We start from the raw sequence: 57,671 nt of genomic DNA on the forward strand, positions 1-57,671 counted from the left end.
GGTGGAGGCCGCGGTCAACTCGCTCTCCCCGTAGCGGGCTTCGACGTCGTCGGCGTCGGTCGCGTCGAGTCTGGCCGGACGGTAGTAGGGGCTGTCCCGCTTCCAGTACCACCCCATCGGGACCAGGCCGATGGCCAGCGTGCCCAGCCCCAGGCCGAGTTGGAGGGCGGTGAAGTCGAACAGGGCCTGGACGAAGACGAAGGCCATGAACACCGCGCCGAGCAGCGGCCAGGCGCCGATGAACACGGCGTTGGAGACCGACTTGAACAGCAGTTTCCGGTAGGCGACGACGACCGCGAGCCCGGCCAGCGCGTAGTAGAAGGCGATCTGCAGTCCGATGGCGTTGACCGCGGCGGTCAGGATGGTGTTGACCGAGCCGAGGGCGTTGGAGGCCACGAGCAGCAGCAGGGAGGCGGCGGAGACGGCGGCCAGTGCCACCCAGGGGGTCTGCCAGCGCGGGTGGGAGCGGCCGAAGGCGGCCGGGACGGTGCGGTCGCGGCCCATCGCGAACAGCGAGCGGGACACCTGGATCAGGGTGGTCTCCAGGGTGGCGACGGTGGACAGCACCACCGCGAGGACCAGCACCTTGCCGCCCCAGCCGGGCCAGACGGCCTCGCCCAGGTCCGCGAGCAGGGTGCTGCTGTTGGTCTGGACGTCCTCCTGGCGGATGATCAGGTTGACCGAGATGGTCACCATCTCGAAGATCGCGAAGGTGGTCGCCACACCGAGCAGGCCGCCGAGGCCCGCGTTGCGGCGGCTGTCGGCGGTCTCCTCGCTCAGGTTGGCGGTGACGTCCCAGCCCCAGAAGTAGAAGGCCGCGATCAGCGCGGCGGCCGCGAAGCCGCTCGCGCCGCCGAAGTGGCCGAACCCCCAGATCCAGGACCACGAGAACACCGCGGCGGAGCCGCCGTGGACGAGCGCGGCCACTCCGAAGACGACCAGGATCACGACCTCGACGCCCGTCATGACCCACTGCGCGTGGGCGGTGATCCGGGCGCCCATCAGCACCAGTGCGGCCATCACCAGGAACCACAGCGCCCCGACCGCGGTGGCCAGTGCGGTGTTCTCGGCGAGCTCGGGCGAGAACAGCGAGAGGGTGTACGACCCGGCGGGCAGCGAGCCGGCCACCATGAAGAGCGTGGCGGAGACCACCAGCGCCCAGCCGCTCATGAAGCCCAGTGTGGGGTGCAGCGCCCGGCCGACCCAGGAGTAGCTGGCGCCGGCGTTGACGTCGATCCGACCCAGGTAGTTGAAGGCCCAGGCGATGCCGAGCATCGGTATCGCGCACCAGAACAGGGCGGCGGGCGCGAACAGCCCGGCGGCACCGGCGAGGGTCGCGGTGGTGGCGGCGAGGGAGTAGGCCGGCGCGCTGCCGGCCACCGCCATGACGATGGTGTCGAAGGTCCCGAGGACGTTCGAGCGCAGGCCCGGCCCGCCTCCGGAGGAGTGGGAAGTGCTCATCGGTGCGCCTTTCCTGACGGGGCACGGCGGGCTCGGTGAGCCCCGGCGGCCGGGTGGGTGAGCGGGATCCGTGGCCCGGGCGCGGGACGGACCACAGGGTGCCACGCAGGTGTTCGGGGCCTCCGGCAGGGTTCGAGCGGCGGCCGGCCGGGGGTCTCCCGGCGCGCAGGCCACAGGGTCCCGGAACTCCTCGCCGCCAGGCTGGCCGTGAGTATGTCCATTGGCCAAATCACTGTCAAGACAGGCACGTTGACACTTGGTTGCTTCGTCCCGGATGCGTCTCGCCAGGCGGGACGCCCCCCCGGGTCGGGGCACACCCCCTCCCGGCCGGACCAGCGCCGAATCCTTGCACTCACAGCGCAGAAATATTCTTGCACGGTGAGTGCAAGAAGTTGACCGGCACCCGGCACGACCGGCGGCCGCCGGGGCGGTGGCACCGCACACCGCCCCGCCGGACCGTACGCCGACGAACACTACTTGTGCGGCCTGGGACTGAGGCCGGAAATCCCCTCGCGCACACCCCATCCGGAGCACAATCGGATGATCACATTCATGTCACGGTTTCCCTCTCAGGGAACTTTCATCCGCCGAGTTACCGGCCGGTAAATCGCCTTCCCCGGGCAGGAACTGATGACCGGAAGGGCAGACTTCGGGACCGTTTCCGGGCATCCGGCCCATTTGCCACGGCCCGGGCCCCGACCACATATTTCTCCGGTTGCCACAGGGGGTGGTCCACACCTGTCCCCGCGCGGCCGCAGCAGCCAACAACGAACGCCCGGGGGACACGGCCGCCACAGCCCACCCCTGTCGCGGATCGTCCACCTCACCCGGATCGCCCTCACCACAGCCCAGGCGCGATCCGGGACGCGTTCGGAGCATCGATGACCGCCATGCCAACCCTGTCCGCAGGGCCGGTTCCCCCCACCGTGGGCTCCGCCCACGTCCCGGCCCCGTCGGGCACGGCCGTCCTGGAGGCGCCGACGGTCGCCGTCGTCGGCCTCGGCTACGTGGGCCTGCCCACCGCCCTCGCCCTGGTCGCCTCGGGCTGCCGGGTGATCGGCGTCGACGTCAGCACCGAGCGCCTCGACGCGATCCGCCGTCAGGACGTCGACCTGCTCCCCTCCGACCGCGACCGGCTCGGCCGCACGCTCGGCGGCCCCGGCCTCGAACTCACCGCCGACCCCGCCGCGATCGCCTCGGCCGACACGGTCATGGTCTGCGTGCCCACCCCGGTCGACCCGCACCTCGTCCCCGACCTGCGGGCGCTCAGCGCCGCCTGCGCCACCGTGGTCGCCCACGCGGTCCCCGGCCAGCTGCTGATGCTCACCTCGACGACGTACGTCGGCACCACCCGCGACCTGCTGGTGGGCCCGCTCGGCGAGCGCGGCCTGCGGGTCGGCGAGGACGTCCACGTGGCGTTCTCGCCCGAGCGGATCGACCCGGGCAACGCCCACCACGCCCAGGACAGCACCCCGCGCGTGGTCGGCGGCGTGACCGCCCGCTGCACCGAGCTGGCCGCCGAGGTCCTCGCCCACACCGCGCCGTCCGTGCACCGGGTCGGCTCGGCCGAGGCCGCCGAGATGACCAAGCTGTTCGAGAACACCTTCCGTGCCGTCAACATCGCGCTCGCCAACGAGTTCGCCGACAACTGCCGCGGTCTGGACCTCGACCCGCTGGAGATCATCGAGGCCGCCGCCAGCAAGCCGTACGGCTTCATGCCCTTCTACCCCGGCCCCGGCGTCGGCGGGCACTGCATCCCGTGCGACCCGCACTACCTGCTGTGGCAGCTGCGCCGCCTGCGGATCTCCTCGCCGCTGGTCGACACCGCGATGACCGCGATCGCCGGCCGTCCGCGCCAGGTCGTCCGCCGGGCACTGGAGCTGCTCGCCGACCGCGGCCTGCCGCTGGCCGGCGCCCGCGTGCTGGTCTCCGGCATCGCCTACAAGCCCGGCGTCGCCGACGTCCGCGAGTCCCCGGCACTGGAGATCATCGAGGAGCTCGCCGAGCTCGGCGCCGAGGTCGCGTACGCCGACCCGCTGGTCCCCGAGGCCCGCCTGCACGGCACCGTGCGGCACAGCGTCGCCGACCCCGGCGCGCAGGAGTGGGACCTGGTGATCGTGCACACCGTCCACCCCGGCACGGACCTGGGCTGGCTGACGGACCGCCCGAGCGTGCTGGACGCCACCTACCGGCTGACCGGCCTGCCCTCCAAGGCGGTCCTGTGAGCCTGCCGCCGTCCCACGACGACCGGGACCACGTCCCGGCCCACCCCGCGGGCGTCCTGCTCGCCGACCGGCCGGCCGGCCCCGCCGCCCCGGCCGACCCGGGCACCGCCGACCGCGCCGCCCGGATCCTGCCGCCGCTGCCGCCCGGAGTCCGCGCCCGCGAGCGCCGCCCCGGCCCGCTCGGCCGCGCCATGGACCGGATGGACCCGGCCCTGCGGCACGGCGTCCGCCGGGTGCTGACCCTGCTGTGCATCCTGCCGCTGCTGCTGATCCTCGCCCGCGAGGCCCCCCGGCTGCCGCAGAGCCCGCTGGTCCTCGGCTACGGCTTCGTGGTGCTGGCCGGCACCATCGCGATGCTCTACATCGCCTACAGCAAGTACGACGACCCCTCGGTGCGCGAGCTGCGCAAGCGGCCCAGGAACCTGGCCGACTTCCCAGCGCTGCCGGCGCTCCCCCGGGTCAGCTTCCTGCTCGCCGTCAAGGACGAGGAGGAGTGCATCGAGGACTGCGTCCGTTCGATGGCCTCCTCCGAGTACCCGGACCTGCAGATCGTCGTCGTCGACGACCTCTCCGAGGACGGCACCCGCGACGTGCTGCGCCGGCTGGAGCACGAACTCGGCATCACCGTGATCTACCTGGAGAAGAACCTCGGCAAGAAGCACGCCCTGGTCCGCGCCTGCGAGATCGCCGACGGCGACGTCATCGCCTTCACCGACTCCGACTGCATCCTCGCCCCGGACGCCCTGCGCCGCTGCGTGGACGCCCTGGTGCGCCACCCCGAGCTCGGCGCGGTCAGCGGCCACTGCCGCGCGCTGAACGCCCCGGTCAGCGTCTTCACCAAGGCCCAGGACGTCTGGTACGAGGGCCAGTTCCGGGTCGCCAAGGCCGCCGAGTCCACCTTCGGCTCGGTCACCTGCGTCTCCGGCCCGCTGGCGGTCTTCCGCCGCGACGCCATCTACAACTACCTGCCGGCCTGGGCGGGCGACCGATTCCTCGGCGCACCGTTCCGCTTCGCCACCGACCGCCAGCTCACCGGCTACGTGCTCGGCCAGAAGTGGAAGGGCCGGGCGCTCAAGCGCCAGTACGCCGACTCGCCGTTCGTCACCGCGCAGGACCACCCCGAGCGGCAGTGGCGGATCGGGTACGTCGAGTCCGCCCGGGTGTGGACCAACGTGCCCGCCCGGTTCCGGCCGTTCATGAAGCAGCAGATCCGCTGGAAGAAGAGCTTCATCCGCAACCTCTGCTTCACCGGCACCTTCATGTGGCGCCGCGGCCTCGGCCCGGCCCTGCTCTACTACGGCCACGCCCTGTGGGTGGTCTCCGCCCCGCTGATGGCCTTCCGCCACCTGCTGTGGGCACCGATCCACGGTGCGGCCTTCCTCACCCTGCTCTACCTGTGCGGCGTCGTCCTCAAGGGCTCGGTCTGGGGCCTCGCCTTCAAGGTCGACAACCCCGGGGACACCCGCTGGCGCTACCGGCCGGTGATGAGCCTGCTGTCCTCGGTGGTCCTCGCCTGGCTGCTGCCCTACTCCCTGTTCACCATCCGACGCGGCGTCTGGTCGAGGAGTGCGACGTGATCCCTGCCCTGCGGACCCTGCTGCGCGTGATCGCCGCGGTGCTCACCACCGCCGCCGTCGCCGCCGTGTACGCGATCGTGCTCTCCCGAGGAAGCCTGCTGTGACCGACCTGCACACCGGCCGCCAGGCCCCCCGCCCGCGCCGGGGCGCCACGCACTGGGTGGCCCGGCTGGCGCTCGCCGCCACCGCGCTGACCGTGCTCGCCCTGCCGTTCTACGCCGGCTGGAAGTACTACGTCTTCCGCCGGGACGTCACCCCGCAGGCCGCGCTCGCCGAGCCGGCCCGCCTGCCGCACGCCGAACAGGCCGCCTGGCAGTCCGGCGCGGAGAAGCTGCCGGCCACCGCCGCGCCGGTGGTGCTGACCTACCACGACATCAGCCCCAAGAGCGACAGCCAGTACATCGTCACCCCCGAGGCCTTCGACCAGCAGCTCACCGCCCTGGAGACGGCCGGCTACCGCACCCTGACCACCGACGAGTTCGTCGACTATCTCAAGGGCGGCCCGGCCCCGCCGCGGTCGGTGTACATCACCTTCGACGACGGCACCAACGGCCTGTGGGTGTACGCCGACCGGATCCTGGCGCGCCACCACATGCACGCCGCCTCGTACCTGATCACCGGAAAGGTCGGCCGCAACCGGCCGTACTACCTGTCCTGGGAGGAGATCTCCCGGATGGCCGGCTCCGGCCGCTGGGACTTCCAGGACCACACCCACGACCTGCACTGGCGCGGCGTGGTGGACGACAAGGGCACCGAGGCGTCCGCGCTGGCCAACCGGCTCTGGCTGGCCGACCGCAAGCGGGACGAGACGGTGGAGGAGTACACCTCCCGGGTCGGTGCGGACATCACCCGCTCGATCGAGGACTTCGCCGACCACGGTCTGCCGCGGCCGCAGATGTTCGCCTACCCGTTCTCCGAGATGAGCGAGCGCGGCAACCTGCCGGTGCCCGGCCCGTCCCTGCAGTCGCTGCTGGAGAAGTCCTTCGCGGCCACCCTCACCGACGTCAGCCGCCGCCCGCTGCCGGCCGGCCGCCGGGCCGCCGCCGCCCGCCAGGTGCAGCGCCTGGAGGTCTACCAGCACACCACCGCCCGGGAACTGGTCGCGGACGTGGCCCGCTGGACGCTCGTCCCGCCCGCCGTCGACGCCGCACTCGACCACCCCGAGCAGTGGACCCGCAGCGACGGCACCAACGACACCGGCATCGGCGTGCTGACCGGCACCGGCCCGTACCCCGCCGGGGTGTCCTACGTGTCCGCGGACTACCTCCCGACGGCCTCCGCCGACTGGACCGACTACACCGCCGCCGCGACCGTCGACCGGCTCGGTGACAACACCAACGTCGGCATGACGGTCCGGACCGGCAGCCTGGAGCCGATCTCGGTGAGCGTCAGCCGCAACACCGCGGTGCTCTCCCGCGGCAGCGGCGACAAGCGCGAGCAGCTCGCCACCAAGCCGCTGGTCGCGGCCGCCTCGCACAGCCTGGAGGTCACCGTCAGCGGGAACACCACCCGGGTGACCGTCGACGGCCGCACCGAGCTGTCCGCCACCGGCACCGCCGCGGGCGGCGACGCCACCGGCGGCATCGCGCTGAGCGTCCGCAACGGCGCCGGCGGCGCCTGGCCCGCGTTCGGCAAGGTGACGGTCAAGGAGGTGCCCGCGACGACCGGTGCCGCCGGTCCGAGCCAGCTCCCGGTCGCCCAGGCCGTGCTGCTCGACCCCGGCGCCAGCTGGGCGTTCGCGCCGGGCGAGTCCTCCAACATGAAGGTCGGCAGCGACGGGCTCTCCCCGCAGGGCCTCGCGCTGTCCGACTACGCCGCCTACGAGCAGCAGCGCACCGCCGGCTGGACCCGCTACACCGTCCGCGGCACCGTGGGCCGGCTGAACACCCCGCAGGTCAGCGGGGCGCTCTGGGCACGCGTCGGCAGTCCGCAGGCGATCAGCGTGGAGGTCAGCCGGCGCGGGGTGAAGGTGCTGTCCGGCAGCGCCGACAACCGCAGGGTGGTGGCCTCCAAGGCGCTCGCGGACGCCGACCACCACGACGTCACGATCACGGTCGGTTCGGAGGCCACCTGGATCACCGTCGACAACGCGGTGCACCTGATGCTGCCCGCGAAGGGCGAGACCGGCGGCGTGGCCTACTCGGCCTACCGCGACGTCACCCGGCACGCCTGGCCGACCGTCCGCAACCTCAAGGTCACCCCCGCCGAGGTGAAATGACCGCCCCCGCCCCCACCGACCCGGTGGCCGGCCCGACCGCCGCCGTCCCCCGCCGAGCGCTGCTGCTCGGCGGGGCGGCGGCCGCGGCCGCCGCCGTCCTCGGCGCCGACTCCGCCCCCGCCCCGTTCCGGCCCTTCACCGGGCGGGCACCCGCCCGGGACGGCCTGCTCACCAACGAGTACGCCTTCCGCCACCCGGACGCCCCCGACGCCCACGGCGACCCGGACTGGGTGGTCACCAGCGGCTCCCTGTTCGCCTCCGACGGCAGCCTGTGGACCGGCGAACCCGACGGCCAGAGCCCCGACCCGGCCTCCGCCCGGCACACCGACTCGGCGGTCTTCCGGCTGGTCACCCGGCGGCGCGACTTCGCCGACTGCACCGTCCGCGCCGAGGTGCTGCTGGAGCCGCCCGTCACCACCTCCCGCACCCCTCGCCAGGACTGGGACGGCGGGCACCTGTGGCTGCGCTACCGCAGCCCGCAGGAGCTGTACGCGCTCAGCTTCCGCCGCCGCGACGGCATCGTCGTGGTGAAGCGCAAGGCCCCCGACAGCCACGGCGCCGCCGACGGCGAGGGCAGCTACGAGACCATCGCCGAGGCCCGGCACGCCATGGAGTACGGCAGCTGGCACACCGTCAGCGCGACCGTCGCCGACACCCTGACCGGCGCGGTCCGGCTCCGGCTGGCGATCGACGGACAGACCGTGCTGGACACCCGCGACCAGGGGCCCGACCGGATCGCCGCCCCCGGCGGTGTGGGCGTCCGCGGGGACAACACCGACCTGCGGATCCGCTCCCTCACGGTGGGCCCCGCACGGTTCTGACCGGCCCGCGCCGATCGGCCCGGCCCGGGCCGGTCGCGCGGCCGGTCAGCGCGCGGGCCGGTCAGCGCGCCGGCACGACGGCCACCGGGCAGTGCGCGTGGTGCAGCACCGCGTGACTGACCGAGCCGAGCTGCAGCCCGCCGTGCCCGTGCCGCCGCCCCGCGCCGAGCACCACCAGCTCCGCGCCGTCGGCCGCCGCCAGCAGGACCTTCGCCGGCCGCCCCCGCCGCGCCTCCCGGCGCACCGTCAGCCCGCCCGCGCCCGGCAGTTCGACCGTCGCCACCAGCCGCCCCGCCAGGTCCTCCGGCGTGGTGTCGGTCATCAGCACCGAGCCGCCCGACAGGAAGGAGTCGGGCCGCCAGGCGTGCACCAGCTCCAGCTCGGCCTCGCGCAGCCGGGCCTGCTCGACCGCGAAGGCGGCCGCGGCGGCCGTCGCCGCCGCGTCCTCGTCCACCGCGAGCACCACCCGGCCGGCCCCGCCCCGCCCGGCCACGGACCCGCCGCGGACCACCACCACCGGGTAGGGCGCCCGGGCGGCCACCCGCAGGCCCACCGAGCCCAGCAGCATCCCCTCGAAGCCCCCGTGACCGCGTTCCCCGAGCACCACCAGCGGCTCCAGCTCGCCCAGCCCGGTCAGGGCGGGCACCGGGTCCTGCGGCAGCACCTCCGTCACCGCCGGGACGCCGGGCTGCCGGGCGTTCGCCCGCGCCAGCGCGGAGGCCAGCAGCCGGTGCACCTCCGTGCGGACGGACAGCGGCTCGTCCTCGTCGTCGGTCTCCGCCTCGTAACGCTCCCACAGGCAGGCGTGCACCAGCCGCAGCGGCACCTTCCGACGGGCCGCGTCGTCGGCCGCCCAGTCGAGCGCCAGCAGGCTCTCCGGCGAGCCGTCCACCGCCGCCACCACGCACCTGATCGCCATGTCCGTCCTCCTCCTGTGCGCGCACCGGCCCGCCCGGCCCTGCCATCCTGCGGCCGCCCGCCCCGGATCCGGGCCGGAACACCCGGGACGCGCCAGGACCTCGCCGGGCCGGCGGTACGCACCGGGCCGCCCGGCCCGCACCGCCGCGGGGGCTTAGCCTGGCTGCGTGTCTGCAACCTCCGCCGTCGCCCCGCGAAAGCCGTCGGCGACCACCCGCCGCGAACGCTGGGAGCGCCACACCCAGACCCCGCTGATCGCGCTGTCCGTGGTCTTCGCCCTCGCGTACGCGGTGCCGATCCTGTTCCCCGCCGCCGACGGCCGGCTGCTGGGCGGCGCCGCCTGGGTCGAGTGGGGGGTGTGGGCGGCCTTCGCCGCCGACTACGGGACGCGGCTGCTGCTGGCGGACCGGCGCTGGCAGTTCGTCCGCAGCAGCCCGCTGGACCTGGCGTCGGTCGTCCTGCCGCTGGTCCAGCCGCTGCGGCTGCTGCGGCTGGTGTCGACCCTGCTGCTGGCCGGACGGCGGGTCAGGATGGCCTCCCAGGTCCGGCTGACGACGTACGTGGCCGGGGCCGTCCTCGGGCTGCTGGTGTTCGGCTCGCTGGCCGTCCTGGAGATCGAGCGCTCGTCCCCGACGGCCACCATCCGCACGCTCGACGACGCGCTCTGGTGGTCCTTCACGACCATGACCACGGTCGGCTACGGCGACCTCACGCCGACCACCGGTCTCGGCCGGCTGCTGGCCGTCGCGCTGATGCTGTCCGGCATCGCACTGCTGGGTGTGGTGACCGCCAACATCGCGGCGTGGTTCGTCGCCCGGTTCGAGGCCGAGGACCGCCTCGACCACGTCAACCACCGGGCCATCCTCGACCTCACCGCCGAGGTCCGCGACCTGCGGCAGCAGCTCGCCGCGCTCGGCCTGCCACCGGAGGCCGGGCCGCCGGCCGTCCCCGACCGGCCCGCCGACCCGACCTCCGGCTGACGCCCCGGCCGGACGTCACGTCGCGGGTCGTCACGTCGCGGGTCGTCACGACGCGGGACGGACCGCCCGGACGAGCAGTTCCGTGCCGCCCAGGTTCGAGGGCTGCCAGCGGGACTCGATCCCGGTGAATCCGGCCTCCCGCAGCTCGGGCAGCAGGCCCGCGTCGAAGTACGGCCCCGCGCTGCCGCCGTCGGGCGTCACCGCCCGTTCGAGCACGCCGAGGACGAGCCGTCCGCCCGGCCGCAGCACGCGCCGGACCTCCGCGAGGGAGGCCGCCAGGGGCTGCCACAGCTGCACGCTGTTGGTCGCGAACACCGCGTCGAAGACCGCGTCCTCCCAGGGCAGTTCGGCCGCCGTGCCCTCCTGCGGCCGGACCCGCGCGCCGTGTCGGCGGACCCGCCGCCGGGCGGCCGCGACCATCTCGGCAGACGGGTCGACGCCGTCGATCCGGACGTCCGGGGCGGCCCGGGCGAGGGTCGCCAGCCCGATACCTGGGCCGAATCCGATCTCCAGCACCCGTTCGCCGGGCGCCGGCGCCAGCTCCCGGACGACGTCCTCCACCTGGGACTTGTTGATCACTGCCATCAGCCTGCCGACCAGGCTGCCGCCCAGCCCCTCGGGCCGCGCGAACTGCCGCTTCAGATCCATGGCCGCCAGCCTCGCACGGGGCCGCTGCGGCGGGACCGACGGGGCGGCGGCGGGCGAGGAGTCGAACGGTTCCGGCCTTCCTGTCCCGTACGCCTCCTGACGGCCGGGCGGCTCCCGTACCCCGCGGGGCCCTCGCGAGGCGCCACCGCACCCGCCGAGGCCGGAACGTCCCAGCTCGGCGCGGTATGGCCGAAACCCGACGCTTCTTGCGCAAGATGATGAAAGAAATTTCAACGCGGGCCTCCGCCCTGTGCTTCGATGCGGCCGGCGGCCCGAACCGGCCCGCCCCCTCCCGTCCCTCCGCCGACCTCCCAGGGGGATCCCGTGCCCGTCCGCCACCTGCTCGCCGGCCGCCGCCGGCTGCGCCTGCTCACCGCGCCGGCCGCCCTGCTCGCGGCCCTGGCCCCGACCGCCGTCCCCACCGCTGCCGCTGCCGCTGCCGCCGGCGAGGAACGCCCCCCGGCCGTCACCGTCCCGGTCCGGGTGGCCGCCGACACCGAGCCCGGCGACACCGTGCTGATCTCCGGCAGCACCGCCGAACTCGGCGCCTGGGACCCGGCGCTGGCCGTCCCGCTCACCACCGACGCCGCCGACCGACCGGTCTGGCACGGCGACCTGCGGCTGCCGCCCGGCGGCCAGGTGCAGTACCGCTACCTCCGGCGCGCCGCGACCGGCGCGCTGACCCGGGAGGACGGACCGGACCGCTCGGCCTTCGTCTCCCCCGGCGGCGGGACGGCCCTGGACGACCGGTGGAACGCCGCCGACGGCAACCCCGTCGCCGGTGTCTTCCACGTCACCGCCACCACCCGGTGGGGGCAGACCCTCTACGTCACCGGCGGCACCGCCGAACTCGGCGCCTGGGACCCGGCCCGGGCCGTACCGCTCTCCACCAGCGCCACCGTGTACCCGGCCTGGACCGGCTTCGCCCGACTGCCTCCCGGCACCGCCGTCCAGTACAAGTACCTGCGCCGGGACGCCGACGGCGGCGTCACCTGGGAGAACGGCCCGAACCGCACCGCCACCACCCCGCCCACCGGGACCCTCACGGTCGACGACACCTGGCGCTGACGGCCGGGGCCCGCCGGACGCCGCGGCCGCCGTGGCGGTTGCGTGCCCGATGCGCGGATCCGGAGCACATCGCGCGCCGCCGGCACACCGGTCCACCCCATATGACCTGGCCAAACGTCATACATTACGCTTCGTCGCGCACCCGGGGGGCGATCGGCAGCCGATCGGCGCACCACGGTGCACCACGCCGGACGGAGAGCGGCCGGACAGGACAACGGGGGAAGGGTGAGGCAGACATGAGTGCGCCGGACATCCGAGTGCAGCCGGAGGTGCTGCAACGCTACGCGGCCGTCATCGAGCAGCAGCGCGACCAACTCGCCCGCATCCAGGCCGCCCTGGGGGCCGTCCAGATACCCGGGGGCGCCTTCGGCCACCTCCCGGACTCGGACGAGCTGCACGAGGGCTACAACGACCACGCGGTGTCGGAGCAGCAGAACCTCTCCGACCTGATGGACGTGCTGGACCACGCGGCCGAGGGCCTGGAGGTCACCGCGGACAACTACCGCGGCGCCGACGAGGACATCCGGACCATGATGGGCACGGGTGACGGCCGATGAGCACCGCCGCCGACGTCGCGGGCGCGTACAAGTGGACCCGGGACTTCCTGAAGGAGCCGCTGCTCCCGATCCCGGAGATCCACAACCCGGCCCAGGGCGCGATCGACTCGGGCATCGACGACGCCGTCCGGTGGGCGCTGGAGAAGACGCCGCTGATGGGCTGGCTGGAGAAGGTCACCGGTGACCCCAGCGCCCTGACCGCCGCCGCGCAGGTGTGGCAGGCCCAGGCGCAGGCCACCCGCGAGGTCGCGGCCGAACTGCGGCGCGGCGCCGACGGGCTCGCCACCGAGTGGCACGGCGAGGCCTCGGCGGCGTTCGGCAACCACATGGGCCAGGTCGTCGAGGCGATCGACGCCACCGCCGAGGACATGGCGCAGACCGCGCAGCTGCTCAGCCAGGCGGCCGCGGAGTGCAAGCTGGCCCAGGACCTGGTCGTGGAGATCATCCGCGAGGCGATCGAGTGGCTGGCCGTCACCATCGCGGCCGGCATCGTCGCGGACGTGCTGACGCTGGGTCTGGCGACCATCGTGGACGCGGTGGTGGTGGAGGCCGAGATGCTGGTCTTCATCGCCAAGGTGGAGAAGGTCTCGGTCAGTCTCGCCCGCAAGCTGCGGACCCTGCGCCGGCTGATCAAGCAGATGCGGGAGGCCGAGAAGGCCGGGCAGGCGATCAAGCGGGCCAACGCCGCCCGCAAGATGGTCGGCCGGATGCGCAAGGGCGGCAAGTCGGCCTTCAGCCCGAGCAGTTGGGCGAACCCGTACAAGTCGCCGGAGCGCTTCCTCACCTCGACCGCGCTGAAGGGCTTCCAGGGAGCGGTCGCGACCCCGCTGTTCCAGGGCGCCACCGGCCTGACCGGCACGCCCGGCGCGCCGGTCGGGGACGCGCTGAGCAGCGACACCTTCGTCGACTCGGTGACCCGCGAGTTCGACGGCGAGAAGCCCGCCCCGGCGTACCACGTGCCGACGACCAGGATCGAGGAGGCGTTCGGCTGATGGCGGCCCAGCGCAGTCCCAAGCTCGAACAGGCCTACCGCGAGCGGTTGGAGGAGTGGTCCCGGCTGCCGTTGGCCTGGCTGGAGCCGGGCGAGTACCTGCACGGGGTGGCCGACGTCGGTCTGGACCGGTTCGTCCGCCGGGAGCTGCCCAGGCGTCTGCGGGTCGAGAAGCCGCCGCTGCCGGCGGGGGCGAAGGCCCCGGCCGGGAGGAAGCGCGGCTGTCTGATGACCGTGCTGCTCTTCCCGTTGCTGCTGCTCGATCTCGGGCACGTCGTCGAGGACGTCGCGGAGGCCCTGACCGAGGCCACCGTCAAGGGCGTCCGCCGGATGTTCCACGGCCGGCCCTTCGTGGGCGGCTGGGACAGCCTGGCCGGGCGGTTCGTGGTCGCCGTCCGCACCGGTCCGACGGCCCACCGGCGGTACCGGCACACCCGGGCGCTGCTGGCCTTCACGGACCGGGGGGTGCTGCTGGTGGACCACGACCACGGGGAGTTGCTGGGCCGGTTCCGGCGCGCCGAGTTGGGCGGGACGGGGATCGTCCGCTCGCGTCAGCCGAAGCGGGTGGACCTGTGCTTCGCCGACGGCTCGCTGGTCGCCGTGGTGGCCGACTCCGCCGGGGCCGCGCAGGTGCTGCGCGCGCTGACGCAGCGGTAGCGCGGCGGCCGCGGGCACGCTCAGTGCGGTGTCGCCCGGAGCAGCAGGGTGGCGATGTCGTCGGCCCGCTGGCCGGACTGCTGGGCGGTGGCGACCAGGTCGGTCGCCACCGTCTCCAGGTCCGGGGCGGCCCGGTCGAGCCGGGCGGCGACGACCGCCAGGGCGCGGTCGAGGTCGGTGTCGGGGGCCTCCACCAGGCCGTCGGTGTACAGGAGCATCAGGGCGCCGACGTCGAACGGCACGTCGGTGATCGGGTAGGCGGAGCCGGTGTCGACGCCCAGCGGCAGGCCGGGCGGGATGTCCAGCACCCGGGTGGCCTCGCCGGGGGGCCGCAGCAGCGGCGGCGGGTGTCCGGCGCTGACCACGTAGGCGCGGTGCGCGGCGAGGTCCAGGTGGGCGTACAGGCAGGTCGTGAAGAGGTCCGGGTCGAGGTCGCAGAGCAGCCGGTTGGCGCGGACGAGGACCTGGTCGGGGGCGGCGCCCGCGGTGGCGTGGACGGCGGTGCGGACCTGCCCCATCAGCGCGGCCGCCGGCACGTTGTGGCCCTGGACGTCGCCGATCACGGCGGCCGCCTCGGTCGGGCCGAGCCGGATCAGGTCGTAGAAGTCCCCGCCGATGTCCATGCCGCGGGTGGCGGGCAGGTAGCGCGAGGCGATCCGCAGTCCGGCGACGGCGGGCAGGGCGTGCGGCAGCAGGGCCTGCTGGAGGCCGTGGGCGAGCCGGCTCTTGGTGTCGTAGAGGTGGGCGCGGTCCAGCGCCTGGGCGATCAGGCCGGCGAGTGACGTGAGGACGGTGCGTTCGTCGGCGGCGAAGCGGTGCGGTTCGTCGTACGCGAGCAGGCAGCAGCCGACCGGGCGGCCGGAGGTGATCAGCGGCAGGACCGCCCAGGCCTTCTTGCCGGTGACCTGCGGGACCTCGGGGTAGGCGCGGGCGAGTTCGGCGGGGGCGCCGAAGAAGCCGGGGGCGCCGGCGGTGATCGCGCGCATCATGGGGGCGATGCGTTCGTCCAGCGGGATGCTGTTGAAGCGGTCCATCTGCTCCGCGGTGTAGCCGCGGTAGCCGGTGACCTGGAGGCGGCCGTCCTCGGCGCTCATCATGGCGAGCCCCTGGGCGTCGAAGGCCGGCATGATCTGCTCGGCCACCAGGGCGATCACGTCGTCCGCGGTGACGGCCTCGGTGAGGGCGGCCGCCAGGTGCATGATCTGGTAGAGCTGGCCGGCCCGGGAGACCGGCGCCGGCCGGGGGCGGGCCGGCACGGCGGCGGCGTCGGGCCCGCTGTTGGCCGGGGTGATCCGGACGCTGATCCCGTCCTCGCCGCTGTAGAGCCGGAAGTCCAGCCAATGGTCCGGGGGGCGCAGCGCGGTGAACGCGACCGGCTGGCGGCTGATGATCGCCGCGCGGTAGCGGTCCTCGTAGACCGGGTCGTCGAGCCAGGGCAGGGCCTGCCAGGGGATCGCACCGAGCAGGTCCTCGCGCTCGGCGCCGAGCAGGTCGCAGGCGGCCTCGGTGAGGAAGGTGACCCGCCCGTTCAGGTCGAGCCCGCAGCTGCCGCCCGGGAGGCGTTCGGCGAAGGCGGTCGCGGCGCTCGCGGGCAGCTTGGCCTCGTCCAGCTGGAGCGGCAGGACGCGCGGCCGGCCGGGCGCGGTGACCGGCAGGCCGACGCCCGCCGCGCGGGCGAGCAGGTCGGCGAGGCGGTCGCTGCCTGCGGTGATGCGATCGCGTTCGACGGGCGTGAGGTGCGGCGGGTGGGCACCGGGCCACAGCAGCAGCAGCGCGCCCCAGCGGCGTTCGGCGGTGCGGATCGGGGCGGCCGCCAGCGCGAAGTGGTACGGCATGGTGACGGCGATGCGCGGGTACATCCGGGCGAAGTCCTGCTGGCTGCCGGACCAGACGAGCCGGTGCTCGCGCAGGGCGTCGCTGGTGGGTGCCGGGGCGGCGAGGGCGGTCCTGGTCCACGGGGCGATGAACTCGGCGGGCAGGCCGCGGACGGCGGCCAGGTGCAGGACGTCCTCGTGGTCGGGGAGCAGGTAGACGCCCCCCGAGGAGGCGCCGCACTCGTCCACGACGGCGGTCAGCGCCTCGTCGAGCCGCTCGTCCCACCAGGCCGCGTCACCGGCGGCCGGCACGGGTCGCTCCCGCGCGCCGCAGCGCTCCCGGCCGTCGGCGCGACGGCGCAGCCCCCGGCTCGGTCCGATCAACGCCCATAGCAGTGACGCTACGCCCGCTGCTGGGGCCGGGCACCCCGACCCGGCCCGGCGACCGGCCCGCCCCATCGGGGCCGGTCGCCCACGGAGCGTCCGTGCGACAGCCCGCACCGTGAGGCCGGGGCTCGCGAGGACGGCCGCCACCGGATCGGCCCGGCCGTACGGGAGGCGGTCGTCGACGCCGTGCGGCACGGCGGACCTCAGGTCCTGAGGCGCTGGACGGCTTCGCGTGGTCCCGCGCCGCCGCCCGCGGACTTGCCACGGGCGGCGCCTCTGCCATCGTGGTGTACATCGCGGTGTGCGTCGTGGTGTACGTCGCGGTGCCGAGGCAGCAGCTGCCGTCGGGAGGTGCGAGCGGTGTCGGGAACCGAGCGGGAGCAACGGGCCGCGGAGATACTCGACGCCCTGTTCAGCCAGGCGCCGGTCGGACTGTTCGTCTTCGACACCGACCTGCGGATCGTGCGCTACAACACGGCGAGCCGGGGCATCAAGGGCGTCGCGGTGAGCAGCGTGGTGGGGCACCGGCTGGGCGAGTTCGCGCCGGGCTTCGACACGGACGAGCTGGAGGCGCTGGCCGCGCAGGTGCTGAAGACCGGCGAGCCGGTGCGCGAACACCTGGTGAGCGGCCTGTCCCCGTCCCGTCCGGTGGAGCGGATCGTGCTGTCCGTCTCGATGTTCCGGTTGCGCGCCGCCGACCACACCGTGCTCGGCGTGGCGTCCGCGCAGGACGTCACCCTGGGGCAGGCGGCGACGCAGCGCCTCGCCGTGCTGGCCCTCGCGCACCGGTCGATCGGCACGACGCTGGACGCCCGCCGCACCGCCGTGGAGCTCGCCGACGCCGCGGTGCCGCTGTTCGCGGACGCGGTCAGCGTGGACCTGCTCGACGAGGTGCTGCGCGGCGAACCGCTGAAGCCCGGGCCGGTCCCGGCGGACGTGCCGCTGCGGCGGACCGCCTTCCGGTCGGTCGCCGGCGGCGCCGGACTCGTCGAGCCCGACGGCCTGACCACCTTCGCCTTCCCCACCCCGTTCACCCGCAGCATGACCGACGCCGCGCCGCGGCTGCTGCGCCGCGTCTCCTCCGACGAGCCGTGGCTGCCGGCCGAACCCGACCGGGCGAAGCGGCTCGCGGAGGTCGGGGTCCACTCGATGATCGTCACACCGCTGCTGGCCCACGACGCGGTCCTGGGGGTGGTCGCCCACTACCGATACGAGCGGGACGAACCGTTCGAGGAGGCGGACCTCCAGGTGGCCCGGGAGTTGGCCGGGCGGGCCTCGCTCACGATCGACAACGCGCTCAGCTACACCCGTGAGCACACCATCGCCGCGGCCCTGCAACGGCACCTGCTGCCCAAGGACCCGCCGCCGCTGACGGCCGTGGAGACCGGGCACCTGAACGTGCCCGGCACCGCCGGCGGGGGCGGCCACTGGTACGACGTGATCCCGCTCTCCGGCGCGCGGGTCGCCCTGACCGTCGGGGACGTGGCCGGGCACGGCATCGAGGCCACCGCCACCATGGGGCAGCTGCGGACGGCGCTGCGCACGCTCGCCGTCCGCGACCTGCCGCCGGACGAACTGCTCAGCTGCCTGGACGAGACCGCCCGGACCCTCAACGCCGAGCAGTGGGAGCCCGGCGGCGGGCGCGGACCGGGCCTGCGGCCGCTGGCCTCGTGCCTGTACGCCGTCTACGACCCGGCCACCCGGATCTGCAGCCTCGCCGGGGCCGACCACCCGGCCCCGGTGATCGTCGCCCCGAACGGCGAGCCGGTGCCCTTCGTCCTCCCGGAGGGCCCGCCGCTGGGCACCGGCGCCGGCGGCTACGAGACGCTGTCGGTCGAACTGCCGGCGGGCAGCCTGCTGGCCCTGCACACCGTCGGTCTCGCCTCGGCCGGCCGCGGCGCCGGCGGCACCGGCCCCGCCCAGATCCTCGAACGAGTGATGGCGCACCCCGACCACAGCCTGCGGCAGCTGTGCGACGACGCCGCCTACGCGCTGACGCCCGCCCGTACCGCCCACGACGCCGGCCTGCTGCTGGCCCGGACGGCGGAGCTGGGCGAGGACTGCGTCGCGATCTGGACCCTTCCGGACGATCCCCGGGTCGTCGGCACCGCCCGCCGGCTCGCGGAGCACCAACTCGGGGTGTGGGGCCTGGCGGAGCTGGCGTTCTCGACCGAGCTGATCGTCAGCGAGCTGGTCACCAACGCGTTCCGTTACGGCAGCGCGCCGATCCGGCTGCGCATGGTCCTGGACCGCACGCTGATCTGCGAGGTCTCCGACACCAGCAGCACCGCACCGCACCTGCGACGCTCACGGCCCACCGACGAGGGCGGCCGGGGGCTCTTCCTGGTCGGGCAGCTGGGCGAGCGGTGGGGCACCAGGTTCGAGAGCCGCGGCAAGACCATCTGGTCGGAGCAGCGGCTGCCGGACGACGCCGACGCCTCCGCCGGGGGCGCCGACCGGCACCGGCCCGCGGCCTGAGGCGTCCGGCCACCGCCGTTGCACTGCGGGTGCAGTAACCTCGGGGCGAGCGAACGCGGAGGGCTCCGAGATGAAGCAGCCGGGGCCGGACGGCCGTACCGAGCGGGGGCGGCAGAGCCGGGAGCGGATCGCCGACGCGATGCTCTCCCTGCTGGACGAGGGGTGCTCGCACTTCCCCGCCGAGCGGGTCGCCGAGCGGGCCGGGGTGTCCCGGCGGCTGGTGTTCCATCACTTCGCCGACATGGCGCAGCTGGTGGACGTCGCCGTCGCGCGCCGTCTGGACCAGCTGACGGCCCAGGTCCACCCGCTGCCGACCGCGGGTCCCCGGGCGCTGCGGGTCGCCGCGCTCGTCGAGCAGCGCGCCCGCGTACTGGAGGGGCTCACCCCCACCCGTCTCGCGATCATGCGGCTGGAGAACCCCTCCGAGCGGGTCCGGCAGGTGGTCGGGCAGCTGATGGAGTTCGCCCGGCTGCGGCTCGCCCAGATCTTCGCCGAGGAGCTCGACCGGCTGCCGGACGGCCGCCGGACCGACCTGCTCAACGCGCTGGACGCCGTCACCACCTGGAGCGCCTGGTACCACTGGCGCAGCAGCGGCCTGGACACCGGGGCTGCGCAGCACACCATGGCGGCGACGGTGCACGTCCTGCTCGCCGCCGCGGACCGCCCCGGACCGGCCGCCGCCCGCTGAGCCCCGGCACCCGCCGACGGCCGCCCGCAGGAAGACCCGGTCGTTCTTCAGTAGATTGGCAGCACCGAAGGGGACCTTCGTTTCCTGGGAGCCACGTGACCGGGCTGGATGTCGACTACGCGGCGGCCTTCCGCGCCGCGCCGAGTCCGATGCTGGTCCTCACCCCGGACCTGATCATGGTCGACGCGAACGACGCCTACCTGCAGGTCTCCGGCCGCACCCTCGCCGAGCTGGTCGGCCGGTACCTCTTCGACGTCTTCCCCGACAACCCCGCGGCCCCGGCGGCCGACGGCGTCGACAAGCTGCGCGCCTCCCTCGCCCGGGTCCTGCGGACGGGGCAGCGCGACAGCATGGCCCTGCACGAGTACGACGTCGAGCCTGCGGACCACTCCGGGGCGTTCGAGGAGCGTTACTGGAGCACCGTCAACACCCCGGTCCTGGACGTCGACGGCACGGTGAAGCTGATCCTGCACCGGGTGGAGGAGGTCACCGCGCTGGTCCGGCAGTTGAGGGGCGGCCGCGGCCGGGACGGGCGCCGGCGGTCGCTGACGCGCGAGGAGCAGATGGCCGCCGACCTGCTGGCCCGCGGCCAGGAGCTGCAGGAGGTCAACGAGCAGCTCCGGGACGCCCACGCCCGCGAGCGCGAGGTCGCGGTCACCCTTCAGCGCGCCCTGCTGCCGTCCGTCCAGGCCGTGCACCGCGACTTCGCGGCCGTCCGGTACCTGCCCGCGACGAGCTCGATGAACGTCTGCGGGGACTGGTACGACCTGCTCGACCTCGACGAGCGGCACGTCGCCGTCGCGGTCGGCGACGTGGTGGGCCACGGTATCGAAGCGGCCGGCGTCATGGGGCGGCTCAACAGCGCCCTGAACGCCGCCATCCGCGCCACCTGCCGGCCCGCCGAGGCCCTCAAGACGCTGGCGCTGTTCGCCCTCACCGTCGAGGGCGCGCTCGCCACCACCGCCGTCCAGACCGTCATCGACCGCACCGAGCGGACCGTCACCTACAGTTGCGCCGGGCACCCGCCGCCGGTGCTGGTCGAGGCCGACGGCACGTCCCGACTGCTGGACGGCGCGACCGATCCGCCCCTCGGGGCCTGGGACGACACCGCCCCCCGCTCCCAGGCCGTCACGCGCTACCGGCCCGGCGCCACGCTGATCCTCTACACCGACGGGCTCGTCGAACGGCGCGGCGAGGACATCGACGTGGGCCTCGCCCGGCTGACCGCCGGCGCGGTACGGCACCGCGCCCTCGGCCCCGAGCGGATCGCCGACGCCCTGCTCGCCGAGCTGGCCGCCGGGAGCACCGACGACACGGCCCTGGTGGTCGTCCGGCTGTGACCGCCCGGCCGGCCTGCCCCCGCAAGCCACGGCGGCGGGCGGGGCGGGCCGGTAAAATGGACCCGCCCGCCCGGTAGCCTGCGTTGGGGCCGACATGGCCGACGAAGTGCACATCTGTCTGCTCGGTGGCTTCGACGTCACGGTCGGTGGCCGGTCCGTCGCGGCCGGAGCCTGGCGGCTGCGCAAGGCCAGGAGCGTACTGAAGCTGCTGGCGCTGGCGCCCGGCCACCGCCTGCACCGGGACCGGGTCTACGACCTGCTGTGGCCGGACCTCGATCCGGCGGCCGCCGCCAACAACCTCCACCAGGCCCTGCACGCCGTCCGCCGGGCGCTGGCCACCGCCGGGGCGCCCGGTGACGTGGTGCTGATCCGCGACGACGTGCTGCTGCTCGGACCGGACGGCGGCGTCCGGACCGACCTCGACGAGCTGGCGCAGGCCGTCCGCCGGGCCGCGGACGGCGGGTCCGCCGAGCGGCGCGCGGCGCTCGTGCTCGCGGAGCGCGAACTGCTGCCCGAGGACACCTTCGAGCCGTGGACGCAGGAGACCCGCGACGCGGTCGCCGCCCGCCGCGGCGCGCTGCGGCCTGCCCTCGCCGAGGCGCTGGAGCGGGAGGGCCGCGCCGCGGAGGCCGTCGAGGTGCTGGAGGCCGCCGGCGGCGGGCTGACCGAGCCGGGCCACCGGGCACTGATGCGGGCCCTCGCCGCGACCGGGCGGCGGCCGGAGGCGCTGGCGGTCTACGAGCGGCTGCGGGACGGCCTGCGCGACGACACCGGCTCCGACCCCGACCCACAGACCCGCGAGCTCTACCGGGACCTGCTGGCGGGCTCGGTCGAGGAGGAACCCGCCGGCGCCGGCCACCGCCACAACCTGCCGGCGCAGACCACCAGCTTCATCGGCCGCCGCCGGGAGGTCGGCGAGGTCGGCGAACTGCTCGCACGCAGCCGGCTGTTGACCCTGACCGGCCCGGGCGGCTGCGGCAAGACCCGGCTGGCGCTCGCCGTGGCGGACCGCCGCGTGGAGTCCGTCCGCGACGGGGTGTGGTTCGTCGACCTCGCCGCCGTCACCGACCCGGGGTTCGTCCCGGACGCGGTCGCCGCGACCCTCGGCCTCCAGCTCTCCTCCGGCACCGGGCGCCAGGCCGCGCTGGTCGCCCAGCTCGCCGGGCGGGAGCTGCTCCTGCTGCTCGACAACTGCGAGCACCTGATCGAGTCGTGCGCGGCGCTGGTCGCCGAACTCCTGGCCCGCTGCCCGGGGGTGGTCGTGCTGGCGACCAGCCGCGAGCCGTTGCAGGCCTACGGCGAGCGCACCTGGCGGGTCCCCTCGCTCGGGCTGCCGGACCTCCACCGGCTGCCGCCGCCGGACGAGCTCGGCCGGTTCGCCTCCGTACGGCTGTTCGTGGAACGGACCGCCGAGGTCGTCCCGGACTTCCGGCTGGACCAGGACAACGCGGCGGCCGTCGCCCAGATCTGCTTCCGCCTGGACGGGATCCCGCTGGCCCTGGAACTCGCGGCCGCCCGGGTCCGGATGCTGGCGCCGCGCCAGATCGCCGAACGGCTGGACGACGCGCTCACCCTGCTCGGCCAGGGCAGCCGGCACGCGGTGACCCGCCATCAGACCCTGCTGGCCACCCTGCGGTGGAGCCACCAGCTGCTCTCCCCCGAGGAGCGGGTGCTGCTCCGCCGGCTGGCGGTGTTCACCGGGAGCTTCGCGCTGGCCGCCGTGGAACAGGTGTGCACCGACGGCACCGAACCCGCGGGCGTCCTGGACCTGTTGGGTCGACTGGTCGACAAGTCGCTGGTCCTGGTCGAACGCCACGACGAGGAGGTGCGCTACCGGCTGCTGGAGACGATCCGCCAGTACGCCCGGGAGCGGCTGCGCGAGAGCGGGGAGGCCCCCGCGACGGAGCGCCGGCACCGCGACTTCTACCTCGCGCTCGCCGAGTCGTACGACCCGGACGCGCCGGACGGGCAGCTGCGCGGCCCCCGGCCCGGGGACCCGCACCCGGCGACCGGGGAGCCCGCCACCTCGCTGCGCCTGGAGGCCGACCACGACAACCTCCGCGCCGCGCTGCGCTCGGCCCTCGACGGCGACCCCGGGGACGCGCTGCGGCTGGCCGTCGCCCTGCGCCTGTTCTGGGCCGAGCGCGGCTACCTCGCCGAGGGGTGGCGCCGGCTGGACGACGCGCTCGCCGCCGCACCCGAGCCGACCCCCCTGCGGGCCCGGGCGCTGGTCGGGCAGGGCGTCCTGGCGATCCGGCTCGGCGACGCCTCCCGGCTGCCGGCGATCGGCGCGGAGGTCGTCGCGATCCACCGGGCCCGGGGGGACCGGCCCGCCCGGGCGACCGCGCACCACCAGCAGGCGCTGCTGCTGTGGATGCACGGCAGCTGGGACGAGGCCGCGGCCGCCCTCGACCGGGCCGGCGAACTCGCCGACGGCGCACCGACCCTGCTCGCGGCCGCCGCCCACCAGCGGGGCGTCGCGGCGGTCTGCCGCGGGGACGGCCCGGCCGCCCGGGAGTCCTTCACCACCAGCCTGCGGCTGCTCGCCGAGGCCGACGGCGACGCCCGCCCGTTCTTCCCGGTGATGACCCCCGGGTACACGGTCGAGGCGGACGGCCCGGCCGGCGCCTCGGTGTTCTTCGAGGAGACCGTGCTGGTCGGACGGCTGGTGCGGGCGGCACAGGCCCGCGGCTACGCGCTGGCCAACCTCGCCAGGGCCCTCCTGCTGGACGGCGCCGCGGACGAGGCCCGCACCCGGGCCGAGGAGAGCGTCGGGCACTTCCGCACGCTCGGCGACGCCCGGGGCGAGGCGCTGGCGCTCAACACCCTCGGCAACCTGTGCCGCGCCCGCCGGGCGTACGAGGAGGCACGGACCCACCTGGAGGCGGGCCTGCTGATCAGGCGCCGGCTCGGCGACCGCCGGGAGGTCGGGATCACCCTCGGCAGCCTCGGCCTGCTGGCGACGGCGGTCGGCGACCTCGACGGCGCCCGCACGGCGATCGGCCGGGCCCGCGCCGGGTTCGAGGAGACCGACGACATCCCGGGGCTCACCAACAGCCTGCTCCACCTCGGTCTGGTCGCCCGCGCCGCCGGCGACCGGACCGGGGCCGGGGAGCGGTTCACCCGGGCCCTGGCGCTCGACGGCGTGCCCGGGTCGGTGTGCGCGGTGGGCTGGGTCGCGGTCATGCTCCGCGACCTCGCCCGCGCCGGGGGCGACCGGCCCGCCGCCGAGGCGGCCGAGGCCCGCGCGCGGGCGCTCTTCACCCGGCTGGGGGACGTCCGGGGCCTCGCCCACCTGCGGCGCACGGCGGTGCAAAGCCGACGCTAACCGGCTGCAAAGCGGCGCCTCCTAACGTTCCCGGTATCGAAGCGAGACCGGAACCGGAGCCAGGAGCGAGCGAGGCCCGGAGCAAGGAGGCCCACGATGTCCACCGACACGGCAGCAGGAGTCCTCGGGGACGCCACCATCGGCGAGCTGGAGGCCGCGCTGCGCGGCACCGTGGTGCGCCCCGACGACCCCGCGTACGACGAGGCCCGGGCGGTCTGGAACGCCGCCCACGACCGGCGGCCGGCCCTGGTGGTGCGCTGCGCCGGGACGGCCGACGTGATCCGGGCGGTCGAGTTCGCCCGTAGCCAGGACCTGCTGGTCGCGGTGCGCGGCGGCGGCCACAGCATCGCGGGCTTCTCGACCTGCGACGGCGGGATCGTCATCGACCTGTCCGGCATGAAGGGTGTGCGGGTCGACCCCGACCGCCGCCGGGTGGTCGCCCAGGCCGGGCTGACCTGGGGCGAACTCGACCACGAGACGCAGGCGTTCGGCCTCGCGGTGACCGGTGGCCTGGTCACCTCGACCGGCATCGCCGGGTTCACCCTGGGCGGCGGCTTCGGATGGCTGGTCCGCCGGGACGGTCTGGCCAGCGACAACCTGGTGGCGGCCGACCTGGTCACCGCGGACGGCCGGCTGGTGCACGCCAGTGCCGAGGAGAACGCCGAGCTGTTCTGGGCGCTGCGCGGCGGCGGCGGCAACTTCGGGGTCGTCACCTCGTTCGAGTTCGAGCTGCACCCGGTGGGGCCGCAGGTGCTCGCCGGGCTGGTCGTCTACCCGCTCGACCAGGCCCGGCAGGTGATCACCCGGTGGCGTGAGGCCTGCGCCGCGATGCCGGACGAGCTCACCACCCTGGTCAACCTGACCACCGCACCCCCGCTGCCGTTCCTGCCCGAGGACGTGCACGGCACCCGGATCGTGGTGATCGCCGCGATGTACGCGGGCCCGGCCGAGGCCGCTGAGGCCGCCGTCCGGCCGCTGCGCACCCTCGGCACCCCGATCGCCGACGTCCTCGGCCCGATGCCGTACCTGGGCATGCAGGCGCTGCTGGACCCGCTGTGGACGCGCGGCGCCCACAACTACTTCACCTCGGCCTTCGTCGAGCCGACGGACGCCGCGATCGACTCCGTCCTGGCCGCGCACCTGGCGTCGCCGACGCCCTTCAGCGAGGTGCACCTGCACCAGCTGGGCGGCGCCTTCGCCCGGGTGCCGGCCGACGCGACCGCCTTCAGCCAGCGGGACGCGAGCGTCATGTGCAACGTGATCGCGCGCTCCCCGGACGCGGCCGGCTTCGACGGGCCCACCGCGTGGGCGCGGGCGGCCCGGGAGGACATCGCGCGGCACGGCAACGGTGCGACGTACGTCAACTTCACCGGGGACGCGGCCGAGGACAAGGTGCGGGCGGCGTACCCGCAGGCCGTCTACGACCGGCTGGTGCGGGTCAAGGAGGAGTACGACCCGACCAACCTGTTCCGGCTGAACCAGAACATCCGGCCGTCGGCGGCCTGACGGCCCGCCCCGGGTCAGGAGGCGGCACTCTCCTCGGCGATCATGTCGACCAGACCGCGGCGCCCGTGCTTCTCCAGCGCGCGGCGCTGCCGGTCCGCGCCGTTGCCCTCCTGCAACAGCCGGTGCAGCAGGGAGGTCACCTCCCGCTCGTCGCCGGCCAGCGCGAGCGCCGGGGTCAGGTACTCGACGAGGTCGCTGACCACGTCGCCGACCCGCCGCAGCCGGCCGGTGAACGGGTCGTGCAGCGCCTCGGTCAGCCCGTACCGGGCGGCGTGCCAGCCCGCGCCGGCCAGGCTCTCCGGCGGCCGGGAGGGCGCCGGGTGCCCGTCCCGCTCCTCCAGCATCACGGTGGTGGCGAGCGCCCGGACCAGCCCGGCGAGCATCACGGCCTCGTCGGCGCGCAGCTGCACGTCCATGGCCCGCACCTCCAGGGTCGGGTAGCGCTCGGACAGCCGGGCCTGCCAGTAGAGCTGCCCGCGGTCCCGGATCATCCCGGCGTCCTGGAGTTCGGTGATCCGCCGGTCGTAGTCGTCCGCGTCGGCGAACCGCGGCGGCACGCCGCTGATCGGCCAGCGGTTGAAGACCACCGTGCGCCAGCTGGAGAAGCCGGTGTCGGTGCCGTACCAGAGCGGGGAGTTCGCGGCCAGCCCGACCAGCAGCGGCAGCCAGGGCCGCAGGCGGTTGAGGACGGCGACGCCGGTCTGCCGGTCGGGGATGCCCACGTGGACGTGCATGCCGTTGATCAGGTTCTCGTCGGCGAGCCGGGAGAAGTCCTGGTGGATGGAGCGGTAGCGCGGCGCGTCGGTGATCGCCGGCGGGGTGGTGTCCGCGTACGGGGCGGTGCCGCAGGCCGCCAGGTGGCAGCCGGAGGACTCGGCGGCGGCCGCGAGGGAGTGCCGCAGGCGCAGCAGGTGGCCGCCCACCTCGGAGAGGTCCCGGCAGACCGGGGTGGCGATCTCCACCTGGGACTGGAGCAGCTCCGGCTGGACCTCCGCGCTCTCCAGCGCGGGGTGCAGGTCGGCGGCGGCCCGGACCTCCTCGACGCGGGGCAACGGCAGGCCGGTCTGCGGATCGAGCAGCAGGTACTCCTCCTCGACGCCGAGGGTGAGGGGCTCGATCCCGGTGGCGGCGGGGCGGCCGCGGCCCGGCTCCTCCTCCGCGGCGGGGTGGCGGTCGTGGTTGTCGCGGGAAGAGGTGCTCATTCTCGGCACGTACCCGTCCGGGCGGTGCTCAAGCGTCGGGGCGGCTCCGGTCGCCCGGTCGGGTGCGCGGCGGCAGCTCGTGCAGCCGCACCCCCGCCAGGCGGCCCGCGGTGATCACCGCGGTCAGGAAGGTGCCGGCCGGTTGTCGGCGGCGGTCGGTGGGGGATCCCGGGTTCAGCAGGCGCAGCCCGGCGGGGGTCACGCTGTCCCAGGGGATGTGGCTGTGTCCGAACACCAGCACGTCGGTGCCGGGGAAGCGGTCGTCACAGCGGCCCTCGCGGCCCCGGGCCGGGCCGGTCTCGTGGACGACGGCCAGCCGCAGCCCGTCCAGCTCGGCCCGGGCGACCTCCGGCAGCCGGGCACGCAGCGCCGGTCCGTCGTTGTTGCCGTGCACGGCGACCAGCCGCCGGGCCCGGGCCTCCAGCAGGTCGAGGGTGGCCTCGTCGACCCAGTCGCCGGCGTGCACGACCACGTCCGCCTCGTCGACGGCCGTCAGCAGGGCGGCGGGCAGCAGGCGGGCCCGGGCCGGCACGTGGGTGTCCGAGATCAGCAGGATGCGCACGGCTCCACTGTGCCGGTCGACGCCGGGGCCCGCCGACCGGCACGCCGGCCCGCCCGCCGGCGGCCGGTGGTGGATCGCACCAAGTATGCGGACTCGAAGGGCAGTTCGCACCCTACGGCGTGGTCCGGGGCCAGAACGGCGGGCACGGCGAGTCGTTGCGGCGGCGGGAGCGCAACACCCGCTACAACCAACAGTGGTGGCTCGGCGCCGTCCACCCGGCACCGGCCTCCGCCCGCCCCGGGACGCGGCCGGTCACCGGCCCGCGCCCACCCCCGAGGGCCGGCGCGACCGACCCGCTCGCGGACCGGCGGCCCGGTCCGTGACGCTCATCAGAGGGCCCCATGTTCCGTGTCACGGCGTACCGCACGAGAGTCGCCGTCATCGCCGCTCTCACCCTGCTGTGCCTCCCCGCCTGCTCCGCCGGTCAGCCGAAGTCCTCGGACGCGGCCGCCCGGGTCAAGGGGCCGATCTCCCTCGTCTACCTGCAGAAGCAGGGCGACCAGCAGTACTTCCTCGACGAGGCGGACGGGGCCCGGGCCAGGGCCGCCGAGCTCGGCGTCCAACTGAAGGTGGTCGACGTCGGCACCGACGCCGACCGGACCGTCCGGGAGGTGCGGTCCGCCGTCGGGGCCGGGGCCCACGGGGTGATCGTCGTGGTGCCGGACCCGGTGGTGGGCCCGGAGGTCGCCAGGATCACCCGGGACGCCGGGGTCGTGCTGCTGGCCTCCGACGATCAGATCTGCACCAACCTCGCCGACCCGGCCGTCTGCGCCCACAAGCGGCTGGTGCCCCGGGTGGGCTTCAGCAGCGCGCAGACCGGCTTCGAGGTCGGCCGGCGGGCGGCCGAGGAGTACCGCAAGGCCGGGTGGAAGCCGGCCGACACCCGGGTGGTGTCGGTCTGGCGGCACGACGTGAGCGTCTGCCGGGAGCGGGTGGACGCCGCGGCCGAGGCCTTCCTCCAGGCGGGCCAGGTGACCACGCTCGACCTCGGCACCGACAACACGGTGGCCGGCGCGCAGCAGAAGGTGGCGGCGACGGTCGCGGCCGAGCGCTCCGGCGTCCGGCACTGGGTGGTCTGGGGCTGCAACGACGAGAACGTCCAGGGCGCCGTCACCGCCTTGCAGGAGGCCGGGGTCGGCCCCGACCACGTGATCGGCGTCGGCCTCGGCGCCTACCTCGCCTGCCGCAACTGGGTCTCCGGCAGGCCGACCGGCATGCGGGCCGCCCTGTTCATCAACGGCAGGGCCGTGGGGGCACTCGCCGTCCAGACCGTCTACGACCGGCTCAGGGACGGCCGGGAGATGCCCGCGGAGTCCTTCGCCCCCGCCACCATGGTCGACGCCGCCACCTGGAAGACCTCCGGCGCCGCCTGCCACTGATCGGGCGGTCGGGCGGTCGGGACCGTTCCTCCCGCTCCGCTCGGAGTACGAGGGGCCCCGCCGCCGTCAGTAGACGTCGCGGACGTAGCGCTTGTCGGCGGCCAGCTGCTTGACGTACGCGGCGGCCTCGTCCTCGCCCAGGCCGCCGTGCGCCGAGACGATCTCGCGCAGGGCCCGGTCGACGTCCCTGGCCATCCGGCCGGCGTCCCCGCAGACGTAGAAGTGGGCACCGTTCTGCAGCCAGTTCCACAGACGGGGGCCGTGCTCGCGCATCCGGTCCTGCACGTAGATCTTCGACCGCTGGTCACGGGAGAACGCCAGGTCGAGGCGGTCCAGGTGGCCGGAGGCCCGGAACGCGGCGAGCTCCTCGCGGTAGTAGAAGTCGGTGGCGGCGCGCTGCTCGCCGAAGAACAGCCAGTTGGGGGCGGTGTGGCCGCGGGCCCGCCGCTCCTCCAGGAAGCCGACGAAGGGCGCCACCCCGGTGCCGGGACCCACCATGATCATGGGTGTCGCCGGGTCGGCGGGCGGACGGAAGTGCGGCGAGCGCTGGACGAACACCGGGACCGGGCCGTCGTCGGCGGCGTCGGCCAGGTAGGTGGAGCAGACGCCCTTGCGGGCCCGGCCGAGGTCGTTGCCGTAGCGGACGACCGACACGGTGAGCCGGACCTCGCCGGGGTGGGCCAGCGGGCTGGACGATATCGAGTACAGCCGGGGCTGCAGCCGCTTGAGCACCCCGGCCCACTCCTGCGCGCTCGCCCGCACCGGGTGGGCGCCGACGATGTCGACCGCCTGGCGGCCCCAACTCCACTTGGCCAGCTCGCCCTTGTTGTCCGGGCGCAGCAGCCGCCTGAGGTCGCGGTCGCCGGTGCGCTCGGCGACGAAGCGCAGCAGGTCGGGGGTGAGCCTGGCGATCTCCAGGCGGGTGCGGAGGGCCTCGCCGAGCGGGACGGGCCCGCCGTCCGCCAGCTCGACGCCCTCGGCGGGGTCGAGGCCGGTGACGGCCAGCCACTCGGTCACCAGGGCGGAGCAGTTGACGGGCCAGACGCCGAGGGCGTCGCCGGCCTCGTAGGCGAGGTCCCCGCGGTCGCCGCCGCGGGTGTCGAAGGCGTACTGCCGGATCTCCTTGGCGGAGCCGGGCAGGCTGAGCAGGCGGTTGCCGATCAGCAGGGTGGCGAACGGGGAGGCCTTGGTGTACCCGGAACCGCGGTCGGCGGGCGCGGCGGGCCGGGCGGGCGCGGTGCGGTCGACGGCCGCGGTGCGGGGTGCCGTGGCGGGCGGTGTCGCCGCCGGGCCGTCCGGTGCGGCACCGGGCGGCTGTTCGGCGTGCTCGGCCAGGGCCGCCAGGACCTGGCCGAGCCAGTGGGCGGCGGTCTCGTCGTCATCGGGTTCGCAGTCGGCCCGGGGTGCCAGCCGGGTGGCGCCCAGTTCGCCGAGGCGCTGGTCGAGGCGGCGCCCGTGGCCGCAGAAGTCCTCGTAACTGGAGTCGCCGAGGGCCAGGACGGCGTAGCGCAACGCCCCGATCGCGGCCCGGTCCCGGTCGGAGAGCGCGGACAGCGCCGTCCAGAACCCGGCGCCGTTGTCCGGTGCGTCGCCGTCGCCGAAGGTGCTGGTGACGAAGAGGACGGGGACGCCGGGCGGCAGCGCGTCCGGGCTGCGGTCGTCCATGCTGAGCAGTGTCGGCCGCCAGCCCGCCTCGTCCAGCCGGACGGCGGCCACGCCGGCCGCCTCCTCGGCGTTCCCGGTCTGCGAGGCCCACAGCACGACCACCTCGCGCCCCTGCGGCCCGGCCTCCTGCCGCCCGGTCGCCCGCGCCGCGGGCCGTCCGTCGCCGTCCGTCGCCCCGGGGGTCCGCGGCGCCGCGGCCGGGGCGGTGCGGGAGAACATCCCGGCCAGCACGCCGTTGACCCACAGCGCGCGGTCCGGGGCGACCGGGGCCTGCGCGGGCAGGACGGGCACCAGGGCCGCCGGCGGGGGGACGCTGCCCAGACCGGCCAGGAACCCGGCCAGGAACTGCCGTTCGTGCTCGGCGAAGACCGGCCGGCCGAGGTCGGCGACGCCGAGCAGGCCGCTGAGCCGGGCGACCTCCTCCGCGCGCTGCTCCGGGACGGCCACGCCGGACATCGCCGGCGCCCGGTGGGCGGCCGGCGCGGACTGCCCGCCCGCCGCGCCGTCGAGGGCGCCGGCCTCCCCCTCGGGGGCCGCGACCACCCGCAGCGAGACGGCGCAGACCTTGAACTCGGGCTGGAAGGACAGCGGGTCGACGGCGTCGTTGGTGACGGCGTTGATGCTGAGGTACTCGCCGAACAGGTCGTTCCAGTGGAACGGGGAGAAGCAGTTCCCCGGCCGCACCCGGTCGGTGACCACCGCCGGCAGCACGGCCCGCCCGCGGCGCGAGGCGACCTCCAGGTGGTCGCCCTCGGCGACGCCCAGCGCCTGCGCGTCCTCGGGGTGGACCTCCACGAACGGACCGGGGTTCAGCCGGTTCAGCTTGGCGACCTTCCCGGTCTTGGTGAGGGTGTGCCACTGGTGCTGGAGGCGGCCGGTGTTGAGCACGAACGGGTAGTCGTCGTCCGGCAGTTCGGCGGCCGGCAGGTGCGGGCGCGGGAAGAACGCGGCGCGTCCGCTCGCGGTGGGGAACGCCAGCCGCGGGCGGGTGCCGTCGGGCCGTTCCAGCAGCCGCTGGCTGACGCCGTCGTTGAGGTAGCGGACGGGGTTGCGGTCGGGCCCGTCGGCGTCGGCGCTCGGCCACTGGACGGGAGTGTCGCGGAGCCGCCGGTAGCTGACGCCCCGGAGGTCGTAGCCGGTGGCCGGGTTCCAGGCCCGCTTGATCTCCTCGAAGACCTCCTCGGCGCTGGCGTAGCCGAAGGACTCCTCGAACCCCATCGCGCAGGCGACCCGGGCGATCAGCTGCCAGTCCGGGAGCGCCTGTCCGGGCGGGTCGGCGGCCTGCGGGGCCAGGGTGAGGTTGCGCTCGGAGTTGATCATCACGCCCTCGGCCTCGGACCACATGGCGGCGGGCAGCACCACGTCGGCGTACGCGTTGGTCTCGGTGTCGGCGTACGCGTCCTGGGTGATGACCAGTTCGGCCGCCTCCAGGCCGGCGATGACGGTCTTCCGGTTGCCGACGGACGCCACCGGATTGGTGCAGATGATCCAGCAGGCCTTGATGCCGCCCTCGGCCATCCCCGAGAACATCTCCACGGTGCCGCGGCCGACCTCGGTGCGCAGGGTGCCCGCGGGCAGCCCCCAGAGGTCCTCGGTGAACGCCCGGTCCTCCGCGACCAGCACCGACCGCTGCCCGGGCAGGCCCGGCCCCATGTAGCCCATCTCCCGGCCGCCCATCGCGTTCGGCTGGCCGGTCAGCGAGAACGGGCCGCTGCCCGGGCGGCAGATGGCGCCGGTGGCGAGGTGCAGGTTGACCAGGGCGTTGGTGTTCCAGGTGCCGTGGGTGGACTGGTTGAGGCCCATCGTCCAGCAGCTCATCCACTCCCCGGCCTCGCCGATCCACTGCGCGGCCCGCCGCAGGTCCGCCTCGGGGATCCCGGTGATCTCGGCGACCCGGGCGGGCGGGTAGTCCCGCAGGAAGCCGGGCATCGCCTCCCAGCCCTCGGTGAACTCCTCGATGAACGCCGGGTCGGTGTGCCCGTTCTCCACCAGCAGGTGCAGCAGGCCGTTCAGCAGCGCCAGGTCGGTCCCCGGTCTGATCTGCAGGAAGAGGTCGGCCTTGTCCGCGGTCGCGGTGCGGCGCGGATCGACCACGATGAGCTTGGCGCCCGCCTTCACCCGGTCCATCAGCCGCAGGAACAGGATCGGGTGGCAGTCCGCCATGTTGGCGCCGGTGACCAGGAAGACGTCCGCGTGCTCGAAGTCCCGGTACGACCCCGGCGGGCCGTCCGCGCCCAGCGACAGCTTGTAGCCGGTGCCCGCGCTGGCCATGCACAGGCGGGAGTTGGACTCGATCTGGTTCGTCCCGACGAAACCCTTCGCCAGCTTGTTCGCCAGGTACTGGGCCTCCAGCGTCATCTGACCCGAGACGTAGAAGGACAGCGCGTCCGGCCCGTGCTCGTCCAGGATCGCCCGCAGCCGCCCCGCGACGGCGGTGATCGCCGCGTCCACGTCGGTGGCCACCGGGTCGGCGCCCCGCTCGGTCCGCACCAGGGCGGTGCCGAGCCGGCCACCGCCCGCGAGCATGTCGGCGCTGGTCGCGCCCTTGGTGCAGAGCCGGCCCGCGTTGGCCGGATGGCTCCGGTCCCCCGCCGCCTTGGCCACCGTCCGCCGCCCGGCGCCGTCCACGGCGACGTCGAGCACGATCCCGCAGCCCACCCCGCAGTAGGAGCAGGCGGTCCGCACGGTGCTGGTGACCTTCGGGCCCGGTGCCGTCACGGCTGCTCCCCTCGGTAGTCCTCCTCGCCGTCCGCCCCACTGTGGGGCACGGCGGCCGGCGGTGGGGATATCCCACCCTCAGTACGTTAGGAAGGGGCCGTTACCGAGAGATCACACCGGCCCCGCGGCACCGGTTAACGCCCCCGCACAGCCCCGCCCACCCCCCTGTGAGCCCGGCGCCGGAGCCGGTGCGGGTGGCGGACGGACCCGGCCACGAACCGGTGACAGGTGGCCCCGGCCGTGCCCGGGGAGGCGGTGCGGTCGTTGGTCCGGGTATGACCGTGCCTCCCTCCGCGCTGCCGGCTCCCCGTCGGGAGGTCCGAGCAGAAACGATCCGCTGCTTTCCCGAGTCCCCCATCTACTCCTCCCTCGCGGCCGCCTGGCGGGCCGCCGGACGGACCGTGCCGGGGCTCCCCGACCCCGCGTGGGACGCCCTGGTCGGGCGCCGCCGGAACCTCCCCACCGGGCCGCCGGGGCACTGAACCGGACCTGCCCGCCGGGACGGTTCCGGGCGGTACGCCCCCGGGCGGCCGCCCCCTGCGCTAGATTGCGGCCGACCGGCCGGGCGGGGCGGGGTGGGGAGCGACGGACATGGCGCGTCGGTACGACAGGTCGAGAGGGTCCGGCCCGGGGTGTGTGCTCCTGGTGCTGATCGTGGTCCTCTTCGTGGCGCTGGGCTACCTGCTCGGCCTGCCCGTCCTGGTCCCGGACCTGATGGCGGCCCAGGACCCTCCGCAGCACGCCAACCTGCCGCAGCTGGGCGTCCTGGTCGCCCTCGCGTACGGCACGGCGCTGGTTCTGGCCTGGACGGCGGGGCGGGGCGGGCGCCGAGGCCCGTGGTGGGCGGTGCCGCTGCGGGCGGCGGTGCTGACCGGGCTCGCGTCGCTGCTCGCGGTCCTGGTCCGGGAGTTCCTGGCCCCGAAGGTCTTCGGGCCGGAGCCGGGCTGGGTACCGACGGCCGACCTGCAGTGCCTGGTGGTCGGCGTGGCGGCACGGGTGTGGTTCAAGGTCGTCCGCGGCCGGGCGCGGCGCGCCCCGCACCGCCCGCCCGCCACCGCCGGCGGGGCCACGCCCGCACCCGGCGAGGTCTGGCTCGCCCTGGTGCCGTACCGGGAACGGGACGAGCGGAGCCGGCACTACTGCGTGATCGTGAACGCCCACGCCGACCACGCCGAGGTCCTGCAGATCACCACCAAGGACAAGGACGACCGGCCCGACCACATCCGGATGGGCACCGACGGCTGGAACCGCTCCGGGAAGCCCTGCTGAGTCGAGGTCGGGGTGACACCGAGGACCGTCCCGTACGAGGACTTCCTCAACGATCGCGCGAAGGGCCCGTGCCCGCCGCGCACCTGGCGGCAGATCAGTGACCGGCAGGCCGCACTCGGCTCCGCACGGCCCCCGGGCGCACGGCGGTCACCGGGTGCGGCGGCCGGGCGGCCCGTGCCGGCCCAGCGCGGTGCGGCGCGGCGGCGGGGCGGTTGGCTGGGACGCCTGACCCGCCGGGGCTGAGGGACCCGGCCGACGGTGCGGGCCGGCGCCGGAGGCCGCGGATGCCCCCGTCCGTGTCGAGCCGGCCCGCCCGCGCGGTCAGCCTCCCCGGGCGGGCGGGCCCGGCGGCGTACAAACGGATGGGCCTCGGCGCGCCCGGCGGGCCGGCCCTCCCCCGTCCTCTCCCCCGTCCTTCCGGAGCTGCCCGTGAAAGCCCTCGTCTCGACCGCCTACCAGCCGCTGGACGCGATCGCCCTCACCGACCTGCCGAAGCCGTCCGCCGGACCCGGCCAGGTGGTGGTGCGGGTGGAGGCCGCCGCGCTCAACCCGCTCGACCTGGCGCTGATCACCGGCGGGCTGAAGGAGTTCTTCCCGGTCGAGCACCCGCTGGTGATCGGGATGGACGCCGCCGGGACGGTCGCGGAGGTGGGCACCGGCGTCACCGGCTACGCGCCCGGCGACCCCGTGCTGGCGTTCACCGGACCGGCCGGCTCCGTGGCCGAGTACACCGTGGTGACGCCCGGGCCCAAGCTGGCCCACCGGCCCTCGGCGCTGGACGCCGTCCGGGCGGCCGCCGTCCCGGAGTCGGGCATGACCGCGGTCTGCCTGCTGCGGGCGGCCGGGCTGGGCGACGGGCAGAACGTCCTGGTGATCGGCGCCACCGGCGGGGTCGGCCTGTACGCCGTACAGCTCGCCGCCGGTCTCGGCGCCCGGGTGATCGCCACGGCCACCGCCGCGGACGCGGACTACGTCCGGGGGCTCGGCGCCGCGGAGACGGTCGACTACCGGGCGGGCGACGTGGTGGCCGCGACGCTCGACCTGGTGCCCGGCGGCGTCGACGTGGTGGTCGACCTCGTCAACAACGGCGAGGGCCTGGCCGCGAGCGCACGGGCCGCCCGCCCCGGCGGCCGGCTGGTGTCGCCGCTCTACGGCCCCGCGGAACTCGACCGGGACGTCACCCCGGTCTACATCGGCACCTTCGACCCGCTGCCGGGCGACCTGGAGCGCCTGGCCAACCAGGCGGCGGACGGCGGCCTGCGGATCGAGATCGGCGCCCGCTACCCGTTCGACGAAGCGGTGCGGGCGGTGGCCGACTTCGCCGGGACGCACATCCGGGGGAAGGTCGTCGTCACCCTTCCCTGACCGCGCGGGTACGCCGCGAGGAGGAGACCGCAAGGAGGAGAGGGCGGGCCCGGAATCACCATCCGGGCCGATCTCCGCGCCCGGCCGGCCCCCTAGGTTGAGCGCCATGACAGACCTCGGTGACCTGGCCCGGCGTACGGCGGACCGGCTGGTGGAGCGTCACGTCGGCGTGGTCGTGGCCGCGGTGGCGGGCGACGGCGTGGCGATCCGCGGCGCGGGCAGCCCGGGCGGCGGCCGGTCGGGGCCTCCCGGCGCGGACACCGTCTTCGAGATCGGCTCGGTCACCAAGGTCTTCACCTCGCTCGCCCTGGCCCGGCTGGTCGTGGCGGGGGCCGCGGAGCTGGACGAGCCGCTGGTCCGGCTGCTGCCCAAGGGCACGGCCGTACCGTCGCGCGGCGGCACCGAGATCACCCTGCGCCATCTGGCCACCCACACCTCGGGGCTGCCACGGCTGCCGAAGGGGATGCTGCTGCGCGCACTGCTGCGCCCCTCGACGCCGGACCCGTACGCGGGCTGCACCGCGGACGTGCTGCTCCGCGGCCTGCCCACCACCCGTCAGGCAGCGACGCCGGGGCACCGGTTCCGCTACTCGAACCTCGGCGCGGGGCTGCTCGGGCTGGCTCTGGCCCACCGCGCCGGCACCGACTACCAGAGCCTGATCGACCGTGAGATCTGCACGCCGCTGGGGCTGGGCGACACCGGCGTCACCCGTCCCGCCCTGCTCACCCAGGGGCACACCGCCCGCCGCCGGCCGACGCCCGCCTGGGACCTGGCCGGCCTCGCCGGGGCGGGCGGCCTGCGGTCGACCGCCGCCGACCTGGTCACCTTCCTGCGCGCGCAACTCGGCTCCGGCCCGGACGGCCTGGCGGAGGCGATCGCGCTGACCCGGTCGACCGAGCACCTCAGGAACCCGTTCGCCTGGATCCACCTCGGCTGGCTCGGCCAGCGCCTCCACCCCCGGCAGGGCGGCCACCTCCAGCTCTGGCACAACGGCGGCACCGGCGGCTTCGCCTCCTTCACCGGTTTCGACCCGGAGCGCAGGGTCGCCGTCGTGGTCCTCAGCAACACCCGACGCTCGGTGGACGCGGCGGGGTTCGAGCTGCTGCGCACGCTGCAGAACACCGCCGCCGCAGCCTGACGCCACCGCGGGCGAGCGCCGGCGGGGAACCGGGCCGACACCCTTCTGCGTAGGATCATCCGACGAAGGCGACAACGCATGATCGCCGGACGGGCTCCGCAGCGGAGACCCGGACGGTACGGGGACGGGGTGTGGGGGAAGCATGGCGCAGCAGGTCATCGTCGACGAGACCATCCTGAGGGCCCAGGGCACCGCCCTGGGCGACGTCGGACAGGACTTCCAGCAGGCCGCCGACCAGCTGAGGTCCCGGCTGCAGGGCCTGGAGGGCAAGGAGCCCCCGTGGGGCGACGACGACCTGGGCGAGAAGTTCGGCATCGTCTACGAGGGCCTGCGCGACGGCATGCAGGAGTCGATGGACTCGCTCGCGCAGCGCCTCGGCGAGATGGGCGGCAAACTCCGGGCGATGGCCGACAACCACGCCCAGAACGAGGACCTGACGACCGATCGCCTCGACGCCCTGGGCGGCCGCGCGGACTCCCTCGGCACCGAGATCCACACCATGCACCGCCCGCGGACCTGACGGATCCGCCACCGCGCCGTGCCCCGCACGGCCGCTCCGCCTTTCGTTCCGCCGTTCGTTCCGGCTGATCGCCCCCTGTGGCCGATCGGTCGGGGTATGCCCTTGGGGGGAAGCTACCCGTGTCACTGATGCTGCCGGACAGTGTCGAGTGGGTCCTGGAGATGCTCGGCTTCGACTGGCCCAAGGCCGACGAGGACAAGCTCCGGGAGTGCGCGCAGGTCTGGCGGGACTTCGCCGACCAGGTCGACGAGCTCAACTACCGTGCCCTGAACGCGGCCAACACCGTCCGGTCGGCGAACAGCGGTGACTCGGTCGACGCGTTCGGCAGGGCCTTCGACAAGTTCTCCACCGGTGGCGACGGCTACCTCGCGGACGCCGCCACGGCCGCCCGCCTGATCGCCACGACCTTCGACGCCGCCGCCGTCATCGTCATCACCTGCAAGATCGCGGTCATCGCGCAACTGGTGATGCTCGCGGTCGAGATCATCGCGGCCCAGGCGGCCGCCCCCTTCACCCTCGGCCTCTCCGAGGTCGGCGCCCTCGGCGCCACCGCAGCCACCAAGATGATCGTGCGACGGCTGCTGAAGGAACTGCGTGAAGCCCTGGTCGAAGCCGTCGTGGAGACGCTGAAGGAGCCGGTCGTCTCCGCCGTCCAGGGCATGATCAGCGACCTGATCTCGCAGACCGTCAACCAGGGCTTCGGCGCCCAGAACGGCTACGACCTCGGCCGCACCGCCAAGCGCGGCGCCGAGGACTTCAAGGACGCCGCCAAGAACTCCGGCCAGACCTTCACCGAGGCCCTGCGCGACGGGGCCGGCTCGCGGGCCGGCGGCGCGGCGCGGCGCCATCTCGACAACGCGGCCGGACACGGCGACCGCGGCGGTCCCGGCGAGGGCGACTCCGGCGACCGCGAGTCCGGTCACGGCGAAGGCGGTTCGGGGCACGGCGAAGGTGGTTCCGGTCACGGCGAAGGCGGAGGGACCACCAGCGACGGTGGCTCGACACCGTCCGGCTCGTCGGGCACCCCGGGCTCGGGCGGCGGATCGTCGCGGACGCCGTCCGTCGGCGACGGGGGCCCGACGCGCGGCGCGACGAACCACCCCGAGGCAGGTCGAGCCGCCGAAGGCGGCCACGACGACCCGTCCGCGGCCCACGGCGACACCGGCACCGGCACCACGCAGAGCGGCTCCGGAGCGAACCGGCCCACCGCACCGCCGCCCCACGACAGCGCTCGCAGCACGGCGCCCCTCGACCCCTTCGGCACCCGTCTCACCCCCGGTTCGGAGGCTTCCCCCACCCACACCGGCACGGACGGCCACACCCCCGACACCCCGGCACGCGCGGACGGCCCGGCCCACACCGGTGCCGGCCCCCACACCGGCACGGACTCCCGAACCCAGCCCGCGGGAGACCACGGGACGGCTCCGGCGACCGACGGGTCCCCGCCCCCTCGCGACGGAACCACCGACCGCCCCGCCCCGGCGAGCGACGCGACCGCAGCGCCCGTGGACGCCCGCACCGGAGGCGACCGCCCCGCCGAGCCGGCCGTCACCACTGCGGCACCGCACGACACTCCGGCACCACACGACGGCACCGACAGCCGCCCCGCCCCCTCGCAGCCGGCGGACACCCGTCCGGCCCCCGGGACGGCACACCCGACGCCCGAACCGACGCCCGTGCCCGGCGCGGACGGTCGCCCGAGCCCCGCCCACGGCCCCGTGCGGGGCACGGACGACCCGTCGACCCATGGCAGCGCCACGCCCACTCTCGGCCCCGTCCGAGGCGGCGACGGCTCCGCACCCACGACCGTGCCGCACGGCGGTGGTGATGCTCCGACCACTCCGTCGGCGGCGGCTCCGCACGTCCCCCCGCCGGCGGGCGCACACCCGGCCGGCTCGGAAGGTCCGCACCGCCCGGCCGGCGTCGAGACCGCGTCGACAGCCGTGGCCGACCCGCCGACGAGCCGTACGGCCCCCGGCGCGAACCCGGACCAGAGCGGCCCCGTCGGCCAGCAGACCGGCCAGCAGACCGGCAACCCGACGGCCACCGGGCCGGTCGCTCCCGGCGCAGGCGTCCCGACGGCGCCTCCGGCGGCGTCCGGCGGTGGGACGACGGCCCCACGACCCGGCACCGGACCGGTGACCGGGCCGGCCACCGCAGGCCCGGTCACCGGACGACCCGCCGATGCGGGGCAGCCGGGCGGCCGTCCGGACCAGGCCGACCGCCCGGTCTCGCTCGGGCGGCAGCCCGACGGCGCCCGGCCCACCGCCACCACCGCACGGCCCGCCGCCACCACCGCACGGCCGGACGCGGACCGACCGGCCCGCACCCCCGGCACCGGTGCCGACACCGCCGCCCGCCCGGACCCCCGCGCGGCGTACGCCCGCCCGTCGGCCGACCAGCCGTCCCACCGGCCCACCGACCGGCCAGCCACCGACCGGCCGGGCCCCGACGACCACCCCACCCCGGGCCACCACCCCTCCGCGGTCGAGCGCCCCCGCACCGACGACCCGTCGGATCCGGTCGGCCCGGACACCGGTCCCGAGGCCTCCCCCACGCACGACCGGCCGATCTCCGAGAGCCGGCCGCACGACACCCCGGGCGGCCTCGCACCGGTGGACCCCCGGCACCAGCAGGACCTGGAGAGCCGGATCCCGCGCAACCCGGACGGCACTCCGCAGCGCCATCCCGATCCGCACGGTGACTGGCCCGGCGCGGTCAACGGCGACGGCCACCGGGCTCCGGGCCGCGACAACAACTGCCTCGACGTCGCCCTCTCCAGCGCCGACACCTACAGCGGCAACCCCACGGCGGCCGCCCCCCGCAGCGACGACGGCAGTGGCGACGGGGAGCGGGGCGGCCGCGACCGGGCGGAGCGTCAACTCGGCGCGCCGTTCCGGGACCTCGGCAACGGCGACCAGGCCTACCACCGGCTGGAGGACCAGCTCCGCCGGGCCGGCCACGGCTCGCAGGCCGTCATCATCACCCAGGATGCCCACGGCCGCGCCCACGCCTGGAACGTGGTCAACCACAACGGGAAGATCACCTACCTCGACAACCAGACCGGCGCCCGCGGCGATCGCCCGCTGCACGACGGCGGGCACGGCGTCTGGGCCGTCCCCCTCGGCCCGGACCGTCGCCCGATCCCACCCGCCGGGCACGACGGAGACCACCCGTCCGGCGGCCACGGCACCCGCCCCGACCCGGCGACGGGCGCCGCCGATCGCCGACCCGCCGACCCGGCCGGCAAGCACAAGCCCGACGCGGAGGGCGACGCCGAGCCGGACGGATCGCCTCCGAACAAGAAGCCGAAGACCGACGACGACCCGGCGACCGGCGGTCGCCAGGGCTCCGCGCCGTACAACGCGCACCAGCCCGACGACCAGACCCACCGGGGCATGCTCCCGGACAACGAGCAGCAGGTGCTGCGGCGCCGCGAGAACGCGCGGGTCGAGCAGACGGATCTCGATGTCGCGTACGACTTCCTGGCCGCCCGGACGACCGACAAGTCGCTCGGCGACTTCCTCCAGGAGAGCGCCGACCGCGCCCGCGCCAACCTCAAGGGCGAGGATGAGCACCAACTGGGCCTCGACCACGACGAACTCGTCAGGGCGCTGCCGGACTTCGACAAGCTCAGCGCCGGCGAGCGGGGCGCCGTGCTGTCGACACTCGGCCGGCTGAGCCTGGCGGTGCACCGGGACTACGCCGTCGGTGCGAGCCCGGAACACGTCGCCGACCCCTACCACTACCGCGAGGACCACGACCGGTCGAAGCTCTCGGAGCTGGAGGCGGAGGCGCAGCAGAACGACAAGCGGCACCTGGACCCCCAGTCGCGAGGAGTGGGCTTCCACGAACGGCACGACTTCTGGACGACCGATCGCGGCAACCTGCACCGGCCGCTGAAGCCGGGCGAGAAGCCCCGGCCGCCGGACCCCGCGAACCTGGTGCGCCAGCACCTGACCCAGCAGTACTACGAACAGCACGCGCACGAGGACGGGATGACCGAGGCCGCGGCGACGCGGGCCGTTCGCAAGCAGACGGTCAAGGCGGTCAGAGGCGACCACCGGCCCGACTTCTCCGGGAAGAACTTCGCCGTGATCGAGACCGTCGACGCGAACAACAGGGTCCGGTACGTGATCGACAGCTCGATCCCGCTGAACACGTTCGGGTGGACCTCGGAGCACTCCGAGCCGCACGAGGGCCGCTGGATGGAACGGCTCAACCAGCGCGCCGAGAACGGCGACTACACCACGGTCAACCTCTGGACCGAACGCGAGCCGTGCGGCCAGGGGCAGGGGCACGGGCACTGCTCGGACTACCTGACCACGTACATGCCGGACGTCGACGTGGAGTACGGCGTCGGCTACCGGAAGGGCCCGATGGCACCGGAGCACGACACACCCGCCGAGCGGGAGGCGGCGGCCGCCGCACTGAGGACGGACATGCAGGACCACCTGAACAGGCTCGGCGAGATCTGGATCGGCCTGGCCACCTCGGGCGAGCTCGATCCGGACCGCCCCAGGAACCAGCACCAGCCGCCCGCGTGAGAATGGTGACCGCCACCCCGAGCGCGACGACCGCCCGCTTCCCCGACGGAGACGCCCGATGACCACCGGATCCGAGCCGACGCCGCCCCCCGGCACGGCCTTCGACACGGCCGAGCTGCCCGCACTGATCGAGGATCCGGTGTTCCTCGCCCGGGTCGGCCGGGTCGAGCTGCTGGCCGCCATGGCGGTGTGCTGGCCCGACGGCGTACCCGTCGGCACGCTCGCCGAGGACATCCACCACCTGGACCGGCTGGGCGTGCGACCCGCGCCCGAGCAGCACCCGCAGTGGCTGTCCTGGCTCCACCTGCTGCTCGTCAGCCACGGCCGGGCCCTGGACGCCGAGGCGATGGCGGCGGCCGCGCCGCGGTTGCCGTGGCGGACCGTCTGGTCGCGCTGGGTCCCCCCGGGCGCCCGGGCCGCGTGCCGCGCGTCCGGTGGCAACGTGGTGGGGCTCCGCGCCGTGGAGCGGGACGGCGCACCCGTGGTGCTCGTCCACGAGGAGTTCGTGCACGCCAGGCCGGACCGGGCGGAGCCGGACGACGAGGAGGGCTACCACGAGTACGCCGTCGCGCCGGACAGCGGCCGGGTCCTCGCCGGGCCCAAGCTCTACCGGCCGTACGCCCATGACGACCTGCCCGGCTCCTACGTCCCGCTGCTGCCCGGGGACCTGCCCGAGCTGGGCGGGGTCGCGGTGAACGGGCCCGACGGCTGGCGCGACGCGGGGGGCGGTACGGGCCCGGCCGTGGGGCCGGTGCTGCCGGTCTGCCACGAGCAGGTCGCGCACGCCGTCCTGGTGGGGCAGGTCGCGGTGCTCGGCGGCGGCTGGGGGTGCTGGGCGGTCGAGCTCGACGGAGCCGACACCCCCGGGGCCGTCGCGGCCCCGGCCTGGCGGCGGCCGGCGGAGCAGGACGTGGCCACCGGCCTGGCCGCCGCCGAGGTGCCCCGGGACGCCCGGGAGCCGAGCCGCGACTGGCTCGCCCGGTGCTTCGGCGAGCGGTCCCTGTGGTCGGTCGGGCCGACCGAGCTCCCGGCAGGCCTGGAGCACGCCCCCACCCGGCGGTTCCTGACGGAGACCGGCTTCCCGATCATGACCAGCACGCTGCTGGAACTCAGCTCCGAGACGCTCGCCTCCGACGGCCTGGTCCAGCTCCGTACCGAGGAGCTGTTCGGGCCCGACGACCCGGAGGCCGGCGACCGGGGCGAGTTCTCCTACGTCATCGCCAAGGACGGCGAACGGCTGGTCGCCCTGGACGGCCGCACCGGCGAGGTCGCCCTGTTCAACCCCGAGCGCTGGGAGGGCGACTACCACTACGGCGCGATGGCCTCCTCCGCCGCCCGCCTCGCCGCCCTGCTGCGCCTCTACTCGACCTACTACTACGGCGCGACGCCCGCCGAACTCGCCGACGCCGCGCGCCTCCTGCGCGACTGGGCGATCGAGCTGGACCCGGCCACGGACTCCTCGACCTTCTGGTACGAGGTCTTCCAGGACCGCGAGGACTTCGCCTGACCGCGGACACCGCCCACCGCGCCCACCGCCGCCCCCGGCACCGGGCCCGACCCGGTACGGGAGCCACCCGCACCTCATCCCCTTGGAGACCCCGCCCATGACCGCGGAGACCGCCCACCGCCACCACCCCTACCTCGGGGGGCGGTCCACCGCCCTGCGTGCGCTGGCCGGCTGGCGGTCACGGCCGGACGGCGGCCCCGCCGTCGTCCTGCTGACCGGCAGCCCCGGCAGTGGGCGCTCCCGGCTCCTGACCGGGTTCCTGATGCTCTGCGACGCACCGTCGCGGGAGCGGATCGACACCGGCGCCCTCGACCCCGCCACCCTCCCGCCGGCCGAGCTGCCGCCGCCCCTGGTCTTCGGCGCCCGGCGGCTGACGGCCGCCCAGCTCCTGTGGTCGGTGGCGGACGGCCTCGGACTGGGGGTCACCCGGACCGAGGACGTCCTGCGACTGCTCGCGGAGCCCGCCGACGAGGGGACGCCTCCGATCCCGGTCGTCGTCCCCGACGTCGACCGGGCCGGGGTGCTGCGGGCGCTGGACGAGCCGGCCCGCGTGGCGGCGGAGGTCCTGCTCCCCCTCGCGCTCTCGCCGCACGTCCGCCTGCTCGCCGACGTACCGCGCGAGCAGGCGCGCTGGCTGGCGGAGCGGTTGCCCGCCGAGTCGCTGCTGCTGATCGATCTGGACGAGGAGCCGTGGGCCGACCCGTCCGGGCTGCTGCGGCAGGCCGAGCTCAGCCTGAACCGGCCCGAGTACGCGCCCGAGCTGGCCCGGAGCGCGCGAAGCCCGCTGGTGGTGCGGCTCGCCGCCTGGTCGCGGCGGGCCGTCCCGGACAGCGGCCCGCCACGGTTCCCCGCCACCGTCGGCGAGGCGCTCGACCTGCACGCCGAACGCTGCGGCTCCGACGAGCTGACGCTACGCCGGTTGCTCGCCCCGCTCGCCCTCGCCGGGGACGGCGCCGCGCTGCCGTTGCCGCGGTGGGCGCCCCTGGCGTCGGCCGTCGCGGGCAAGGACCTCGCCCCGGTGTTCGCCGACGCACGACTGCTGCTGCTCCCCTTCTTCGAGCTGGTCGAGGACGACAACGGGACCGCCGCCCGGCTGGTCCACCCCGCCGTCGCGGACGAGCTGCGCGAGCGCCTCGGCACCACCGTCCGCGAGGTGCAGCGCCGGATCGCCGCCGCGCTGCTCGCCACCCTCCCCGCGGGCGGCCCCGGCCGGTGGGCGGCCGCGCCCGCGTACGTCCGCGCCCAGTTGCTCGGGCACGCCCTGGAGGGCGGGCTGCTGCCCGAGCTGCTCGCGGACCCGGGCTTCCTGCTGCACGCCGAGCAGGTTCCACTGCGCGCCGCCGTCGAGCACCTCGCCGCCGGCGGGGTCGACCTGCCGCCCGTCGCCCGGGTCTGGCTGAGGCTGGCGCCGCTGTTCACCCGGACCGAGGCGGGCCCGGTGCTGCGGGCCGCGCTACTGGAGCACGCCTGCCGCCAGGACGGCCTGCCGGCACCGGACTTCGGCCTCACCCTGCCCTGGGAGACCCTCTGGGCCCACCCGCTGTCCGGCGTCGGCGCGGTCACCGCGGCCACGCTGGACGGCACTCCCGTGCTGGCCGCCCGCGTCCCGGGCGACGAGCCGGAGACCGCCGTCTTCGACCTGCTCAGTGGTGCCCGCGTGGCGGCCGACCCGGCCCGGCTCGTCCTGCCGACCGAGGAGCAGCGCGCCGCCTGCCCGGTACGGCTCAGCGTGGGCGGGGACTACGTCCGGATCTGGCCGCGTGACGAGGGCGACCCGCTCGCGGTGTTCGTGTCGCCCGGCCCGCTCGGCGGCGCCGACGTCACGCCCGACGGGGTGCTCCTGCTCGCCGACGCACGGGGTGTCGGCGCGCTCCGGCTGGCCGTCCCGGCGGCCGGGTAGCGGCACCCGAGGACTACGCTGAACCGTCCCACCGGCACTTGAGGAGAACAACCGCGTGACAAGCCGTGAGCAGGCGATCGAGGCGGCCCACCAGTGGATCAACGGCGCCCGCCCCGAGGAGCAGTGGCGCCCGGTCGCGGTGCACGAGTTCGACCTGGGGTGGGTGTTGTGGGCCGAGCAGCCGGCCGCCGCCACGGACCCGGGGACCGGCGAGCGGCGCGCGCCGGCGGAGATCGGCTCGGCGTGCGCGGTGGTGGACCGGGAGACCGGTGAGCTGACCAGCTGGCCTTCCGTGCCCGTCGAGGACGTCGTCCAGCTCTACCGCGACAAGCTCGGCGCGGGCTCCTACGACCCCGACCTGCCGCCGGCGGTCGGGCCGGGTGCCACGGCCGTGCTGACCTACCGCGACTCCGCGGGCCGGGAGCAGAGCCTGTTCCAGATGTCCGCCCCCGGCACCGGCCACCCCGAGCTACGGGCCTGGCGCACCCTCCGGGCCCGGGGCGTGCGGCCGGAGGATGTCCTGGCCGTCCACACGGACCTGCGTCCGTGCGAGCTGCCGGGCGGTTACTGCGCGGCGATCCTGCTGGCCGAGCTGCCGGTGGCGGCCTTCTCCTACGGACAGGACTACGGTCCGCGCTTCGACCGGCGCGCCGCGGGGGTGCGGGCCTTGGCCGAGCAGACCGAGGCGGCGTTCCGCACCGCGGGCCGGCCGGTGCCGCCCCGGCCCAACCGGGTGCCGTTCCCGCGCGACGTCCCGGCGGCCGAACCCGAGCGGGACGCGGCCCTGGGCCGCAGGCTGGCCGGGCAGTTCGGGTCGGACCACGTGCACCGCTTCGACGCCGACGACGCGGCCGCCACCCCGCTGCCGGAGGCGGCCCGGCAGACCCTGGTCTGGGCCGGACTCCCCGCCGAGGTCGAGGACTTCTTCCGGGTGGTGCCCGGGCTGCCGGACGTGGCCGCCCACCTCACCGGGACGGGAGGCGGCGACCGCGTTCCCGAGCAGACCCGGGCCCTGCTCGGCGAGTACGTCCTGCTGGGGTCCGACGGCCACGCCCTGGTCGCGGTGCAGTGCGGCGACGGCGGCACCGGCACGGGTGCCGGCGTCGGCCGGGTGTGGGCGGTCGACCCGGAGAACGGCTCGGGCCGCTACCTGAACGCCGACGTCGCCGCCTACGTCCGCGCCCTGGCCCTCCTCGCCGAGCGGCGGCCGGCGCTGCGCGGCCTCGACCCGTACGCGGCGGCCACCGCCGTCGACGCCTTCCAGCGCGAACTCGCGGCGCTGGACGGCACGGTGTTCGGGGATCCGGAGAACTGGTGGGCCGTGGTCGTCGAGCAGATGTGGGGCGCCCTGCTCTGAACGACGGCCCGCCCCGAACGACGCCCTACCAGTAGTGCCGCCGTCCGCCGACCTCGCGTCCGGCCACGCCGAGGAGCAGCAGGACCGCGCCGATCACCAGCAGCACGATCCCGATGGTCCACAGGATGCCGATGTGGGCGGCGAAACCGATGACCAGCAGTATGAGTCCGAGGATGATCATGGCGTCCTCCGATGTCGGGAACGGACCCCCCGCCGACTCAGCGGCTGTCCGAATTGCGGCAGTTCAAACGTGGTCCGCACGGATCCGGCCGGGGGTCCGGTGCCCCGTCAGGCCGGCGTGCCGTCGGCCCGGCCGCGGCCCTCGACGAAGGCCTTGAACCGGGTCAGGTCGCCCCGGACCCGCCGGTCGACCAGTCCGAGCAGGTCACCGGTCCTCTCGGCCATGCCCTGGGGCTGGAAGTCCATCGCCAGACCGATCCGGGTGCGGCCGTCCGCCAGCTGCCGGAAGGTGACCATGCCCATCTGCCGGACGTCACCGCCGACGGTGTGCCAGGAGACCCGTTCGTCCGGGCGCTGCTCGATCACCTCCGTGTCGAACTCCCGCTTCGCCCCCGCGATCGACGTCCGCCAGTGGGTGCGCCGCTCGTCGATCCGGCGGACCTCGTCGACGCCCTCCATGAACCGCGGGAACTCCTCGAACCTCGTCCACTGACGGTAGGCGGTGTGGAGGGGGACTTCGACGTCGATCGACTCCCGCACCATGCTCATCGCTGCTTCCTCCTTCCGGCCGCCCCCGCGGGGGCGGCCTCGCCACGCCCGGCGGCGGTCGCCGGCCCGGGCCTCGCACCGCGCCTGCCCAGCCTCCGGAGGCCGAAGCGGGACGCCGCCCCCGGCGGACGCCAAGAGTTCACCTGCCGGTGGGTCCGAAGCCCCGGAAGGCATCCGGCCGGGCGGTTAGCCTCGGCCCGATCACTCCCGGTGACCGGCCGCTGCGCGGTCTCACATCCCTGATCGAAAGGCCCGCGGAGCCGATGGCACCCCGACTCTCCGTCGTCGTCCCGATCCACAACGTCGAGCGCTACCTCGACGCGTGCCTGGACTCGATCGCCGCCCAGACGTTCGCGGACTTCGAGTGCGTCATGGTCGACGACGGCTCGACCGACGACAGTGCGGCCCTCGCCGCGGCCCACGCCGCCCGGGACCCGCGCTTCCGGCTGGTCCGGCAGCCGAACGCCGGCCTCGGCGCGGCCCGCAACACCGGCCTGCGGCACCTCACCGACGGCACCGCGTACCTGGCCTTCGTGGACAGCGACGACGTCGTGCCGCCCGGCGCGTACGAGCTGATGGTGACCACCCTGGACCGGACCGGTTCGGACTTCGCCGCCGGCAACGCGCTGCGGCTGCGGGCGTCCGGCTGCTCCCCCTCCCACGCGCACCGGGTGCCGTTCCGCGAGACCCGGCTGCGGACGCACGTGAGCGAGCTGCCGTCCCTGGTCACCGACCGCACCGCCTGGAACAAGGTCTACCGCCGGTCGTTCTTCGAGGCGTCCGGGCTGCGCTACCCCGAGGGCATCCTGTACGAGGACGCCCCGGTCAGCGTGCCGCTGCACTACCTCGCCGAAACGGTGGACGTGCTGTCCGAGCCGGTCTACCACTGGCGGGTCCGCGAGGACGGCGACCTGTCGATCACTCAGCGGCGGACCGACCCCCGGGGCCTGGTGGACCGCGTCCGCTCGATCGAGCTGGTCCGCGCCTGGCTGCTCGCCCGGCCCGAACCGAGGTTCCGCACCCACCTGCACTCCTACGACGCGAACACGCTCGCCGAGGAGCTCCCGATGTTCTTCTGGTCGGTCCCGGACGGCGACCGGGCCTACCGCGAGGCGTACCAGCAGCACGTGAGCCGGCTGCTGCGGGCCATCGGCACCGACCGGCTCGGCTCGCTCAGCGCTCCCCTGCGGATCAAGTACCGGCTGACCCTGGCCGACCGCACCCACGCCTTCGTCGCCCTGCAACGCCTGCACCGGGCGTACCGCAACCGCCCCCGCCCGGGAACCCGCGGCGCGGCGGCCGCACCCGTCGGCTAGGGACTCACCGGCCTACGGCTGACGGAGCGGCCGCTCGGTGCCGATCTCGAACCAGACGGCCTTGCCGTGCAGCGACCTGGTGGTCCCCCAGCGGTCCGAGAGCAGGTGCACGACCCGCAGGCCGTACCCGCCCGGGCGGCCCGGCCGCGGCGGCGGGACGAGCGCGGGGGCCGACGGGTGGGGGTCGCTGACCTCGACCCGCAGGACCGCATCGGTGGCGAGGATCCTGAGGCCGGTCGGGCCGCCGGCGTGGCGGCAGGCGTTGGCGAGGATCTCCGCGGTCATCAGCAGCACGTCGTCCCGGGTGTGACGGCCGGACGGGTCGTTCGGGCCGACGGGCAGCCAGCGCAGGTCGGTGAGGGCCTGCCGGGTGGCGTCCCGCCCGGCCCGGACCGGTTCCGCCGCGTCGGCCAGCGGGAACGCCCGGCGGAACCGGTAGGCGGGCGGGCACGGCTCCCCGGCCGGACGGGCGCTGCCGGGTCGGGCCATCGCACTCACCTGCTCCCACTGGTCCTCGCGGGCCGGCCGGGATGCCCCGCACGGCCGCCGTCCCTTCTCGTCTGCCCCGCGTGAAGCCTCCGACGCAGCACTCAGCGCCGCACCCGGCGCAGCGCCCGCGGCCCGCGCCGCCCTTGCCGCCCCCTGCCCGGCCGGGCCCGGCCGCCACCGACCCGGGCTGACGGGGTGTCGGTAAGCTGTTCGAATGGCGATCACCCCTCCCGGCTCCGCTCCCGCCGTCGGCACCGCCGAGCTGCTCCAGGACCTGTACGGCGGCTACGCCGCGCTCCGCGCGACCGCTCCCGTCCAGCGGATGACCGGGCCGGACGGGCTGCCGTTCTGGCTGGTCACCCGGTACCGGGACGTCAAGGAGCTGCTCGCCGACCCACGACTGGCGCTGGACAAGCGGCACGCGCTGCCCGGCAACTACCGCGGTCTGGCCCTGCCGCCCGCCCTGGACGCCAATCTGCTGAACATGGACCCGCCGGACCACACCCGGATCCGCCGGCTGGTCTCCCAGGCGTTCACGCCGCGCCGGGTCGAGCGGCTGCGCGACGGCGTCCGCCGGACGGCCGAGCAGCTGGTCGACGCGATCGAGCCGCTCGGCCGCACCGACCTGATCGCCACCTTCGCCGGGCCGTTCCCGATCGCGGTCATCTGCGACCTGCTCGGCGTCCCCGCCGGGCACCGCCACGACTTCCGGGCCTGGACGGACGCCGTCATCGCCCCCGACCCGGCCCGGCCCGAGGAGGCCCGGGCCGCCGTGGGCGCCATGCTGGAGTTCTTCACGCAGCTCGTCGAGCGCAAGCGCGCCGAGCCCGGCGACGACCTGCTCTCCGCACTGATCGCGGCCCGGGACGAGGGCGAGGACCGGCTCGCCGAGGACGAACTCACCTCGCTCGCCTTCCTGATCCTGTTCGCCGGCTACGAGAACACCGTCCACCTGATCGGCAACGGCGTGCTCGCGCTGCTGGACCACCCCGAACAGCTGGACGCGCTGCGCCGGGACCCCTCGCTGGTCCCGGCCGCCGTCGAGGAGCTCGCCCGCTTCGACGGGCCCGCGCCGCTGGCGATCCGCCGCTTCCCGCGCGAGGACGTCGTGGTCGCCGGGGTCACCGTGCCCGCCGGGGAGACCGTCCTGCTGGCGCTCGGGGCGGCCAACCGCGACCCCGAGCGGTTCGACCGCCCCGACCGGCTCGACCTGCACCGCACCGACAACGCCCACCTGGCCCTCGGCCAGGGCGTCCACTACTGTCTCGGCGCGCCGCTGGCCCGGATGGAGACCGCGATCGCCCTGGAGACCCTGCTGCGCAGGCTCCCCGCCCTCGCCCTGGACGTGCCCCGCAACGAGCTGCGCCGGCGCCCCTCGCTGCGGGCCCGCGGGCTGCTCGCCCTGCCCGTGCGCTACTGAGCCGGGAACTCCTGCTCGGTCCAGATCGCCTTGCCCTGGTCGGTGTAGCGGCTGCCCCACCGGGTGGTGAGCTGGGCGACCAGATAGAGCCCCCGGCCGCCCTCGTCGGTGAGCCGGGCGCGGCGCATCCGGGGCTGCGTGCTGCTCGGGTCGGAGACCTCGCAGATCAGCCGCTCCGCCCGGATCAGCCGGACACCGACCGGCCCGCCGGCGTACCGGATCGCGTTGGTGACCAGTTCGCTCACCACCAGTTCGGTGGTGAAGACCAGGTCGTCGAGGCCCCAGGTCTCCAGCTGCCGGGTGACCTCGCCGCGCATCCGGGAGACCGCCGCGGGATCGGGCTCGACGTCCCAGGCCGCGGTGTCACCCGCGGGCAGGGCCCTGGTGCGGGCCAGCAGCAGGGTCACGTCGTCGGGCAGCCGGTGGGCCGGCAGGCCCGCGGTGATCTCCCGCCCGGCCTCGGCGAGCGGCCGACTGGTCACCCCGGCCCGGCCGAGCCTGGTCCGCAGTTCCGCCATGCCCTCGTCCAGGTCACCCGCGCTCCCCGCGATCAGGCCGTCGGTGTAGAGCACCAGCACGCTGCCGGCGGCCAGCTCGATCTCGGCGGTCTCGAACGGGAAGCCGCCGACCCCCAGCGGCGGGCCCGGATTGAGCTCGACGTACCCGATCGCGCCGTCCGGGCGGACCACCACCGGCGGCGGGTGGCCGGCGCTGGCCATCACGCACCGGCGGGACACCGGGTCGTAGACGACGTACAGGCAGGTCGCTCCCGCCGGGGCGGGTTCCGGCCGGGCCGTAACGCCGTCCTGGTCGGCCTCCACCACCAGTTGGGAGACCAGGTCGTCGAGGTGGACCAGCAGTTCGTCCGGCGCCAGGTCGAGGTCGGCCAGGGTGCGGACGGCGGTACGCAGCCGACCCATCGTCGCGGTGGCCTCCAGGCCGTGCCCGACGACGTCCCCGACCACCAGCGCGATCCGCGCCGAGGACAGCTGGATCACGTCGAACCAGTCGCCGCCCACCCCGCCGTCCGTGTAGGTGGGCAGGTAGACGCTGGCGGTGACGGCCGCGGGAGTGTCGCTCTCGGCGGGCGGCAGCAGGCTCCGCTGGAGGCTGACGGCGGCGCGGTGCTCGCGGGTGAAGCGGCGGGCGTTGTCGAGGGCGAGGGCGGCCCGGGAGGCGATCTCCTGGAGCAGCTCCAGGTCGGCGTCGTCGTACGGCTCCGCGCCCTGCTCGCGGTAGACGCAGATCCGGCCCAGCAGGATCCCCCTGGCCCGTAGCAGCGCCGCCATGGCGGGCGGGCCGCCGGACCGGGCCGAGGTGGCCGCCGAGGAGTCCGCCGGGTCGACCGTCACCGTGGTGCCGGTGGGCAGCGAACCGCCGGCGTCCCCGGCGACGGCGGCACGGCGCAGCACCAGTTGCCCGGCGCGGCCCGGCTCGGGCTCGTCCCCGTTGAGGACGGACTCGGCGACCTCGGCCACGGCCGCGTCGGCGAACCCGGGGGCGAGCACCGCGGCGAGCTCGGTGCAGGTGCCGGTGACGGACAGCGACCCGCCGACGGCGGCCGTCGCCCGGTGCAGCAGTTCCAGCCGCCGGCGGAAGCGGCCGCGCTCGGTGACGTCCGTGAACAGCGCGGTGACGCCCATCGGCTGCTCGCCGTCGGCCTGCAGCCGGAAGGCCGAGATCCCCATCATCCGGCCGCCCCGCGGGTCGAGGGCGGTCCGCACCGTCGCCTCCGGCAGCACCAGCGGCCGCCCGCTGTCGAGCACGTCCCGCAGCAGCCCCTCGATGGCCTCGGCGTCCTCGGGCCGGAGGAAGTCGGCCAGGCGCAGGCCCTTGAGGTCGGTCGGCAGGCCGGTGTACGGGAGCAGGTGGGTGTTGGTGCGCACCAGCCGCAAACGGTCGTCGAAGACCGCCAGGCCGACGCGGTCCTGGAGGAAGAGTTCGCGGGTGAAGGCGTGGTCCTCGCGCCAGCGGGCCACCTCGGTGGCCGGCGCGCCGATGACCAGGAAGCGCGCCGGGCCGCCGTCGACCAGGGGCATCACCCGGTAGGCGACCTCGGTCTCCCGGCCCCGGCCGTCCAGCAGGGCGGCCTGGCCGGAGCGCCCGGCCGCCAGGCCCGTCCACTGGGTGCGGTCGGCCAGCAGCTCGCCCATCGGCCGCCCGCACACCTCGGCGGCCGCCCGGCCGAGCAGCCGCTCCGCCGCGGCGGTCCAGCCCACGACGACGCCGTCGGCGTCGACGACGGCGGCTGCCATGCTCCCGATGAACGGGTGGCGGTAGTTGTCCATGCTGTGCGCACCTCATGCGGTCGGCAGGGGGGCCGGTCCACTCCTCCTCATCCTCCATCGGATGCCGGTGCCGTGCGTGCTCCCGGTCACCGGCGACGTGCTGCGGTCGTACGGGTCGTTCCGGTCGTGCAGGTCATGCGAGTCGTTCCGGTCGTGCAGGTCGTTGCGGTCGTGCGGGCCGCGGGAGCCGCACGGGTCATCGGGGTCTGAACGCGAGCAGGGCGACGTCGTCGTGGCTGTCGCCGACCCTCCGCAGCCGGTCGCAGAGCTCCTCGACCGGTAGCTCCCGGGCCTCGGTGGCGGCCTCGGCCAACCGGTCCAGGCCCTCGGACAGGCCCGCGGCATGGGTCTCGATCAGGCCGTCGGTGTACAGCAGCAGGGTGTCACCGGGAGCGATCACCCGGCGGTGGACGGCCCTCCCGACGTCCGGGTCCACGCACAGCGGCAGGTCGGCGCGGCGGCCGGTCAGGAACCGGGCCGGCCCTTCGGCGGGGACCAGCAGGGGTGGCGGGTGCCCGGCGTTGGCCCAGACGGCGTGCCAGCCGTTGGGCCGCGAGGTGAGGTGCACGTGGACGGTGGTGACGAACGGCGCGACGTCCAGGCCGTCCGCGGCCCGGTCGAGCTGGGCGAGGATGTCGGCGGGCGTGGCGGGCCGGTTGCTGTTGTACGCGAGCGCCCGCAGCATGCTGCGCAGCTGGCCCATCGCGGTGGCCGCGGTGAGGTCGTGACCGGCGATGTCGCCGATGGCCAGGGCGAGGGTGCCGTCGGGCAGGAAGAACGCGTCGTACCAGTCGCCGCCGATCTCGGCGGTGGTGCTGGCCGGCTGGTAGCGGGCCGCGAGGTCGACCCCGGGCACCTCCGGGGTGGGGGTCAGCTGGGCGCGTTGCAGGCTGAGCGCCGTCCGCCGGGTGTGCTGGTGCTCCATGGCGTTGCGCAGCGGTTCCCTGGCCTGCTGGAGCACCTCGCGCAGCAGGGCGATGTCGGCGGCGCTCGGCGGCGGGCTGTCACCGCACCCGGCCGCCGCGGCGAACGCCACCACGCCGGAGTCCACCACGATCGGCACCAGGACGAGGCTGGTGGCGCGGGCCTCGGCGAGCCAGCGCACCGAGACGTCGGGCAGGATGCCGTCCGGGGGGTGCCCCTCGGCGAAGGTCAGCAGGCGGGGCCGGCCGCTCTCGATGACCTCGCGGGCCACCGGGCCGACCCGGTAGGTCTGGCTGCGGAGGGCGGGCAGCGCCGGCAGCCCGGCGCGGGCGGCGGAGGCGACCCGGGTGGCGATGATGCCCTCGGCGGAGGCCGGTCCGTTGCCCTCGGGCAGCCGGAAGACCGCGCAGGCGTCGGTGAGTTCGGGCACCACGGCCTGGGCCATCGCCGCGAAGGCGCCCTGGAGGTGGTGGCCGGGGACGGCGGAGACCCGGGCGAGCAGCCGCTCGCGCAGCCTGGCCCGCCACTGGTCCTCGATGTCGGCGGTGGCGCCGATCCACTCCGCGACCCGGGCGTTGTCCTCGCCCTCCCCGAGGACGGGCACGGCCCTGGCCTTGACGTGGCGGTACTCGCCGGAGGCGGTCAGCACCCGGAAGGTGGCCTCGAACATGGTCGGCGGGCCGCCGGCGGCGGCCGCCCAGGCCCGGACCAGCCGCCCGGCATCACGGGGGTGGATCTGTTCCAGCCAGCCGGCGTCCATGGTGGGGCGCCAGGGCGCGCCGGTGAGGTCCTCCCAGCCCTCGACCAGTTCGGTCATCGAGCCGTCCGGCCGCATCAGCCACACCATCTGGGAGACCGCCGACATCAGGGCCTCGTAGCGTTCCAGGGTCTGCTGCCGCTGGTGCGAGAGCTCCTCGGCCCGTTCGGCCGCCAGCACGTCGGTGGTGGTGTCGACGGCCAGGCAGAGCACCCCGCGGCCGTGCCGGGAGCGGACCTGGGTGCAGCTGTAGACGAAGTAGCGCGGCCCGGGGGCGCCGGGGCCGGTGCCGGCGGTGGCCCGGGGTGACGTCTGCTGCCGGGCCCGGCCGTCCCGGTAGACCTCGTCCATCAGGGTGATGAAGGGCCCGGCGTCCTCGTCGGCGAAGGCCTCGACGGCCGGGAGGTCGAGGGTGCGGTGGCCGAACAGCCGGCGGAAGGCGTCGTTGCAGTAGACCAGGCGGTGTTCCGGCCCGGAGAACAGCGAGACCGACACGATGGCCTGGTCGAAGACCTCGGGCACGAGCTCGGGCTCGGCGGCGTCCACGGGCGGCGCGCTCCTCTCGGGGGCAACGGGATGCCCACTCCCGTTCGACGCTACGAGAGGTGTCGACCGGGCGCATGCCGTCGGGGGCGGGCCGGGGACGGGCCGGGGGCCGCCGGGACCGGCCGGGCAACGGGACGGGGCCCGGCCGCCGTGGTGGCGGCCGGGCCCCGTGCGCGGGTCGGTCAGCAGGCGACCTGGACGTTCAGCGAGACCGGGTTGGGCGACCACGGGAAGGACGCCACGGCGAAGGTCGCGTGGACGGTCGAGCCGCACGCGACGGTGCCGCTGACGCCGTCGACCCGGATGGTCGAGGCGAGGAAGTTGGCGCCCTGGTTGACGGTGCCGAGCGAGGCGCCGCCGACCACGTCGGCCGACAGGGTGGTGATCAGCTGCTTCGGCTGCGGGGCCGGGCTGCCCGGGGACGGCGGGCCGGCCAGGCCGACCTGACCGTAGATCACGACGCCGGTGCCGGTGATCTCGGCGCAGACCTTGGTGGCGAGGCCGGCCTGGAGGCCGGTGCTGCCGCAGGTCGTGGTGGTGGTGACGGCGGCGGCCTGCGGGGCGGTGGCGGCACCGGCCGGGGCGACACCGAGGGCGGTCAGACCGGCGACGCCGGCCGCGAGGAGGGCGATGCGACTCATGGTGTTCTCCAGAGGTCGGGTGGGGCCGCCCACGGGAGTCCGCGGGCGGCATCTGCAATGTGATATTTCACATCGGAGCTGACATCAGAGTGACACGGACTCGAACAGCGCGTGCGATCTTCACGGCAGATCGGTGCCGAATGTGATCTACGCAACTCGCCCGCTCCCCACCACTGGTGACGGACGATCACCCCGACGGACCGTCAGGTGGGAGCGGATCGGTCGCGTCGGCCCGGGGCGCGCCCACCGGTCGGCACCCATCCGGCCGGTACGCCGATGACCTGCGCGAATGCCCTCCAGCTCCCCGATCCGGCCGGGTGCGCAGCCGGGCCGGGCCGCGCCACACGCCCTACGATGAGAGGCGGGGGTCGGACAGGAGGGCCGCGTATGAGTCAGGGCAAGCGCTACGCGTTGACGTTCCCCGGCGCGCCGGGAGCCCATGCGCCACAGGACGTGGTGGTGGTCGAGGCGACCGGGGACACCGGCCCGGGCGGACATCCCGTGTACGCGGACGCGTCCGGGATCGTCCGGGCCGAGATCAGCGACCGGGACGAGGTCAGAATGCTCGCCACCGGTGGGAACCAGTCCACCCAGACGCCCATCCACGCCGTACCGCTGCCCTGACGGGCGTGCCCGCCGGGGCGGACGGCCCTCCCGCACCACCGGGAGGGCCGTCCGCTGTGCGCCACCGGGTGACGGCCCGCCCCGCCGCCGTCCGCCCGGTTCCCGCATCGGCCGCTCAGCGGGCGAGCCGCCCCATCAGGCCGGAGGCCGCGCCGATGCCCAGGGCGCCGGCCAGCACCAGCACCCCCAGGTCCAGCCAGAGGTGCGCGGGGGTGCCGAGCAGCAGTCCGCGCAGCGCGTCCACCTCGTAGCTCAGCGGGTTGACCGTGCTGACCGCCTGGAGCCAGCCGGGCATCACGTCGACCGGGTAGAGCGCGCTGGAACCGAAGAACAGCGGCATCGTGATGGCCTGCCCGATCCCCATCAGCCGCTCGCGGGTGAGGACGATCCCGGCGATCGACATCGACAGGCAGGCGAAGAACGCCGAGCCGAGCACGACGACCACGACCACCCCGAGCAGGCGCAGCGGGTTCCAGGTCATCGAGACCCCGAGCACGGCCGCGATCACGACGACCACGGCGGCCTGCACCACGGACTTGACGCCGGCGGCGAAGGCCTTGCCGGTCACCAGGACCGCCCGGGGCGTCGGGGTGACCAGCAGTTTGGTCAGCACGCCGGAGTCCCGCTCCCAGATGATCATGATCCCGTAGAAGATCGCGATGAACATCGCCGACTGGGCGATGATCCCGGGCGCCAGGTAGTCCAGGTACGGCACCCCGTCGGTCGGGATGGCCTTGATCCGGGTGAACGTCTCGCCGAAGATCAGCAGCCACAGAGCCGGCTGGACGGCCCTGGTGTAGAGCTCGATCCGGTCGTGCCGCAGCTTCTGCAGCTCGATGGCGCAGAGCGCGGCGACCCGGGCGGGCACCAGGCGCCAGCCCTGCCGGGCCGGCGGCGGCGTCAGCAGCAGCCGCAGCTCCGGCGCGGGGGCGTCAGCCGACGCGGGACGCGGTCCTGCGGGTGCGACGGACATCGCCGAGATCCCCTCCTTCCTCGCTGTCGCCGCCGGTCAGCGCACTGCCGGCGTAGTGGCGGAAGACGTCCTCCAGGGTCGGCTCGGTGCCGGTCCGGCCGCCGAGCGCGGCGCGCAGCTCCCCGGGGGTGCCGACCGCCCGGCTGCGTCCGCGGTGCATCAGCGCCACCCGG

41 protein-coding genes (2 of these 41 cut by a window edge) are annotated in these 57,671 nt (G+C 75.2%); 26 read left to right on the plus strand and 15 right to left on the minus strand.

Annotated features, from left to right (window positions below; genetic code table 11):
* Nucleotides 1-1,461, minus strand: partial view of an APC family permease gene (locus tag ACIOFR_RS16505; RefSeq protein ID WP_400997300.1) — the 5' portion only. It extends 30 nt beyond the left edge of the window; 1,461 of the gene's 1,491 nt are visible here — the first part of the coding sequence; its start codon is at nt 1,459-1,461; the stop codon falls past the left edge of the window.
* 881 nt (nt 1,462-2,342) lie between these two features.
* On the opposite strand from ACIOFR_RS16505, the gene ACIOFR_RS16510 reads away from it, so the two are divergent.
* The 4 genes from ACIOFR_RS16510 (at nt 2,343) to ACIOFR_RS16525 (ending at nt 8,302) form a co-directional block, all read left to right on the plus strand.
* Complete coding sequence (locus ACIOFR_RS16510) at nt 2,343-3,686, plus strand: nucleotide sugar dehydrogenase (protein ID WP_400997303.1); 1,344 nt, start codon at nt 2,343-2,345, stop codon at nt 3,684-3,686.
* Nucleotides 3,687-3,877: 191 nt separating this feature from the next.
* Nucleotides 3,878-5,263 carry a glycosyltransferase gene (locus tag ACIOFR_RS16515; RefSeq protein ID WP_400997424.1) on the plus strand — a complete coding sequence of 462 codons (1,386 nt, stop codon included), beginning with the start codon at nt 3,878-3,880 and terminating at the stop codon, nt 5,261-5,263.
* A gap of 100 nt (nt 5,264-5,363) precedes the next feature.
* Nucleotides 5,364-7,481, plus strand: a complete 2,118-nt coding sequence (locus ACIOFR_RS16520) for a polysaccharide deacetylase family protein (protein ID WP_400997305.1) — start codon at nt 5,364-5,366, stop codon at nt 7,479-7,481.
* Complete coding sequence (locus ACIOFR_RS16525) at nt 7,478-8,302, plus strand: hypothetical protein (RefSeq protein ID WP_400997307.1); 825 nt, start codon at nt 7,478-7,480, stop codon at nt 8,300-8,302. Before ACIOFR_RS16520 ends, ACIOFR_RS16525 begins: the two co-directional genes overlap by 4 nt.
* 61 nt (nt 8,303-8,363) lie before the next feature.
* Here the strand turns inward: ACIOFR_RS16525 and ACIOFR_RS16530 are convergent, their stop codons facing one another.
* Nucleotides 8,364-9,221, minus strand: coding sequence for a universal stress protein (locus tag ACIOFR_RS16530; RefSeq protein WP_400997310.1), 858 nt, complete (start codon nt 9,219-9,221; stop codon nt 8,364-8,366).
* A 166-nt stretch (nt 9,222-9,387) separates the two neighbouring features.
* On the opposite strand from ACIOFR_RS16530, the gene ACIOFR_RS16535 reads away from it, so the two are divergent.
* Nucleotides 9,388-10,200 carry a potassium channel family protein gene (locus tag ACIOFR_RS16535; RefSeq protein WP_400997312.1) on the plus strand — a complete coding sequence of 271 codons (813 nt, stop codon included), beginning with the start codon at nt 9,388-9,390 and terminating at the stop codon, nt 10,198-10,200.
* A 45-nt stretch (nt 10,201-10,245) separates the two neighbouring features.
* Here ACIOFR_RS16535 and ACIOFR_RS16540 read toward each other — a convergent pair whose 3' ends face one another.
* On the minus strand, nt 10,246-10,848 hold the full coding sequence (locus ACIOFR_RS16540; RefSeq protein ID WP_400997314.1) for a class I SAM-dependent methyltransferase: 603 nt from the start codon (nt 10,846-10,848) through the stop codon (nt 10,246-10,248).
* A gap of 324 nt (nt 10,849-11,172) precedes the next feature.
* Here ACIOFR_RS16540 and ACIOFR_RS16545 point away from each other — a divergent pair, with 324 nt between their 5' ends.
* The 4 genes from ACIOFR_RS16545 to ACIOFR_RS16560 all read left to right on the plus strand — a co-directional run bounded on the left by ACIOFR_RS16545 (nt 11,173) and on the right by ACIOFR_RS16560 (nt 14,121).
* The gene (locus tag ACIOFR_RS16545; RefSeq protein ID WP_400997316.1) at nt 11,173-11,916 is read left to right on the plus strand and encodes a carbohydrate-binding module family 20 domain-containing protein; all 744 of its coding nucleotides are present in this window, start codon (nt 11,173-11,175) and stop codon (nt 11,914-11,916) included.
* Nucleotides 11,917-12,152: 236 nt separating this feature from the next.
* Complete coding sequence (locus tag ACIOFR_RS16550; protein WP_400997318.1) at nt 12,153-12,473, plus strand: hypothetical protein; 321 nt, start codon at nt 12,153-12,155, stop codon at nt 12,471-12,473.
* Nucleotides 12,470-13,465, plus strand: coding sequence for a WXG100 family type VII secretion target (locus ACIOFR_RS16555; protein WP_400997320.1), 996 nt, complete (start codon nt 12,470-12,472; stop codon nt 13,463-13,465). The genes ACIOFR_RS16550 and ACIOFR_RS16555 overlap by 4 nt, the downstream gene beginning before the upstream one ends.
* Nucleotides 13,465-14,121 (plus strand): hypothetical protein, encoded by a 657-nt coding sequence (locus ACIOFR_RS16560; RefSeq protein ID WP_400997322.1) that lies wholly within the window; start codon nt 13,465-13,467, stop codon nt 14,119-14,121. Before ACIOFR_RS16555 ends, ACIOFR_RS16560 begins: the two co-directional genes overlap by 1 nt.
* A gap of 20 nt (nt 14,122-14,141) precedes the next feature.
* Here ACIOFR_RS16560 and ACIOFR_RS16565 read toward each other — a convergent pair whose 3' ends face one another.
* Entirely contained in the window at nt 14,142-16,247 is a 2,106-nt protein-coding gene (locus ACIOFR_RS16565; RefSeq protein ID WP_400997324.1) for a SpoIIE family protein phosphatase, read from the minus strand.
* 435 nt (nt 16,248-16,682) lie between these two features.
* Between ACIOFR_RS16565 and ACIOFR_RS16570 the strand changes: the two genes are divergently transcribed.
* The 5 genes from ACIOFR_RS16570 to ACIOFR_RS16590 all read left to right on the plus strand — a co-directional run bounded on the left by ACIOFR_RS16570 (nt 16,683) and on the right by ACIOFR_RS16590 (nt 25,662).
* Nucleotides 16,683-18,800, plus strand: a complete 2,118-nt coding sequence (locus tag ACIOFR_RS16570; protein ID WP_400997326.1) for a SpoIIE family protein phosphatase — start codon at nt 16,683-16,685, stop codon at nt 18,798-18,800.
* Between the two features lie 70 nt (nt 18,801-18,870).
* On the plus strand, nt 18,871-19,488 hold the full coding sequence (locus ACIOFR_RS16575; RefSeq protein ID WP_400997329.1) for a TetR/AcrR family transcriptional regulator: 618 nt from the start codon (nt 18,871-18,873) through the stop codon (nt 19,486-19,488).
* A 95-nt stretch (nt 19,489-19,583) separates the two neighbouring features.
* Nucleotides 19,584-20,828 (plus strand): PP2C family protein-serine/threonine phosphatase, encoded by a 1,245-nt coding sequence (locus tag ACIOFR_RS16580; RefSeq protein WP_400997331.1) that lies wholly within the window; start codon nt 19,584-19,586, stop codon nt 20,826-20,828.
* A gap of 94 nt (nt 20,829-20,922) precedes the next feature.
* A complete protein-coding gene (locus ACIOFR_RS16585) occupies nt 20,923-24,156 on the plus strand; it encodes a BTAD domain-containing putative transcriptional regulator (protein ID WP_400997333.1) in 3,234 nt (1,077 codons plus the stop codon).
* Between the two features lie 96 nt (nt 24,157-24,252).
* A complete protein-coding gene (locus tag ACIOFR_RS16590; RefSeq protein ID WP_400997335.1) occupies nt 24,253-25,662 on the plus strand; it encodes an FAD-binding oxidoreductase in 1,410 nt (469 codons plus the stop codon).
* A 14-nt stretch (nt 25,663-25,676) separates the two neighbouring features.
* Here ACIOFR_RS16590 and ACIOFR_RS16595 read toward each other — a convergent pair whose 3' ends face one another.
* Nucleotides 25,677-26,864 carry a glutamate--cysteine ligase gene (locus ACIOFR_RS16595; RefSeq protein WP_400997338.1) on the minus strand — a complete coding sequence of 396 codons (1,188 nt, stop codon included), beginning with the start codon at nt 26,862-26,864 and terminating at the stop codon, nt 25,677-25,679.
* Nucleotides 26,865-26,892: 28 nt separating this feature from the next.
* Nucleotides 26,893-27,426 carry a metallophosphoesterase family protein gene (locus ACIOFR_RS16600; protein ID WP_400997341.1) on the minus strand — a complete coding sequence of 178 codons (534 nt, stop codon included), beginning with the start codon at nt 27,424-27,426 and terminating at the stop codon, nt 26,893-26,895.
* A gap of 341 nt (nt 27,427-27,767) precedes the next feature.
* On the opposite strand from ACIOFR_RS16600, the gene ACIOFR_RS16605 reads away from it, so the two are divergent.
* Nucleotides 27,768-28,805 (plus strand): substrate-binding domain-containing protein, encoded by a 1,038-nt coding sequence (locus tag ACIOFR_RS16605; RefSeq protein WP_400997343.1) that lies wholly within the window; start codon nt 27,768-27,770, stop codon nt 28,803-28,805.
* 66 nt (nt 28,806-28,871) lie between these two features.
* On the opposite strand, the gene ACIOFR_RS16610 is transcribed toward ACIOFR_RS16605, so the two are convergent.
* Nucleotides 28,872-33,188: a molybdopterin-dependent oxidoreductase gene (locus ACIOFR_RS16610; RefSeq protein ID WP_400997345.1), complete on the minus strand. Its 4,317-nt coding sequence runs from the start codon at nt 33,186-33,188 to the stop codon at nt 28,872-28,874.
* A gap of 645 nt (nt 33,189-33,833) precedes the next feature.
* On the opposite strand from ACIOFR_RS16610, the gene ACIOFR_RS16615 reads away from it, so the two are divergent.
* The 8 genes from ACIOFR_RS16615 (at nt 33,834) to ACIOFR_RS16650 (ending at nt 46,791) form a co-directional block, all read left to right on the plus strand.
* On the plus strand, nt 33,834-34,457 hold the full coding sequence (locus tag ACIOFR_RS16615) for a hypothetical protein (protein WP_400997347.1): 624 nt from the start codon (nt 33,834-33,836) through the stop codon (nt 34,455-34,457).
* A gap of 429 nt (nt 34,458-34,886) precedes the next feature.
* Nucleotides 34,887-35,822 (plus strand): NADP-dependent oxidoreductase, encoded by a 936-nt coding sequence (locus ACIOFR_RS16620; protein WP_400997349.1) that lies wholly within the window; start codon nt 34,887-34,889, stop codon nt 35,820-35,822.
* Between the two features lie 106 nt (nt 35,823-35,928).
* Nucleotides 35,929-36,960, plus strand: a complete 1,032-nt coding sequence (locus tag ACIOFR_RS16625) for a serine hydrolase domain-containing protein (protein WP_400997352.1) — start codon at nt 35,929-35,931, stop codon at nt 36,958-36,960.
* 142 nt (nt 36,961-37,102) lie between these two features.
* Complete coding sequence (locus ACIOFR_RS16630; RefSeq protein ID WP_400997354.1) at nt 37,103-37,480, plus strand: hypothetical protein; 378 nt, start codon at nt 37,103-37,105, stop codon at nt 37,478-37,480.
* A 128-nt stretch (nt 37,481-37,608) separates the two neighbouring features.
* Nucleotides 37,609-42,027 (plus strand): toxin glutamine deamidase domain-containing protein, encoded by a 4,419-nt coding sequence (locus ACIOFR_RS16635; protein ID WP_400997426.1) that lies wholly within the window; start codon nt 37,609-37,611, stop codon nt 42,025-42,027.
* Between the two features lie 58 nt (nt 42,028-42,085).
* Entirely contained in the window at nt 42,086-43,534 is a 1,449-nt protein-coding gene (locus ACIOFR_RS16640; RefSeq protein WP_400997357.1) for an SUKH-4 family immunity protein, read from the plus strand.
* Nucleotides 43,535-43,631: 97 nt separating this feature from the next.
* Nucleotides 43,632-45,434 (plus strand): ATP-binding protein, encoded by a 1,803-nt coding sequence (locus ACIOFR_RS16645; protein WP_400997359.1) that lies wholly within the window; start codon nt 43,632-43,634, stop codon nt 45,432-45,434.
* Between the two features lie 55 nt (nt 45,435-45,489).
* Entirely contained in the window at nt 45,490-46,791 is a 1,302-nt protein-coding gene (locus tag ACIOFR_RS16650; RefSeq protein ID WP_400997361.1) for an SUKH-4 family immunity protein, read from the plus strand.
* Nucleotides 46,792-46,816: 25 nt separating this feature from the next.
* Here the strand turns inward: ACIOFR_RS16650 and ACIOFR_RS16655 are convergent, their stop codons facing one another.
* Together ACIOFR_RS16655 and ACIOFR_RS16660 are read right to left on the minus strand one after the other, a co-directional pair.
* Entirely contained in the window at nt 46,817-46,972 is a 156-nt protein-coding gene (locus ACIOFR_RS16655) for a DUF6131 family protein (protein WP_400997363.1), read from the minus strand.
* A gap of 107 nt (nt 46,973-47,079) precedes the next feature.
* Nucleotides 47,080-47,520, minus strand: coding sequence for an SRPBCC family protein (locus tag ACIOFR_RS16660; RefSeq protein WP_400997366.1), 441 nt, complete (start codon nt 47,518-47,520; stop codon nt 47,080-47,082).
* A gap of 263 nt (nt 47,521-47,783) precedes the next feature.
* On the opposite strand from ACIOFR_RS16660, the gene ACIOFR_RS16665 reads away from it, so the two are divergent.
* Entirely contained in the window at nt 47,784-48,836 is a 1,053-nt protein-coding gene (locus ACIOFR_RS16665) for a glycosyltransferase family 2 protein (protein ID WP_400997369.1), read from the plus strand.
* Between the two features lie 12 nt (nt 48,837-48,848).
* On the opposite strand, the gene ACIOFR_RS16670 is transcribed toward ACIOFR_RS16665, so the two are convergent.
* A complete protein-coding gene (locus ACIOFR_RS16670; RefSeq protein ID WP_400997371.1) occupies nt 48,849-49,325 on the minus strand; it encodes an ATP-binding protein in 477 nt (158 codons plus the stop codon).
* A gap of 214 nt (nt 49,326-49,539) precedes the next feature.
* Between ACIOFR_RS16670 and ACIOFR_RS16675 the strand changes: the two genes are divergently transcribed.
* The gene (locus ACIOFR_RS16675) at nt 49,540-50,745 is read left to right on the plus strand and encodes a cytochrome P450 (protein ID WP_400997373.1); all 1,206 of its coding nucleotides are present in this window, start codon (nt 49,540-49,542) and stop codon (nt 50,743-50,745) included.
* Here the strand turns inward: ACIOFR_RS16675 and ACIOFR_RS16680 are convergent.
* From ACIOFR_RS16680 to ACIOFR_RS16690, 3 genes are all read right to left on the minus strand, one after another.
* On the minus strand, nt 50,739-53,033 hold the full coding sequence (locus ACIOFR_RS16680; protein ID WP_400997375.1) for a SpoIIE family protein phosphatase: 2,295 nt from the start codon (nt 53,031-53,033) through the stop codon (nt 50,739-50,741). The two genes, ACIOFR_RS16675 and ACIOFR_RS16680, sit on opposite strands and share 7 nt — an antisense overlap.
* 196 nt (nt 53,034-53,229) lie before the next feature.
* The gene (locus ACIOFR_RS16685) at nt 53,230-55,260 is read right to left on the minus strand and encodes a SpoIIE family protein phosphatase (RefSeq protein WP_400997378.1); all 2,031 of its coding nucleotides are present in this window, start codon (nt 55,258-55,260) and stop codon (nt 53,230-53,232) included.
* Between the two features lie 182 nt (nt 55,261-55,442).
* Nucleotides 55,443-55,901, minus strand: coding sequence for a hypothetical protein (locus tag ACIOFR_RS16690; RefSeq protein WP_400997380.1), 459 nt, complete (start codon nt 55,899-55,901; stop codon nt 55,443-55,445).
* Nucleotides 55,902-56,288: 387 nt separating this feature from the next.
* Here ACIOFR_RS16690 and ACIOFR_RS16695 point away from each other — a divergent pair, with 387 nt between their 5' ends.
* The gene (locus ACIOFR_RS16695; RefSeq protein WP_400997382.1) at nt 56,289-56,525 is read left to right on the plus strand and encodes a DUF6296 family protein; all 237 of its coding nucleotides are present in this window, start codon (nt 56,289-56,291) and stop codon (nt 56,523-56,525) included.
* Nucleotides 56,526-56,640: 115 nt separating this feature from the next.
* Here ACIOFR_RS16695 and ACIOFR_RS16700 read toward each other — a convergent pair whose 3' ends face one another.
* Complete coding sequence (locus tag ACIOFR_RS16700) at nt 56,641-57,498, minus strand: ABC transporter permease (RefSeq protein WP_400997385.1); 858 nt, start codon at nt 57,496-57,498, stop codon at nt 56,641-56,643.
* Nucleotides 57,458-57,671 carry the final stretch of an ABC transporter ATP-binding protein gene (locus ACIOFR_RS16705; RefSeq protein WP_400997387.1) on the minus strand. It continues 659 nt past the right edge of the window, so the window shows 214 of its 873 coding nt (coding positions 660-873); the start codon falls outside the window, past its right edge — the gene reads right to left on this strand; it ends in the stop codon at nt 57,458-57,460. The genes ACIOFR_RS16700 and ACIOFR_RS16705 overlap by 41 nt, the downstream gene beginning before the upstream one ends.

It is taken from the genome of Kitasatospora sp. NPDC088346, assembly GCF_044740765.1.
Lineage (GTDB): Bacteria > Actinomycetota > Actinomycetes > Streptomycetales > Streptomycetaceae > Kitasatospora.

What these genes read in the sequence shown, in the direction of transcription:
- ACIOFR_RS16510 (WP_400997303.1), top strand. Translation starts at nt 2,343, where the DNA reads ATGACCGCCATGCCAACCCTGTCCGCAGGGCCGGTTCCCCCCACCGTG.
- ACIOFR_RS16515 (WP_400997424.1), top strand. Translation starts at nt 3,878, where the DNA reads ATGGACCGGATGGACCCGGCCCTGCGGCACGGCGTCCGCCGGGTGCTG.
- ACIOFR_RS16525 (WP_400997307.1), top strand. Translation starts at nt 7,478, where the DNA reads ATGACCGCCCCCGCCCCCACCGACCCGGTGGCCGGCCCGACCGCCGCC.
- ACIOFR_RS16530 (WP_400997310.1), bottom strand. Translation starts at nt 9,221, where the DNA reads ATGGCGATCAGGTGCGTGGTGGCGGCGGTGGACGGCTCGCCGGAGAGC.
- ACIOFR_RS16540 (WP_400997314.1), bottom strand. Translation starts at nt 10,848, where the DNA reads ATGGATCTGAAGCGGCAGTTCGCGCGGCCCGAGGGGCTGGGCGGCAGC.
- ACIOFR_RS16550 (WP_400997318.1), top strand. Translation starts at nt 12,153, where the DNA reads ATGAGTGCGCCGGACATCCGAGTGCAGCCGGAGGTGCTGCAACGCTAC.
- ACIOFR_RS16555 (WP_400997320.1), top strand. Translation starts at nt 12,470, where the DNA reads ATGAGCACCGCCGCCGACGTCGCGGGCGCGTACAAGTGGACCCGGGAC.
- ACIOFR_RS16560 (WP_400997322.1), top strand. Translation starts at nt 13,465, where the DNA reads ATGGCGGCCCAGCGCAGTCCCAAGCTCGAACAGGCCTACCGCGAGCGG.
- ACIOFR_RS16575 (WP_400997329.1), top strand. Translation starts at nt 18,871, where the DNA reads ATGAAGCAGCCGGGGCCGGACGGCCGTACCGAGCGGGGGCGGCAGAGC.
- ACIOFR_RS16585 (WP_400997333.1), top strand. Translation starts at nt 20,923, where the DNA reads ATGGCCGACGAAGTGCACATCTGTCTGCTCGGTGGCTTCGACGTCACG.
- ACIOFR_RS16590 (WP_400997335.1), top strand. Translation starts at nt 24,253, where the DNA reads ATGTCCACCGACACGGCAGCAGGAGTCCTCGGGGACGCCACCATCGGC.
- ACIOFR_RS16595 (WP_400997338.1), bottom strand. Translation starts at nt 26,864, where the DNA reads ATGAGCACCTCTTCCCGCGACAACCACGACCGCCACCCCGCCGCGGAG.
- ACIOFR_RS16605 (WP_400997343.1), top strand. Translation starts at nt 27,768, where the DNA reads ATGTTCCGTGTCACGGCGTACCGCACGAGAGTCGCCGTCATCGCCGCT.
- ACIOFR_RS16625 (WP_400997352.1), top strand. Translation starts at nt 35,929, where the DNA reads ATGACAGACCTCGGTGACCTGGCCCGGCGTACGGCGGACCGGCTGGTG.
- ACIOFR_RS16630 (WP_400997354.1), top strand. Translation starts at nt 37,103, where the DNA reads ATGGCGCAGCAGGTCATCGTCGACGAGACCATCCTGAGGGCCCAGGGC.
- ACIOFR_RS16635 (WP_400997426.1), top strand. Translation starts at nt 37,609, where the DNA reads ATGCTGCCGGACAGTGTCGAGTGGGTCCTGGAGATGCTCGGCTTCGAC.
- ACIOFR_RS16640 (WP_400997357.1), top strand. Translation starts at nt 42,086, where the DNA reads ATGACCACCGGATCCGAGCCGACGCCGCCCCCCGGCACGGCCTTCGAC.
- ACIOFR_RS16645 (WP_400997359.1), top strand. Translation starts at nt 43,632, where the DNA reads ATGACCGCGGAGACCGCCCACCGCCACCACCCCTACCTCGGGGGGCGG.
- ACIOFR_RS16655 (WP_400997363.1), bottom strand. Translation starts at nt 46,972, where the DNA reads ATGATCATCCTCGGACTCATACTGCTGGTCATCGGTTTCGCCGCCCAC.
- ACIOFR_RS16660 (WP_400997366.1), bottom strand. Translation starts at nt 47,520, where the DNA reads ATGAGCATGGTGCGGGAGTCGATCGACGTCGAAGTCCCCCTCCACACC.
- ACIOFR_RS16665 (WP_400997369.1), top strand. Translation starts at nt 47,784, where the DNA reads ATGGCACCCCGACTCTCCGTCGTCGTCCCGATCCACAACGTCGAGCGC.
- ACIOFR_RS16670 (WP_400997371.1), bottom strand. Translation starts at nt 49,325, where the DNA reads ATGGCCCGACCCGGCAGCGCCCGTCCGGCCGGGGAGCCGTGCCCGCCC.
- ACIOFR_RS16675 (WP_400997373.1), top strand. Translation starts at nt 49,540, where the DNA reads ATGGCGATCACCCCTCCCGGCTCCGCTCCCGCCGTCGGCACCGCCGAG.
- ACIOFR_RS16680 (WP_400997375.1), bottom strand. Translation starts at nt 53,033, where the DNA reads ATGGACAACTACCGCCACCCGTTCATCGGGAGCATGGCAGCCGCCGTC.
- ACIOFR_RS16690 (WP_400997380.1), bottom strand. Translation starts at nt 55,901, where the DNA reads ATGAGTCGCATCGCCCTCCTCGCGGCCGGCGTCGCCGGTCTGACCGCC.
- ACIOFR_RS16695 (WP_400997382.1), top strand. Translation starts at nt 56,289, where the DNA reads ATGAGTCAGGGCAAGCGCTACGCGTTGACGTTCCCCGGCGCGCCGGGA.
- ACIOFR_RS16700 (WP_400997385.1), bottom strand. Translation starts at nt 57,498, where the DNA reads ATGTCCGTCGCACCCGCAGGACCGCGTCCCGCGTCGGCTGACGCCCCC.